Raw genomic sequence first — 57,671 nt, 5'->3', positions numbered from 1 at the left:
CGGTTGAATCAGACCGGTGGCTTCCAATAATCAGTCCGCCGCATACCGAAGGGGCGACGTTGTCGGGGTGCCCTTCACGGATGCTCGCAAACCGTGTTTTTTCCTCGTCGGTAAGCGCCAGGTTTAACAGCTGATCAGCCAGTTCAATACCTGCAACGATGGCGGACGCGCTGCTCCCGAAGCCGCGGGAAAGAGGGATGGTGCTTTCCATTTCGACCCGGGCCCCTTGGGGCAGAGTTTTACCGTATTCACCGGCAATCCACTCGGCAATCGTGTAAATCAAATTTGACTCATCATGCGGGATTCCGGCTAATTCCCCGGACAGCGGCTTAAAATGCCACGTATCGGCAGGTGTAACCGACAGCGTTAAATATCGGTTTACCGCCATGCCGACCGAATCAAACCCCGGTCCAAAATTCGCCGTGCTTCCCGGAACAATGATCGTGAACGGCTGAAAGGCAGTCATGAGCCGACCCGTCCCAACAAATGATCAAAAACCGTTTGTTCATCGTTCGGCAACGCTGTCGGCTGCACGAGCGCGGTATTAATCGCCGTATCCGGATCTTTTAACCCGTTGCCGGTCAGTACGGAAACAACGCGAGAACCGGGATTGATTTCGCCCGAGTTCAGCTGTTTGATCAAACCGGCGATCGACGCGGCGGAAGCCGGTTCAGCAAAGACTCCTTCTTCACGGGCGAGCATTTTATACGCATCGATAATTTCTTCATCGCTCACGTAATCAATTTTGCCGCCGGATTCATCCGCCGCGGCAACCGCATGGTTCCAGCTCGCCGGGTTGCCGATGCGAATCGCTGTTGCGACCGTTTCGGGATCGGCAATTTTTTGATTCATCGCGATCGAAGCAGCCCCTTGTGCTTCAAAGCCGCGCATTTCCGGGAGGCCGGTCGCTTTCGCATCATTGTATTCTTTAAATCCTTTCCAATAGGCGGTGATGTTACCGGCATTTCCGACCGGGATCGTCAACACATCCGGCGCTTTTTCCATTGCATCGACGACTTCAAACGCGGCCGTTTTTTGTCCGTCAATCCGGTGCGGGTTCACGGAGTTGACGAGCGTAATCGGCGCTTCGTGTTCTAAGTTCCGCACCATTTGCAGCGCATGGTCGAAATTGCCTTCGATGCTGACGATTTCTGCGCCATAGACAACTGCTTGAGCCAGCTTGCCCATCGCGATTTTTCCTTCGGGAATAATGACGAAACAGCGCAAACCGGCTTGGGCTGCATAAGCAGCCGCTGCGGCAGATGTGTTTCCCGTCGACGCGCACATGATCGCTTTGCTGCCGGCTTCTTTCGCTTTTGCAACAGCCATGACCATGCCGCGGTCTTTAAACGACCCGGTCGGATTGGCACCGTCGTATTTCACATGCAAATCGACACCGAGTTTCGCCGACAAACGCTTCATCGGCAGAAGAGGCGTGTTGCCTTCCTGTAAAGACAGAAGCGGCGTTTTTTCAGTAATCGGCAAAAAAGCTCCGTATTCTTCTAACAGTCCTCGCCACATTACTTGATTTCTCCTTCCACGCGGTAACTGCTCTTAACTTCAACAATTTCATCCGCTTCATTCAATTTCTCCAGCACGTCATCGTACGTTTTACGCGAAACGCTGTGCGTGACAACGATAATTTCAGCCAATTTCCCTTCGTTTAACGGCACTTGCAAAATCTTTTCGAGGCTGACGCCGTGCTGGCTGAACAGCGCCGTCAAGCTGGCAAATGTTCCCGGCAAGTCTTTGGCATGAATCCGCATTAAATATTTCGTATCAATATTTTCATCGGCTTTGAGCTTTTTGTCAAACTGCGGCAAAACTAAACTGTTCCCGCTCACGCCGAGGCGCTTATTTTTCAGCACATTGACGAGGTCGGAGACAATCGCTGTGGCGGTCGGAAGCTTGCCGGCGCCCGGGCCGTAAAACATCGTTTCGCCGACGGCCTCGCCGTAGACGTAAACGGCGTTAAACTCGTCGTCGACCGAAGCGAGCGGATGATCGCTCGGTACGAGCGCCGGCTCGACGCTCACCTCAACTTCATCGTTATCGCGGCTTGCCAGACCTATCAGTTTCATCGTATAGCCGAGCTGCTTGGCGTATTGGATATCCTCGCTTGTGACATTGCGAATGCCGGTCATTTTTACGTCGGAAAGATCGAGGTTCATCGAAAAGCCGAGCGTACCGAGGATCGAGATCTTCCGGGCAGCATCAAGGCCGTCGACATCGGAAGACGGATCGGCTTCTGCATACCCTAATGCTTGCGCTTCTTTTAATACTTCCTCGTAGAGGCGGCCTTCTTTCGTCATTTTCGTCAAAATGTAGTTAGTCGTGCCGTTGACGATTCCCATCATTTTTGTAATACGGTCTGATGCCAACCCTTCGACCAACGTGCGCAAAATCGGAATGCCGCCGGCAACACTGGCTTCATAATACAAATCGCAGCTGTTCGCATCGGCAACATCGAGAAGTTCAGAGCCGTATTCAGCCATGACATCCTTGTTCGCGGTGACGACGTTTTTCCCGTTCTCAAGCGCCTGGCGAATATAAAGGCGGGCCTCTTCCATCCCGCCCATCACTTCAACGACCGCATCGATTTCCGGATCTTTTAAAATCTCATCAGCATCTGTTGTCAGCTGCTCTTGTGTATACGAGCCGGGACGTTCTTTTTCCAAGTCATTGACGAGAATTTTTTTAACAGTGACTCCACAGCCAATCTGGTGGTAAAGCTTATCTTGATGTTCCTGAATGATTTGCAAAACTCCCGATCCGACTGTCCCGAACCCGAGTAATCCGATGTTCATAGCTTGTTGCATGGTAAACACTCCTGACTGACGTCTTTTTTTCGTGTACGTTTGTGTTTGTCTAAAAGACATTATAGACGCAATGACCGTCAACTTCAACCGATATGGCAAAATAGCCGCGGTTATCACCGTATTGTTGAAATTGAGATCGATTTCAAAGTCTGATAATGTAGCAGTAAGCATAAAGACATATATAAAGGTGACAGCGATGAACGAACATTATAAAACACTCGAGCGGCAAACGAAAGAGATTACAGATCGCTGGCGGAAAAAACAAGCGGTTCTTGAAAGCGAACTGCATCGTTTTTTTTACCGGTTGAAGGGGACTGCGCAAGTGACCGGGTTAACAGATTGGTATGAGTGGGCGAGCGATACATTGGCGCACTTAAATGAGGAAAGTACGCGGATGTGGGAAGAAAGTGAATGGAAACGCCTTTTTACAGCTTATTCCCCGCTGAGTGTCCAAGCGTCCGCAGAAGAAATGAGTGAAAACAAAAAAGCGGCGGCAGGAAATGCATCCCCCCAGTTCGTTCTCGTGATCAGCACCGACATGGATCATATCGTCAGCCGCAGAAACCTTTTAGAAGCGAGCGGTTTTCAAGTGATCGCCGCCTTTGATTTAAAACGCGGACTGAAGCAGCTGTATGACACGCTGCCATCCGTTGTGCTTATCGATGATTCTCTTCTATTCAGCCCGGACGAAGAAATGCGTCAACAGCTGCTCGAAAAAACGGCAACCGATTTTATTCCGGTGATCGTCACCGCAAAAGACCTGAATCCGGCCGACGCGAAAAACGTCTACGCGTCGGGTGTGATGGATTATATTCCCGCTGATAAAAACAGTGAAGAAATCAGCGCGCTGATCTCTAACCGCGCCCGTTTTTGCGACTACGTCAACCGCGCGGTTTTAAAAGACGAACTGACGGGGGCATACAACCGGCGGTTTTTAAACCGGGAACTTTCCTACCGCCTGCAGCGGATACGCGAGAACGAACACGCCGGGTTGGCCGTAGCCTTGATCGATCTCGACCATTTCAAGCAGGTGAATGACCTTCACGGACACGCCAAAGGTGATGAAGTGTTACAGGCGTTTGTTCAAGAGTGCGGAACTGTTGCTGAAAATGAAGATATTCTTTGCCGCTACGGAGGAGAAGAATTTGCCTTTATCTTCAATCGTCCGTCAGTTAAGGAAGCCAAACTGAAACTTTCTGCGCTTCGTGTTCGTCTAAATGAACGATTGATTGATTCTCGTTCAGATCATTCTGTTCCGATTCAATTTTCAGCCGGTATTCGTGTGATCGCTGCTGATGAAGAAACTCGGCACGTCGATGAACTGATCAGTGGAGCCGACGATGCTTTGTACAAAGCGAAAATGTCCGGGCGCAATCAAGACTGTTTGTTCACACATGACATGAATAAATCAGCGGCTCAACCGGCGGTCACGTTTATCGTTGTCGATGACGATCCGATCGTCCGCGAGATGATTCGCCGGCAAGTCCGGCAAGAGCCGCTTATTGGGGGGTGTGAATTTGACTTTAAAACATACAGTGACGGGCGGACATTTTTACACGAAGATTGGTACGATCCAGAGCGCTATTATGTCATCGTATTGGACCGAATTATGCCGCATATGGACGGCTTAGAAGTATTAAAGCATATCCGGGCAGACGCACCGGCCAAACGGATGATTGTTACGATGCTCACGTCCCGTCAAAACGAGAACGAAATCGAAACGGCATTAAAGCTGGGCGCGGACGATTATCTCGCAAAGCCGTTTAATGCAGCCCAGCTCTTTTTGCGGTTAAACCGGTTAGCGGAAAGGATGTTTGTCAGATGACGATTGAATTGGCTGTGTGGACGGTTATGGTATTGCTCGTGATTCAGACAGGTTTGCTCGTGAGCATGACAATCAGTAAATGGCGGTTGATCGGCAAATCACAACGCCTTGCTGAAAACCGCGCAGAACTGCTTCCCGCTTTTATGGATTATATCAGCAATGAGACCACCTATTTACCGAGACTTCCGGCGGATCGGCATGTGAAAAGAGACGTCACAGAATGGATTCTTGAAGAATTATCTGATCGCACCTCGAATGAACAGGAAAGAAACAGAATCAAACAGGCGGCAGAGGAGCTGTTGGCAGCCGACTACGAACAGGTATTAAACCGCGGGGATTGGTCAGCGCGGGTAAATGCGCTGTATTTTATAGAAGATTTTCGGATGAATTCGCTCCGGGACGCGGTTTACGCACGGTATCAAATCGTCTTGAATCATGACGATGAGGAAACGCGCCAATGTTTACGGACGATGGCGGCTTTGCAGGATGATCGCGCGGTGGCGGAAATCTGTGCGCGCACTGACTTGTCCGTTCAGCTCATAAAAGATCTGTTAAATCGTGTTCAAACAGATCAATTGGCCGCTTGTTTAACGGAGGAGCGTTTGGAGCAGCTGCCCGAAAAGACATTAGCAACGGTGCTCGCATATTACGGGGAAACCGGTGCAACAAGATTTTTACCGACCGTTGAAAAATACTTGACGGATGCCCGAAAAGAAGTGCGGCTGAAAGCATTAAAAAGTTTGGTCCACTATCAATATATATCTGATCCGAAAAAGTTGGCGCCTTTTTTTAACTCAGACTATTGGGAAGAGCGGATGTACGCGGCGAAAGTGACTGGCGCAGCCATCATTAATGAGCATGCAGACAAGGTGACTTCGCTGATGGAAGACCCGGTTTGGTGGGTTCGCTACGCAGCGGCGGAAGCGGTAAAATCACTGGATCACGGGCAAGAGACGCTTAACGAAATTGCCGCAGCAAGCACGGATCCGTTTGCGAGAGATATGGCCAACCGTATGCTGACGATGAAAGGGTGAGGCATTAAAATGGAAAACTGGCTGATGTATGCCGCTGAAGCTGCTGTCTGGTTCGTTGTTGCTTATATGATTGCCGTCTCGCTATTGTACGTTGGCTTATTTTTAACGGCCGTGCCAAAGATCCGCCGGGAGAGAAAATTAAACCGCAAGGAACAGATTGAAGAACTGTCGTTTCATAAAGATACGTATCCGCTGTCGATTCTTGTGCCTGCTTATAATGAAGAAGTCGGGATCACGACTTCGATTCGCTCTTTGCTATCGGTTCATTATCCGGAGTACGAAGTGATTGTCATCAATGACGGTTCAAAGGATGCGACGGCTGAAAAAGTTATTCACGAGTTTGCGATGACAAAAGTGACTTACTCAGTACGAAAGCACATGACTACTGAAGCGGTGACCGCTGTTTATCAATCGGAGCTGTTTCCGCAGTTATTTTTGCTCGAAAAAGAGAACGGGGGAAAAGCGGATGCTTTAAACGCCGGAATTAATTTCTCCCGCTATCCGTATTTTGCTGCGATTGATGCGGATTCCGTGTTGGAAGAAGATGCGTTGCTTAAAACGATGAAGCCGATTATCGACTCTAACGGAAAAGTCACCGTCACCGGCGGAACGGTTCGCATCGCGAACGGCTGTGAGATTGACGGCAGCGTGATCAAACGGATTTCGCTGCCGAAAAAACCGCTGGAAATTATGCAGATCATTGAATACTTTCGCGGCTTTTTGATCGGTCGCCTCGGATTCAGCCGGGCGAATATGCTTTTGATTGTGTCGGGCGCTTTCGGCGTCTTCGAAAAAAGCCGCGTCATTCAAGTCGGCGGTTACGATACGGGCACGGTCGGCGAGGATATGGAATTAATCGTCCGTATTCACCGGTCGCTTCGGGATGAACAATCATCTCAGCGAATCGAGTATATCCAAGACCCTGTCTGTTGGACGGAAGCCCCCTCATCGGCTAAAGTGCTGCGCGCACAGCGTGTTCGCTGGCAGCGCGGGTTGGCGGAAACGCTGTTTAAGCACAAAAAAATGATCTTTAACCCGGCTTACGGGCGGCTCGGGATGATCTCGATGCCGTATTATTTGTTTGTCGAACTGTTAAGCGCTGTGTTTGAACTGCTCGGTTATGTGATTATTTTGTTCGGGATTTTTTACTTTGCCGAAACGAATACGGAACTGATTGTGATGATCTTTTTTGCGACAGTATTGTACGGATCGCTTCTCTCCTCATTTGCTGTACTGCTCGAGGAATGGACCTATCATAAATACGAGGATATTAAAAGTTTATATGTTCTTTATCTTTGCGCGTTAACGGAATCATTTTGGTACCGGCCGCTCACGGTTTTTTACCGCATAAACGGGCTAATCGCCTTTTTTAAAAAATCACCTGCCTGGGGAGATATGCAGCGCAGAGGTTTAGCCGGCAAAGAACTGAAAAGGGAAGAGTGACTTGAATAAATCTCCGGGCTCGATAAGCTTTTTTGTTGTTTTCAATCCGTTTGAAATCCGGTATGATGTGAGAAGTGAATAGAACGGAGTGAGCTATATGCAGATAAAGACAGTACGAGTGAAAGAAGACCATGCGAAAGATTTGGCAAACGGGCGGATGCTGCTCTTGCAAGACGAAGTGACGAACCCTGAGGACCTCGGTGAGGAAGGGGATATTTTACGGGTCGTGTCTGAAAGCGGAACGTATGTCGGCAAAGGCTATTACGGCCGGCAAAATAAAGGGATCGGCTGGCTTTTGACCCGTCAGGCAGATACAGACATCAACCAGTCGTTTTTCGATCATCTGATCGGCAAAGCGATCGGCTTGCGCGCGCCGTTTTATCAAGATGAGTCAACCGACGCGTTTCGCCTCTTTAACGGAGAAGGGGACGGGATCGGCGGATTAGTCGTCGATTATTACGCCGGCAATCTTGCGGTCCATTGGTACAGTGAAGGCATCTATCAGTTAAAGCCAATGATTCTCGACAGCTTAATTCGGATGACCGGCGCCGTAAGCATATACGAAAAACGGCGTTTTGCAACGGACGGCCAATATGTTGAAGGCGACGATTATGTATGGGGCGAGCGTCAAGAATTCCCGCTGATCGTCCGCGAAAACGGCGTGAACATTGCCGTTGATTTAAATGACGGGGCGATGACCGGCGTCTTTCTCGATCAGCGTGATGTAAGAAAAGCGGTTATGGACCACTATGCACAAGGACAGACGGTCTTAAATACCTTCAGTTATACGGGGGTATTTTCGGTCTTTGCTTCTCTTGGCGGGGCATCGACGACGACCAGTGTTGATGTCGCAGCGCGGAGCAAAGACAAAACGATCGAACAGTTTGCGATGAACGGAATTGACCCCGACGATCATCATTTGATTGTTCAAGACGTGTTTGATTATATGACGTATGCACGTAAGAAAGGGCTGCGTTACGGAATGGTTATATTAGACCCGCCGAGTTTTGCCCGGGCGAAAAAGCGGACGTTCAGCGCTGCAAAAGACTACGGCAAACTCGTCGGCGAGGCGCTTGAGCTGACCGAAGAAAACGGCATTATCGTTGCATCGACGAATCACGGGAAGATTTCGCCGAAAAAATTCCGCCGGTTTGTCGATGAAGCGTTTCAAGAAGCAGGGATCCGCTATGAGGTGCTTGAGACATTTTCCTTGCCTGACGATTTCCGTTATAATAAACAAGATTTGCAGAGCAATTACTTGAAAGTGTTGATTATCCGCCGGAAAGACTGAACTGATTGCCGGCGGCAGCCGTGTTTACCATTTTTCAATAAAGAAAGGTGAGGCCGATGACTGAACAGGAAAGTTCATCGAATTTTATCAAACATATTGTCAAAGAAGATATGAAAAACGGACGCTACGATGAAGTCGTTACCCGTTTTCCGCCGGAACCGAACGGTTATTTGCATATCGGACACGCGAAATCGATCGTGTTAAACTTTGAGCTGGCGGAGGAATTTGGCGGCAGAACGAACCTTCGTTTTGATGATACGAATCCGCTGAAAGAAGATGAAGAATTTATCGCATCGATCAAAGAGGACATCGAGTGGCTCGGTTACGAGTGGAGTGAACTGCGGTTTGCGTCCGATTATTTTGATGAAATGTACCGCCAGGCGGTGCGTTTAATTGAACAGGGCAAAGCGTACGTTGAAGATCTTTCACAAGAGGAAATCCGCGCTTATCGCGGCACGCTGAAAGAGGCTGGAACAGAAAGCCCATCCCGGAGCCGGACGGTCGAAGAAAATCTCCAGCTGTTTGAAAAAATGAAGCTCGGGGAGTTTGCCACCGGTGAAAAGGTGCTGCGGGCAAAGATTGATATGGCATCGCCGAACATTAATATGCGCGATCCGGTCATATACCGGATCCAGCATGCCACGCATCATAACACGGGTGATACGTGGTGCATTTATCCGATGTACACGTTTGCCCATCCGCTCGAAGATGCGATTGAAGGTGTGACGCATTCGATTTGTACGCTGGAATTTGAAGATCAGCGTCCGTTTTACGAATGGGTGATTGAGCAAACCGATATTGCTGCCGAGCCGAAACAAATTGAATTCGCCCGTTTGAATTTGACAAACACGGTGATGAGCAAGCGCAAGCTCAAACAGCTGATCGATGAAGATTACGCCGACGGCTGGGATGACCCGCGGATGCCGACGATCTCCGGGTTGCGCCGCCGCGGGTATACCCCTGAAGCGATCAAAGCGTTCTGCCGGGAGATCGGGGTCGCGAAATCGGATAATCTCGTCGACGTCCGCATGCTCGAACATTTTGTCCGCGAAGACTTGAAGTTAAAAGCGCCGCGGACGATGGCTGTATTAAAACCGCTGAAAGTCGTGATTACAAACTGGCCGGAAGGTGAGATCGAATGGCTTGATGCGGAAATCAATCCGGAAAACCCGGAAATGGGAACGCGCAAAATTCCGTTTTCGCGGGAGATTTATATTGAGCAGAGCGATTTCATGGAAGATCCGCCGAAGAAGTACTTCCGCCTCTTTCCGGACAATGAAGTCCGCTTAAAGCACGCGTATTTCATTCATTGCCATGACTATGTCAAAGATGAAAACGGCGATGTAACCGAAATTCACTGCACATACGATCCGGAAACGAAGAGCGGCAGCGGCTTTACCGGCCGCAAAGTAAAGGGAACGCTTCATTTTGTCGAAGCATCACAGGCAAAAGCCGCCGAATTCCGTCTGTACAACCGGCTGATTGATGATGAAAAAAGCGGCGACGACTTCCTCGATTTCGTTAATCCCGATTCACTCGAGGTGACCGATGGATTTATCGAACCGAACATGGCGGATGTGAAGCCGCATGACAAGTTTCAGTTTTTCCGCCACGGTTACTTTAACGTCGATCCGTACATTTCCAACAAAGATAAACCGGTTTTTAACCGGATTGTCGAACTGAAAAGCTCATTTAAACTGTAAAAGAGAGCATAACAAAGCCCTTCTCACTTTCCGGTGAGAAGGGTTTTTAAGTGTTGACATAGTCTGACGTCAACTTGTTTAGAGACCGGATGACGACGCATCGTCCGGCTTATATCCTGCGGGCGAGCGCCGCGTCGCCGCTTCCTCCGACGCCTCCGGGAAAGCAAGGAGGCTGCTGAAAAAGTGCTGGATAATCGAAGTCGGTGTTTATTTATAAGCCATATAGAATGCAGAATATTTTGAGCCCTGCACAAACTCGCTTGCCGCGGGCAACGCCTAAGCCTCCTCAGAAGCGAAACCGCTTCTTGCGGGGTCTTCTGCTCCTGCGGTTACTCGTCGCAAATACATTGGCAGTTGCTTTTCCCGCAGGCGTCGAGTTTGCTCCGGTCTCATAACACCTCTCAATCTATAAGAAAGAATAAATATGCAGGCATCCAATTGATCATCAACTTTTTCAGCAGCCTCGAAAGCAAGCGACGAAGATCCGCATTCGGCGGTCTCAGACCGCCGAATGCTAGCTGAGTCCTTGCCCGGGGCAAGCGGAGGTTAGCGGCTTCGCGGCTTACGTCAAAATAACCGTTCGTCTACAGTTTAAAAGCCCTTCTCACCTTAGCGTGAGAAGGGCTTTGCTGCGGTTAGTGTTCTTCGAGTGCTTCGATGACTTTGTCGGCGGTACTTTGACTGGACATCGGATTCTGCCCGGTGACGAGATTGCCGTCGCGGACGGAGAAATCACTCCAGTTGTCGCCGCGGACAAACTCGGCGCCGCGTTCTTTCAACGTCGATTCGAGTAAAAACGGAACGGCATGATCGAGCTGCATTTCCCGCTCTTCGTCGTCAGTAAACGCATTGACTTTTTTCCCTTTAACAAGCGGAGTGCCGTCGTCGAGCGTGACGTTAATTAAGCTCGCCGGCCCGTGACAGACAGAACCGATCACCGCGCCATTGTCCGCCTGCTTGGCGATTAAACGCTGCAAGATCGAATGATCAGGGAAATCAAACACCGTGCCGTGGCCGCCGGGAAGGAATACGGCGTCGTATTCAGCTTCTGCGTGTTCTTCGCCGAGCTTTTCTGTATTGGTTAAAAGTGCTTGCGCTTCTTGCCATTCAGGGTGTTCCTCTTCAGGAAGACTGTTTGAATCAAGCGGAACTTGCCCGCCTTCAATACTGGCGACGGTAACGTTGTACCCTTGTTTAATGAAGCTGGCGTAAGGAGCGGCGTATTCTTCGAGCCATAAACCGGTTGATTTATTTTCCGTTAATGTCATGTGGCTTGTCAGGACCATCAGGATATTTTTACTCATTATCGATCGTGCCTCCTCAATCAATTTTCTTCACAGAACACCGATACCCTTGGATGAAAAAGTGCAAACATCAGTCGCTTAACGCAAAACGCACAGCCTCGCCGGCGTGCATTTTTGTTGTGTCAAACAGCGGAACGGCAAGATCGGACTGCTTTAAAAGCATCGAAAGCTCCGTGCATCCGAGCAAGACGCCTTCTGAGCCGTCATTGACGAGCGAATGAATCACATCGAGCAAATAATCGCGGGAAGCATTTTCGGTAATACCGAGACACAGCTCATCAAATATGATGTTATGAACCCGTTCTCTCGCCATCGTATCAGGGATAACCGTTTCAATCCCGTGTGACGCGAGCCTGTCCCGATAAAAGCGCTGTTCCATTGTAAACGACGTGCCGAGAAGAACGATATTGGTCAACCCGTGCCGGGTAATATGGTTACTAGCGGCATCGGCGATGTGCAAGAGCGGGATCGAGACGGCCTTTTCGACCTGATCGGCGACGACATGCATCGTATTTGTGCATAACATGACAGCCTCAGCTCCGGATTGTTCAAGTTTTTGCGCTTCGGCTGCTAAAAACGCAGCAGCTTTGTCCCAATCTCCGTTATGCTGCATGTCGGCAAGCGGCTGAAAATCAACCGAGGATATCAGACACGGAAGCGAATGCAGTCCCCCAAGCTGTTTTTGAACCATTTCGTTTACCCAGCGATAGTACGCCATCGTCGACTCCCAGCTCATCCCGCCGACCATTCCAATCGTTTTCATAAGGCTCCCTCCTTTCGCTTAAAAGCGTGCGGAAAACTCGCGGTGAATGTTAGCTCGGAGTTCAGGATCGTTCAGGATCTGAGCTCCTGTTAATGCGAGCGCCTTCGCACCGATAATCATTCCTTCAAAACCTTGCTCGCTTAATGCAGCGGTCCGAAATTCAGCAGTGTGCGGCTGAACGGCGTCTTGACTGATTTGAATATACGGATGGATCGCCGGACAGCGCTGACTGACGTTGCCCATATCCAAAGAACCGCCGCCGCTGTCTTGTTCTTGAATGTGTTTTTCAGCAATTCCGAGCGATACGAGTTGTTCAGTAAACAATGCTGATAATCGGCCGTTTGTGATCATGTTGTCGTACGAATATTCATAATAACTCACGTCAAGCCGCGCCCCGGAAGCCAGTGCAGCACCTTCTGCCGCGTTGATTAACTTAGCTGCTGCATCATTGCACGTTTCACGAGCGGCAGCGCGGACGTAAAACTTTGCAGCTGCATAGTCGGGAACGATATTCGGCGCTTGACCGCCTGCAGAAATAATCCCGTGAATTTTAACATCACCACGCAAATGTTCTCTGCGCGCATTAATGGAATTGAATGTTTGCAGTACAGCATCGAGCGCATTGATGCCGTGTTCCGGCGCAGCGGCAGCATGGGCACTCTTGCCGTGAAATGACAGCTGAATCGCATCCATCGCCAAGGAAGAACCGCTCTTCACATACGCGTCCGCCGGGTGTGCCATCAATGCGGCATCGAGCCCGTCAAACATCCCGGCATCAGCCATCGTCACTTTTGCTCCATTTGTTTCTTCCGCCGGTGTGCCGAACGCGTGAATCGTTCCCCCGGCTTGATCAGCGGCCCGTTTAAGCCCGATCGCCGCAGCAACACCCTGCGTGCCAATAAGATTATGGCCGCACGCGTGGCCGAGATCCGGGAGCGCATCATATTCGCACATCAAACCGATATGCCCGCCTTCTTTTCCGCTTTCATAAACGGCGTGAAACGCTGTCGGGATTCCCGCGGCAGCTCTTTCGACGCTAAATCCGTGCGCTTCCAATGTTTCCGTTAGCGTCTTGCTGGCAAAAACCTCGTCGCCGCCAAGCTCCGGGCGGTTGCCAATATCTTGACTGATCGCCTTCCAGGCAGAGCGGTGGGTATCGATCGTTTCAATAATTTGTTCTTTCATCAACAAATCCTCCTGTAATTTTTGCGTTTCGCTTTTGTTTTCAATGTATCGCACCGTTCGTGAAAGGGCAAGGAAGAGATTGTGACTGAATGGGTAATAAGTCCTTTTTGTTTTACACGAGCAGGATATTTCCAAAATAAGAGCAAAGTTTACAAATAGAAGTATGCGTGAACGAAGGAGGGATTCATTTGGATATGAAGGGTTCGGTGTTTATTGTTACCGGCGGTGCTTCGGGACTGGGAGAAGCAACAGTCCGAATGCTCGTGCAATACGGAGCGCTTGTGGTTATTGTTGATCAAAATGAGCTCCGCGGCCGGGCTGTTCAAGAAGATATCGGTGCGCGGACAAGTTTTGAAAAGGCAGATATCACCTCGGAGTATCAAATGCGCAATGCGATCGACCGCGGACTCAACCGGTTCGGTGAAATTCACGGGGTCGTGAACACCGCAGGCATTTGTCATATCGAAAATCTTTGTAAAGAAAAAGGGGTTCATTCGCTCGATATCTTTAATGAAATCATTCAAGTCAACCTTGCCGGTTCGTTTAACGTTGCGAGACTCGTTGCAGAGACAATGCGCAACAATACAGTCAATGACGATGGCGAACGGGGGGTGATCATTCAAACGTCTGCAGCCGCCGCGTATGACGGGATGATCGGCCAAGCAGCTTACAGCGCTGCGATGGGCGGGGTGGCGAGTATGACGCTGCCGCTGGCTCGGGAACTCGGAAGTTACGGGATCAGGGCGATCACGATTGCGCCGGGCGCATTTTATACACCGATGTATGAAAACTTGCCGCAAGCAGTGCAAGAAAAAATCGAAGCGGAAATGATCTTTCCATACCGGATCGGCTCCCCTGATGAATACGCGCTGCTCGTTAAGTCGATCATCTCAAATCCGATGATCAACGGTGAAATCATCCGTTTGGACGGCGGGAAAAAGTAAGAAGCCGCGCAGCTCATTTGCAAAACATTGTGATTCAATCCGCTGAGAACGTGTGGTATAATTTGTGAAGCGCTTTCCTCTGGAAGGGGCTTCTTATTCATGGTATGATTTTTTTAAATACATCAACGCTGATCAGGCAAAATGAGGTGCATAGATATTGATGGAAACGACGGATAACTTGTCACCGTTTATGACGTTCTCCCGGCACGAGTGGTCGTCCTTGCGTCAAACTCATCCGATGGAAGTCACACAAGATGAAATCGACCGTTTGCGCGGAGTGAACGATGTATTGAATATGCAGGAAGTTGCGGAGATTTATTTGCCGTTAACGCGGTTAATACATCTTCATACAAAAGCGGCGCAAGAACTGCACCGAAACCGGTCGTATTTTTTGCAGACGACAGAAAAGAAAGTGCCTTATATTATCGGCATCGCTGGCAGTGTAGCGGTCGGTAAAAGTACAATCGCCCGTGTATTGAAAACGCTCCTGTCCAGGTGGGACGGTCATCCGAATGTCGATCTAGTCACGACCGACGGTTTTCTTCACCCGAATGCGGAGTTGGAGCGCCGCGGGATTATGGATAAAAAGGGGTTTCCGGAAAGTTATAATACCCGAGAACTTTTGACGTTTTTAGAAGATTTAAAAGCGGGAAAAAGACGAGTGGAGGCACCGGTGTATTCGCACTTAACATACGATGTAGTACCGGATGAAAAGCAGATCGTGTATCAGCCGGACATCGTCATCATTGAAGGAATCAATGTTTTGCAGCCGCCGAAAATTGAGCCGGGCGATGACAGCGACCAAGTTTCTGTTTCGGATTACTTTGATTTTTCCATCTATGTAGATGCTGCCGAAGAAAATATTTTTCACTGGTATGTCGAACGCTTTAAAACATTGCGTCAAACCGCATTTCGCAACCCTTCCTCGTATTTTCGCAAGTACGCCGATTTGCCGGATGAAGAGGCTTATGAAACGGCGAAGGGGATTTGGGAACGAATCAACCGCAAAAACCTGCATGAAAATATTTTGCCGACTCGGCATCGTGCGGATTTAATTTTGCAAAAAGGCAATCACCACCTCGTCAATGAAATTCGTATGCGCAAACTTTAACCGAGAAAGGAACGATAAATGATGAGCAATAAAACACCCATTCAAACAAACGATGCACCTGATGCGATCGGGCCTTATTCTCAAGCAGTCATTACCGAAGGCGTTGTTTACACGTCGGGGCAAATCGGGCTCGATCCGGAGACGATGACAATGCAGGACAGCGTGGAAGACCAAGCACATCAAGTGATGCAAAACGTAAAAGCCGTTCTGAAAGAAGCGGGCTGTGACATGAATGACGTGATTAAAGCGATGATATTTCTAAAGGATATGGATGATTTTCATCATGTCAATGACATTTACGCTTCGTACTTTAAAGAGCCGTATCCGGCCCGAAGTGCTGTCGCCGTTGCACAGCTGCCGAAAGATGCCCGCGTGGAAGTCGAGGTCATCGCCAAACAATCGTAATAAAACGCCCGGCTGCTCTATACGAGCGAAGCCGGGCGTTTCAGACTGTAGACAAACTATATTTTTAGGTCAGCCATGAATCCACTACCCTCCGCTTGCCCCGGGCAAGGACTCAGCTAGTATTCGGCGGTCTCAGACCGCCGAATACGGATCTTCGTCTCTTGCTTTCCCGGAGGCGTCGGAGGAGTGGATGCATGGCTTCTTTTTTATGAATACACTCGCTTTAAAAAAAGAGGATGACCCAGCATCCCGGCTTTCTCCTGCGGCGATGTTGCAGTGATACCTTCAGGTGAAAGAAGCCGGGCGTTTTTGTATTCTAATCAGTAGAATTAAAAGATCATATGCGCGATGAGCACGATGATCGGCAGCGTAATGAGCGTTCGTTCAATAAAGATAATAAACAATTCGCCAAGGTTAAGCGGAATTTTTGACCCGAGAATAACGCCGCCGACTTCAGAGAGATAAATCAGCTGCGAGACAGAGACGCAGGCAATGATAAAGCGGGTCATCTCGCTTTCAATGCCGCTGGCAAAGATGGCCGGGAGGAACATGTCGGCAAACCCGACAATGAGCGTTTCTGCCGCCGCTCCTGCTTCGGGCACTTGCATTAATTCAAGCAGCGGGACAAACGGCATGCCGATGTAAGTGAATACGGGGGTATTTTCGGCAATAATCAACGCCGCTGTACCAAAGGCCATAACAACCGGGGCAACGCCGAGCCACATATCAAGGACGTTTTTGCTTCCGGATTTAAAAAATGCCGGAACGCTCGTATTTTCCGCGGCGCGCTTTTTAGCGAGCTGAAGACCGAACTTTGCCGCGCCGAAAGACTGGGAAGCGTATTCTTTTGGCAGCGCTTCGTCGGTGTCGCGTTCTTTACCGTCCGCGTATGCTTGCGGCTTTTTAGACAGCGGCGGAATCCGCGGCATAATCAAAGCAGCGATGACGCCGGCAACGATCACGGTGAAGTAAAACGGCAAAAACATATGCTCAAGGCCGACTTCAGAAATAACGACGAGCGAAAAAGTAATCGAAACAACCGAGAACGTCGTCCCGATAACAGCAGCTTCCCGCTTTGAGTAAAAGCCTTCTTCGTACTGTTTGTTTGTCATGATGACACCGATCGTGCCGTCGCCGAGCCATGAAGCCAAGGAGTCAATCGACGAACGCCCGGGCAGGGTAAACAGCGGACGCATAATCTTCGTCAACAAGCTGCCGAAAAACTCGAGCAAACCGAAATTAAGCAGCAAAGGCAAGAAAAGTCCGGCAAAGAAGAAGATCGAGAACAAGAGCGGCAGCAATCCTTCCAGCAAGAGGCCGCCGGTATCGGGATGATAAATCATCTCCGGACCGATTTGAAATAATGTCAAAACAGCAAAAATCGTTGCAAGCAGCCGAATCGTCAGCCAAAACGGGCCGACATCAAACAAGTTCGATAAAAAAGCGCTTTGATTCATCACATGCGGACGAAAGCCCTTTTGAATGACGGTGCCTAAAAAACTGGCAGCGATCAATCCTGTCATAATTGCGGGCAACCATGGATACAGTGCCCCTTCAAGTGCTTCAGAAAGCAGCGCAATCGGAATCGTGACCCCTGCCTCAGCCGGGATCGGCGTCATAAAAAGAGCGATGCCGATCAGCGAAGGAATGAGAAATTTAAGCAAAGAACCCTGGTTACTTTCCGTCTTCGCCGGTTCGTTTGTCATAACTGGTTCACCTCGTCTAGTAGATTATAATTATTCAGCATGACTTATTTTAATAGACTTTCCAGCTAAGGGCAAGAGAAAAATGAATATTTATTCGATATTATGCGCCTTGTTGTTGTGCGGTAAACGGTTCCGCCAGCTGCGGTAAAAAAAAGCTGAATTCAAAAGAAGCGCTTTTGAATTCAGCTTGGCTGTCTGCTTATTATATAACCCATTCTCCGTTGCGGAAAACCGGTTCAACCGACCCGTCCGGGAGCACACCGTCGATATCCATCTCGGCGGAGCCGATCATGAAATCAACGTGCGTGATGCTTGTATTTAACCCGGCTTCTCCGAGTTGTTCCTTTGACATCTCAGCACCTCCGGCTACACACGTTGCGTAGGCGCTTCCGAGCGCAATATGATTCGAAGCGTTCTCATCGTAAAGCGTGTTGTAAAATAAGATCCCCGACTGTGAAATCGGTGAACTGTGGGGCACGAGTGCAACCTCACCGAGGCGGCTCGCTCCTTCATCCGTCTCAAGCAGGTTTTTCAACGTTTCTTCGCCTTCTTCGGCGGAAAAATCGCTGACTTTCCCGTCTTTAAACGTCAGCGAAAATCCGTCGATTACGTTTCCGCCGTAATTGAGCGGTTTCGTATTTCGGACGGTGCCGTTGACGGCATCCGCTTTCGGGGCGGTGAAAACTTCTTCTGTCGGCATGTTTGCGACGAAATGAACGCCGTCTTTGTTCGGACCGCCGCCGCCGATCCATACGTGGCCGTCAGGAAGGCCGATCGTTAAGTCTGTCCCCGGAGCTTGGTAACGAAGCTCGGTATATTTTTTATCTGTAAGAAAACGGGCTTTTTCCTGCAAGTTTTCGTCGTGTTGCTTCCATTCAGCGACGGGATCCGCTTTATTGATACGCACGGCTTCAAAAATCGCTTCCCAAAGCTGGTTGACAGCTTCGTCGGCGGAAGCTTCAGGGAAAACTTTTTTCGCCCACGCATAAGACGGAGCAGATATGACGAGCCAGCTCACCTTGTCGGATTGAATGTAAGAACGAAACGTATTCATCGCTTCGCCGGACGCTTTATTGGCAGCAGCAATTTTTTCGCCGTCGACCCCCTTCAGTAAATCAGGGTCGGTCGATTTAATCGTCATAAAAGCCGCCCCTTCTTCGGCCATTTCTTCAAAGCCGCGCGCTTTCCAGGCCGGGAAATCATGAAACGATTCAAGCGGAGCCATGTCGTAACGGATCCGTGTTGTTTCATCATCGTTCCATTCAACATGCACATTGCTTGCGCCGTGCTGATACGCTTTTTTCGTGACCGTTCGCACAAAGTCCGCCGAAGTGACCGGCGCATTAATGACGAGCTTTTGTCCTTTTTGAATATTGACCCCGACCCGTACAGCCAGGTCAGCATACTGTTCTTTTTTTTCTGCGATTGAAGCCATCACCATCTCCCTTTCTTTCGAAAATATACCCTCAGTTTATCAGTTTTCCGGCAGAATGAAAAATTAGTTCGACATCCGAAACAAAAGTGTATGCATAAAGAAAAAAGGGTATAGGTAATAATTAAAACTGTTAGACAGTGGACAACACTTGTAAGCACACCGCTATGTTCACTATAATAGGACTATTAAGAAAAGAGTTATTTTGAGTTGTTGTTGAAAGGATTGAGCGAACGATGAAACAGTTTTTACGTCAACATCGTTTAATGGTATTGCTCTTGATGTTGCTGTGGCTGAAAACGTTTCTCGTTTCGATATTAACCTTTGATTTAATGATTAATCAGGCGGTTGAACTTCTGGTGTTTGCTTTTAACCCGCTCGCGTTTTTACTGACGGTGTTTGGTTTAGGCTTACTGCTGAAAGAAAAGTATCAAACGGGATATTTTTTTGCTTTGACAGTGATTTTAACAGTGATCCTGTACGGCAATGCGGTGCACTACCGTGAATTTACCGATATTATCACCTTGCCGATGCTTGTGATGAGCGGCAATGCCGGGGACTTAATGACGAGCGTGGCTGAGCTTATTGCTTGGTATGATATTTTCTTTTTCATTGATCTGCCGATTATTTATTGGCTGATTAAAAAATACCGCACTGTTTTAACGGTTAAACAAGTGCCGATCCGCTACAGCAAAGGGCTTTACACGGCGATTACAGCGGTTGTATTGACGATTGTGTTTGCCGGTCAAGTCGTGCAGTCGGAAGAGCGCGCCCACTCGTTTAACCGGGAGAACGTCATTAAGACGATCGGTATTTTCAATTTTTACGTGTACGATGCTTATGTCCATGTGGCTACCGCTTCGCAGGCAGTGTTCGCTGAAGGCGATGACTGGTCGAATATTGAACGGCATCTCGATGAAACGGCGGCTGAACCGAATGAATCGATGGCCGGAGCGGCAGAAGGAAAAAATGTCGTCATGGTATCGCTTGAATCCGTCGAATCGTTTGTGATCGGCGAAACGCTTCACGGCGAGGAAATCACTCCGTTTTTAAATGAACTGATCGAAGACAGCTTCTACTTTAACAATGTGTATGATCAAGCGGGACAGGGGAAAACATCGGACGCGGAATTTATGATGCATAATTCCCTTTACCCGCTCGGGCGCGGCGCCGTTTTTCACGAGGCGTATGACAATGAATATTTGCCGCTTTTAAAGCAGTTTCAGCAAAGAGGTTATGAAAATGCGGCCTTTCACGCAAACGACGAGTCGTTTTATAACCGCGATGAAATGTACGAAAACTTGGAGTACGACACGTATTATGCTCTTGATGCATTCGATGTCGATGATGACAATTCGGTCGGCTGGGGGTTGAAGGACATTGATTTTATCGAGCAGTCGATGCCGTATATTGAAGACGATATGGAAGAACCTTTTTTTGCCAAGTTCAAAACTTTGACGAATCATTTTCCGTATGAACTGGATGATGAAGATCATTATATCGATCAATTTGACTCAGACAGCAACATTGTCAACCGCTATTTCCCGACGGTGCGTTATACGGATGAAGCGATGAGAATCATGTTTGAAAAATTTCAAGAAAGCGGGCTCTATGAAGATACGATCTTTGTCTTATACGGTGATCATTACGGGATTGCCGAGAGTCATTACGATGACTTAGAAGATTACCTCGGTTACGAGGTGACGCCCGATGAAGCGGTAAAACTCGACCGTGTTCCGGTTATTATTCATATTCCCGGGATGGAAGACGAAGCGGAAACGATTGAAACGGTCAGCGGCCATGTCGACGTGATGCCGACATTAATCAATTTGATGGGAATGGATGAAAAGCGGCACTTAATGTTCGGGCGCGATCTCTTATCCGACGACCGCGATGACTTTGCCGTTCAGCGCGACGGCACCGTGATCACAGACGAGATCATTTACACAAGCGAAGTTTGCTACGATGCCGAAACCGGTGACGAGCTCGGCTTTGAGGCCTGCGCGGAAGCGTTTCAACGCGGAGAGGACGAACTGTACTACTCGGATAAAATTATTTACGGGGATATGCTCCGGTTTTGGGACGAACGGCAAGAACAGTAAATTGAGACGAGGAAGGTGATAGACGATGGTACGACATTCCAATCCATTTGCCGGCAGGTATACCCGTTACATTTTATCGATCTTGATTTTCGGTTTGCTCTTGCCGTTTCTTCTCTGGCAGACGGACCCGCTGTTTAGTTTGCTGTCGATTTTGGCAGCGTTGCTTTTGACTGTCGGCGTGGATTATATTCTCAGTCAAGTTGCCCAGTATAAGGCGGAAGCGATGGTGAGCGAACCGGTCAGGCTTGTTTTTCCTGCGTTCAAACGAACGACAGGTGCGAAAGGATTCTTTGTCATGACAGATCGTTTTACGATGTTCGTTCCTTTATGGCATAAAATCACCTTAGTTCTTGAAAATGAACGGATCATGCGCTACGAAATAGATAACTACGAAGTTGATTTGATCGTTAAGTTTCCAAATAAACACCGTTCATTTTATTTCACCGTTTCCTCGCCTCACCGTGTACAAGAGCGGCTCGAAAGTGTGGTAGGACCGTCGCTGCCGTATAAGTACGACAAGAGTGAGAATGCAACAAAATAGCTGTTAAATAAAAACAGGCGCAGGGCTCCGTTAAAATCGAGCCTTGCGCCTGTTTGTTTTCAGTCATCTTCGTCAACCGGATACGTCCAAAACCGCTCAAAAGTCAGGTGCGATTTTACATCTTCCTCCAGACCTAAGAGCTGATTGCGCATGCTTTCAATCATGCCTGACGTTTGCGACTGATGCGCCTCAATCACTTTCAATTTCTGCTCAGCGAACGGGCGGACATCGCGGACAACATCAGGCTCGCCCAGCACTTCTTCACACCCTTCTTTAAAGGCAAGCGCATAGACGGTCGGTCGTTCGCCTTTTGGCAGCTTTTTAACAGCATTGACGGCAGCGAAGCCGGCTGCATCATGATCGGGGTGAACAGCATACCCGGGATAAAACGTAATAACGAGCGACGGGTTGACATCTTCAATCACATCGAAAATTCGTTCGGCAAGCACATCTTGATCGGTAAATTCGACCATCTTATCGCGAATGCCAAAGCGGCGCAAATCACTGATGCCGAGCTGCCGGCACGCCTCATCGAGTTCTGTTTTGCGGATATCTGACAGCGTCTCGCGGTTGGCAAAAGGAGGCGAACCTAAATTCCGTCCCATATCGCCTAGCGTTAAGCAGACATAGGTGACGGGGATGCCTTCTTGCGTATGAGCTAAAATCGTCCCGGCTACACCGAAAGCTTCATCATCCGGGTGCGGGAATACAACGAGCACTTGTTCATTCATACATGTCACGTCCTTTTTTCAATCAGTACCTTTATTTCGGGAAAGGTTTGCGGCTGAACTCCAGCGCAATCGCTAACTTGCCTTCTTGATCATGTCCTGCCATCAGGAGCCGTTCTTCACTGTCAACGGTCCAGTCTGTCAATCCTTCTGCATAAAGCCAGCCAAGCTCGGTTTCAAAGCCGATACGAAACGGTCCGTCGCCGGTTATTTTGCCGTGCAGAAAAGTCAGCTGCGCATTGCGGAAAAATGTGCCGGCAGAAAAGAAGCTGCTGTCGCGGTGACTGGCATAGGCTCCGTTTGTTGTTTCTAAATGGATATAAAGCGGTTCGCCGGCAAGCATATCGAGTCGGCGCTGAACTTCGATCGGTTCGATCGGCTGCATGATGATTCCTCCTGTCATGTTGTACATACGCATTGTCTGCCTTAATCGTATCAGAAATTGCAGTTTTCAGACAATCTTGTGAAATCGCGGGTCCTTATTGTACATACAGGTGAGAAACCGTATAATTAATTCAGCAAACATCTCAGATGGAGGAGCGATGATTATGTCGAAAGGTATTGTGACACTCGGGGAAGCACTGATTGATTTTATTCCGCTTGATGACAATAATGAAACATTTCAAAAAAGTCCGGGAGGCGCGCCGGCAAACGTCGCGGTCGGACTGTCCCGTCTCGGGGCGAACACATCGTTTGTCGGCAAAGTCGGCGACGATGTGCTCGGACGCTTTTTAAAAGAAACGCTCGAGGGTTACGGTGTCAAAACGGAAAATATGCTGATGACAAAAGATGTCCGCACCGGCGTTGTGTTTGTTACGCTCGGCGACGGAGGAGAACGAAGTTTTGAATTTTACATCGATCCGAGCGCCGATCGCTTTTTGACACCTGAGGAAATCAGTGATGACCTTTTTTCTGCTCATAACCTTCTGCACTTTGGTTCGATCAGTTTAATCAGCGAACCGTCAAAGTCGGCAACCGTTGCAGCGGTGGATAAAGCGCGCGAGAACGGCTTGCTTGTTTCGTACGATCCGAATCTTCGTCTCGGCTTATGGCCGTCGGAAGAGGAAGCGAAAACGACAATTCGCAGCATGCTCGGCGAAGTTGATGTGTTAAAAATATCCGAAGAAGAACTGGCCTTTATAACCGGAGAAGAAGAGATTGAAGCCGGTATCGATGCGCTCAGCAGCTTTGCGATTCCGATGATCATCGTAACGCTCGGAGCAGCCGGGAGCCGTATTTATTTAGAGGGCCGCGCTCCGGTGTATGTTGATGCGATGAAAGTCGATGCGGTAGATACAACAGGCGCGGGAGATGCGTTTGTTTCCGGCATTTTATATCAGCTTCACTTGCTTACGAAACCGATTCGTGAACTGACAAGTGAGGAAGCATGGCAAATGGGGTCATTTGCGGCCGTTTCCGGCGGTCTCGCTGCGTCGACGAAAGGTGCCATGACGGCGCTTCCGACGCTGAATGATATTGAAACGAAACGATCTACCTGACGGTGAAGAGCCTTGAGTAAAGGAGAACAGCAACGATGACAGAAAAAGAATTGGAATTACGCAAACTTGCTCAAATCGAAACAGAGAAAAAACGGCAAATTGTCGAGAGCGACCCGGACCGGCTTGTGTATCATGTCATGCCGCCGGTCGGCCTGCTGAATGATCCGAACGGCTGGATTCACTGGAACGGGGTGTACCATCTGTTTTACCAGTGGAATCCGTTTGCTCCGGATCACAGCACAAAATTTTGGGGGCATGTTACATCTACGGACCTCGTTCATTGGAAAGAGGAGCCGGCCGCGCTTGTCCCGAGTGAATGGTACGAAACACACGGCTGTTATTCCGGCAGTGCGATTGATTACAACGGGAAACTGACGCTGATGTATACCGGCAACGTAAAAGACGAACATAACGAACGCTCCTCTTATCAATGCACAGCAGCATCGGCAGACGGAAAAACGTTCGTCAAACACGGGCCGGTTGTCGATCAGCTCCCGTCCGGATACACGGCGCACTTTCGTGATCCGAAAGTATGGTATGAAGAAGACGAACAAGCATGGTATTTCGTGATCGGCGCGCAAACGGTCGAGGAAGAAGGGCGCGTCTTGCTGTACCGTTCTGACGACTTTGAAGAATGGTCTTGCCTCGGTCCGATTGCCGGGAGCCGCCTTGGCGGGCTCGGGGATTTCGGCTATATGTGGGAGTGTCCCGATTTGTTCAGCCTGGATGGCACCGATATGTTAATCGTGTCGCCGCAAGGCCTTGAAGCTGACGGCATGAAATACAACAATGTGTATCAGGCCGGTTATTTTACCGGCTCACTCGACCGGCGTTTGCCGCAATTTGTGCACGGAGCATTCACCGAACTTGACCGCGGTTTTGAGTTTTACGCTCCGCAAACGACTGAAGATGCGGACGGGCGCAGAATTTTAATCGGCTGGATGGGTGTTCCGGAACAGTTTGAAGCGAATCAGCCGACGGTCAGTTACGGCTGGGTGCATGCGTTGACACTTCCGCGCGTGCTCAATGTTGAAAACGGCGCGCTCAAGCAGCGCCCGGCACAGGAATTGGAAATGCTCCGCGGGGAAGGTGTGCATGAAAGGCTTACAGCCGGCGAAGCACTGTCAACAGCAGAGAAAATTTCCGGCAAGTCGGCTGAGTTGAAGCTGAGTCAGTTCGATTTTCATTCCGGACAGGCGTTTGAAGTCCTTATCCGAAACGAAGCACGGATTAAATACGATTTAAGCAACCGTGTGCTGACATTTGAACGCACCGGAGAAGACGACAAGCGCGAGCAGCGGCAATGCGCGCTGGCTGATTTGCATGAACTGCGAATCTACATTGACACGTCAGCGATCGAACTGTTTGTCAATGACGGCGAAGAAGTCTTTTCATCCCGGTATTTTGCGGATGTTGATGACGACAGCATTCAATTTAAAAGTGACGGACAGGTGACGTGTCACGCAGACTTCTGGCCGCTAACGTAAAAAAAAGCCAAGCATCTTAGTTGAGGATGCTTGGCTTCAATGCTAAAAGGCGGGTTTACCGGCTCAGCGCTTTATCGAGCGCTTCTTTGATCCGGTTTTCATCGAACGGTTTGACGATAAAGTCGGCCGCGCCTTTTTGAATCGCATCAACGACCATATTTTGCTGGCCCATCGCTGAACACATGACAATCTTCGCAGAAGGGTCCGTTTCTTTAATTTTTTCCAACGCTTCGATCCCGTTCATTTCCGGCATCGTAATATCCATGGTCACGAGGTCGGGCTGGTGTTCGTTGTAAAGCTCGATGGCTTGCGCACCGTTTTCAGCTTCGGCAACAACTTCATAACCGGCGGCTGTTACCATGTTTTTTAAAGTCATACGCATAAAAGCAGCATCGTCTGTTATTAGTAGTTTTGTCATAGTTACACTCCTATTATAAGAATAAATAATCATTCGCCTGAAACCATTTTGTAGGCGTTACGTATCAAACTTCTATCTTATTATGCCATGTCCGCTGCCGGAATGGAAGCCGGAAATGATATCATTATACATAAACACCTATGCGCGGCACTCCATCAAGCAAAGAGAGGAGGTTAACTCGTGAATCCGCTCGATAATGATTGGCGTATGCTGTTGAACGAAGAATTTTCAAAAGCGTACTACTTAGAACTGCGCGAGTTTTTAAAAAAAGAGTATTCATCAAACACGGTATATCCGCCGATGAATGACATATTCAATGCGCTTCACCGGACCGCTTATCATGAAACGAAGGCTGTTATTATCGGTCAGGACCCGTATCACGGCGAGGGCCAGGCGCACGGACTGAGCTTTTCGGTCCGGCCGCACGTAAAAGTGCCGCCGTCGTTAAAAAATGTGTTTAAGGAACTTCACAGCGATCTCGGCTGCCCGGTTCCTGAGCACGGATGTTTGCAGTCGTGGGCAGATGAAGGGGTCTTGCTGTTAAACAGTGTCCTCACGGTCCGGCATAAAACGCCGAACGCCCATAAAGGCGCCGGGTGGGAGCGGTTTACAGACGAAGTGATCCGGCAGTTAAACCTCCGCGACAAACCGCTTGTATTTTTGCTTTGGGGAAAATACGCGCAAGAAAAAGGCAAATGGATCGACAGAGACCGTCACCTTGTGATTCATTCTTCTCACCCGAGCCCTTTTTCAGCGCACCGCGGATTTTTTGGCAGCCGTCCGTTTTCAAGGGTGAACGAATTTCTTCAGGCAACGAATCAACAGCCGATTCGCTGGGAAATCCCGCCGGCAAATGAACTAACATGAACAGGAGGTCATAAACATGAGCGAAATGACGATCGGATTTATCGGCACAGGTGTGATGGGTAAGAGCATGGCAAAACACATTATGAATAACGGCTATTCACTCGTCGTCTATAACCGGACGAAAGAAAAGGCTGAAGAGCTGATCGATGCCGGCGCTCATTGGGCATCGACGCCGAAAGAAGCCGCAGAGAAATCTGATATTATCATGACGATTGTCGGTTTTCCTGCTGATGTTGAGGCACTTTACTTCGGGAGCGACGGCATTATTGCCAATGCGAAAAAAGGCAGTATTTTAGTCGATATGACAACCTCGAAACCGGCACTGGCGGAAAAAATTGCGCTGCAAGCGGGTGAAAAAGGCGTGTATGCGCTTGATGCCCCCGTGTCAGGCGGCGATGTCGGCGCCCGGGAAGCGAAGTTGGCGATTATGGCCGGCGGTGAAGCGGCGGCATTTGAAACGGTCTATCCGGTGTTTTCGGCGATCGGTGGGACGATTGAACGTCTCGGACCTGCAGGCGCGGGCCAGCATACCAAAATGGCGAATCAAATTGCCATCGCTTCAACGATGATGGGAACTGCCGAGGCACTCGCTTATACGAAGCGCGCGGGACTGTCGCAAGATGAAGTGCTGTCGGTGATTGAAACGGGAGCAGCGGGAAGTTTTTCACTTTCACAGCTCGGGCGCCGGATGATTAAAGGCGATTATGCGCCCGGCTTTTACATTAAACATTTTATCAAAGATATGGCGATTGCGATTGAATCCGCTGAAGAACTCGGCATGGACACGCCAGGACTTAATCAGGCGAAAAAACTTTACGATCAGCTCGCCGAACGAGGTTTTGAAAACAGCGGAACACAAGCGATTTACACGTATTATACGGACGAAACGTGATCATTACGAAATTTGTCGAATTATCTGTTTCCGAATGGGTTCGAATCGTCTATAATAGAGCATGGAGAAGTGCTTATTAAAACGCTAAGCGATGAAGGAGCGACACCATGTTTCAAACTTTGCGGTCAAAGCTGTTTGTCTTCTTCGTACTTGTTGCCTTTCTGCCGATGATTGTCATCGGCATCATCGGTTATTATTCACAAAAAGAAGAACTGACAGATCAACTCGAAACATCTTTGGCGATTCAAACAGGCAGTCTGCAGACAGAACTGACACATTTTTTAGAAGAGCGTTATCGAGATACAGCTTATTTAGCCGAAAACCCTGTCCTGCGCGACAGCGATGCTGACATGTTAGAAAAAAGAGAAGAAGTGTACACGTTTCTCTCAAGTTATGATATGTATTTTGATGCGCTGCTCCTCACCCCCGACGGCGAGGTCGAGCTGGATACTGATAATGAAATGATCGGCCGGGATCTCAGTGATCGCGAGTGGTTTACTGACACACTGACAGGTAATATCGCCATGTCAGATTTGAATTATTCGAACATTATCGATGAACCGGTGTTTGTCCTTGGAGCGCCGGTCTATAATGACGATGATGAATTAATCCATGTCATTTCCCCGTCATTTGATCTTGAAGAAATGCAAAAACGGCTCAGCGAATACGTTGCCGAGCATGATGAAAGCGATTTGGGCGGCTACGGCTTCATTTTGAATGAAGAGGGACAGGTTATTTCTCACCCGGAAACCGAACGTATTCTCGAGACGAATTACTTTGAAGAAAAAAATACCTCACAAGAAGAAATCGATCGGTATGCCGCCGACAACAATACGGTCAGACCCGTCGGCGACGAAGTTCACGGTTTTGAAAAAATCGACAATGTCGCCGGCTTTGATCATGAATGGTATGTCGGCATTGCGGTCGATGAAGCGGAAATGTTCAGCGCACTCAATGATTTACTCATCCGTTATCTATTGATCTTCGGCGCCGTTTTGCTCGGGTTAACGTTTGCTGTTTACAAGCTGTCGAATTATCTCGTCCGTCCGCTGCAGCAGCTCGTGACGAAATCGCAGCGCTATGCCGAAGGGCACCGTGATGTGTATGAATATGACGAAGCTTACGAAGAAGCCAATCAGCTCAATGCGGCCTTTGATGATATGCTCGTCAAACTGGATCAACGCGAACAAATGGATCGCAAATCCACCCGGGTGTTGGCGTCAACCGATAACGGCGTACTGGCAATCGACCGTAAAACCGGCGGAATCACTCTGTTCAACCGCATGTGCGGCGAACTGTTTGAACTGGAGCACACAGAGGTGATCGGCGAGTATTATGACGACATGGCGAAACTCTCGCCAAACTTGCGGTGCTTTTTCGAGCAGACCGGGATCAGCAGCATGCTTTCTTCTTCAGCCGATCTGCGCGCGCAATTTGAAGTGCACTGCCGATTTGGCAAAGAAGAGCGGGTCTTTTTTATCAGCACCTCCTACTTAGCCAGTCCGGAACATGAGGATGTAAACGACGAAGTGCTGATCGTTTTTAACGATTTGACCGAAAAACGCAAAATGGAGAGCGAACTGATCCGTTCCGAAAAACTGAAAATGATCGGTGAAATGTCGGCCGGATTTGCTCACGAAATCCGCAATCCGCTTACGACTGTTAGAGGAATGCTGCAAATGATGCAGGAAGAAGCAGCCGATCCGCAGCAGCATGTACCGTTAATGCTCGGGGAAATCGATCGGGTACAGACGATTATGAATCAGCTGATGAACATTGCCAATCCGGAACGGTTTGCTGAAGATCAAGACGAACCGGGAGATGTCGAAGCAATTATTGAAGATATGCTCTTGCTTTACGAAACGGGCTTGGAACGAAGGGGCATAACGATTGAGACATTTTTTGACCGTCACTTGCCGCTTCCGGATGTCAGTGCCAATAAACTGAAGCAAGTGTTTATGAATTTGATTCAAAACGCGATTGAAGCAATGCCTGACGGCGGGCGTCTGCACGTGCATACCGGCAGAGAAGAGAGCTCATCCGGGGAGAGCGATTTAGTAACGGTGAAAATAACCGACAACGGTCAAGGCATGACAGAAGAGACGGTTAAGAAAATCGGGACGCCGTTTTTTACGACAAAAGAACAGGGGAACGGACTCGGTTTGGCGACGAGTTATCGGATTGTCGAAGACCTCGGCGGCAAGATCGACGTTCAGTCAGTTCCCGAGCGCGGCACGACCTTTACGATTACAATTCCTGCAGCAAAAACGACCGTGTACTCAGGATAAAGATGACAGCTGGCGAAGCCCGGAAAATCCGGGCTTCGTTTTATTTTTCGGTATTTTCATGATACATTTAATGGATAACACGACTGAAGGAGCTGATGATAAATGAAACGAGCGATCGTAGCCGGTGCCACGGGATTGGTCGGGACGAGACTTGTAAAAGAACTGCTGTCGGCCGGGACGTACGATGAGGTCCACTTGCTGACACGCCGGAGAACGATTTTTCACAAAGAACCGACCGTCGTCGAGCACCTTGTATCATTCGATCATCTTGAAGAGGCGGAATCGGTATTTCAGCCGGGTGATGACGTGTTTGTGACACTTGGTACGACGATGAAGCAAGCCGGTTCGCAAGAAAAATTTATCGATGTCGACTATCACTATCCGCGAAAGATCGCCGAGTTTGCCGCTGCGCATGAGGCGGGGGCATTTTTGATTATTACAGCGATGGGCGCGGACCGCGGATCACGGTTTTTTTATAATATCGTCAAAGGCAGTCTCGAAGATACGCTGATGCAGACCGGTTTGAACTCGCTCCATATTTTCCGTCCTTCTTTACTCGTCGGGGTCAGACACGACACGCGACCCGGCGAAAAAGCAGCTGAATGGATCGGCCGGCCGCTGGCTCCGCTTTTGCGCGGCAAGTGGGAGAAATACAAACCTGTCCACGCGAAAGATGTCGCGCTCGCGATGCAGGCGGCAGCCGGTGTCGAGCGGACGGGCATTCACATTTATGAATCCGATGATATTCAGCGAATCGCGCAGGCAGTCAAGTAACTGACAATACAGGCGTATGCTATTTTTAAGGGGGTAATTGTTTGACGAAGAGATATGCGGAAGTGTGGGATCTTGGATCGATTTTTGCCGGAGGAACGAGCGGTTCGCCGGCGTTTCAGCAGCACTTGCGTGAAACAAAAGAAGCGGTGAGCGGATTGGAACAGGCTGTCGAGGATGTTAAAAAAGCCGGCGATGAACGAAGCGAAACGTGGGCCGGGTTGTTGGTCCGCGCTCAGGAAATCGGCAAGTATGTCCGTGAAGCGAGCGCATTTGTCAGCTGCCTGACAGCTCAGAATGTGAAAGATGAAGAAGCGAAAATTCTTTCCGGCGAAGTTAAAGCGATTTCGGCAGCGTATCAAACGGTAATGACAGCGATTGACGAACAGCTGCTGGCGTTTACTGATGAACAGTGGCAAGCACTGACATCCGAGCCGGCAATGGCGGAGATCAGCTATAATCTCAATGAACGGCGGGAGCGGGCCGAAGAGAAGCTTCCGGCCGATAAAGAGCAATTGATCCAACAGCTCTCGGTTGACGGGTATCAAGCCTGGGGCGATATGTATAATGAGATCGTCGGCCGCATGAGCGTGCCGATTGATGAAGACGGGCAAACAAAGCACTTGTCGGTCGGGCAGGCAGCGAATAAGCTGTCAGATCCCGCGCGCGATACACGTGAGCATGTTTTTCAACGGCTTGAAGAAACATGGGGAAAAGAAACCGATTTGTTCGCGAATACGCTCAATCATTTGGCCGGTTTTCGCTTAACGACGTATGAAGCACGCGGGTGGAGCGACGTGCTCTATGAACCCTTGACTATTAACCGCATGCAGAGCGAAACACTCGATGTCATGTGGGAGACGATTACGGAAAATAAACCGGCGTTTACGGCCTATTTAGAACGAAAGGCGGCGCTTCTCGGTGTCGACCAGCTTGCGATGCACGATATCAGCGCACCGCTTACGGATGCCTCACGGATGATCCCGTTCGATGACGCTGCTGATCTGATCGTGACGCAATTTCGGAAATTCAGTCCGAAAATGGCTGATTTTGCCCAGCATGCATTTGATCATGCCTGGATCGAAGCGGAAGACCGCGACGGCAAACGTCCGGGCGGGTTTTGTACAACCTTTCCGCTGAAAGAAGAATCGCGGATTTTTATGACGTACGACGGTTCGGCTTCCAATGTCGCTACGCTTGCGCATGAGTTAGGACACGCCTACCATCAGATGGTGATGAATGATTTGCCGCAAATGGCGCAAAAGTATGCGATGAATGTGGCCGAAACCGCCTCGACCTTTGCGGAGATGATCGTTGCCGATGCGGCCGTAAAACAAGCAGAAACAGCCGAAGAAAAAATACAGCTGCTCGATAACAAGTTGAATCGCAGCATCGCGTTCTTTATGAATATTCACGCGCGTTTTTTGTTTGAGACACGGTTTTACGAGGAACGCAAACAAGGGATTGTCCGCGAAGAGCGGCTGAACGAACTGATGACAAAAGCACAGAAAGAGGCTTACTGTGAGATGCTCTCGGACTATTCGCCGACATTTTGGGCATCGAAACTTCATTTCCATATTACAGCGGTTCCGTTTTACAATTTTCCGTATACGTTCGGGTATTTATTCAGTATGGGGATTTACCGCAGAGCAGCCGAAGAAGGCGCCGCGTTTGAAAATAGCTACATCGATTTACTGCGGGATACAGGACGGATGCAAGTCGAGGATCTTGCGGCTAAACACCTTGATGCCGATTTGACCGGGAAAGAGTTTTGGCAACAGGCGATCGATTTTGTCAAAGAAGACGTCGATACTTTCATGGCCATGACAGCGGAGAAAGCCGCGCATAACTAAACGGCTTTTGTAAGAAAGGAGCAAAAATGAACGAAATATCTAGCGACCTCGTTTTGCAAAAAATGAGGGAAGCATTAAACCAGCTTGAAAACGCCGTTGAACAAGGCGAAGACACGACGGAATCCGCCCAGGCGTTAAAAACGTACAGTGAACTGATGATCGAGGCAGGCAAAAGCCGGGGAGCGCGTCAGCAGAAAGCCGCACCGCCCGTCCAGCACGCGCAAATTTCCGATCTCGAAAAGAAACCGGCAAGTCCTGAGGGCGGTCATAAACAAACGGTTCAAAAAGAACGTCCGCCGATTTACGATCACGGCGATGAACCAGAAAGCGACAGTTTGCTCGATTTTTAAACGTACAAAACCCGGAGCGCTTGATCAGCTGAACTCCGGGTTTTGCCATTCTACAATGACACCGTAATGGCACGATTCTTCATCATCGAGGTAATCGGCGAGGACGTGTTTGATTTCCAGTCCTTGCAGGAGCATAAAGGTCAGCACTTCATCATTTAATTCGCCGTTTTTCACTTTCTCGACGTACTCCTCAGCGGTAAGTTCATCGGCGTATTTATGGTACCCGGGGATGCGCGATCCGGCAATATAGCGCTTTAACCCGTACGATTTCACCAGCTGTTTCCGTGCTTCGTAAAGAGCTTTCGCGACACCGGTTCCGCGAAATTTCGGGCGGACGCAGAGATCAATGCCGTAAAGCGTGTCTCCCCCGGGTTTATGTGATCCGCGGATATAGCCTTCGTCGGCGACATCGTCCCATGTATGTTTTTTCCCGTTATAGCGGATAATCAACGACGTGGCCGAGCCGGCTGCTTCGCCGTCGACCTCAGCGATCATCGCTCCGGCAGGGAAAGCTTCGGTATGAGCCGCGATTTGCGCCCGGTTCCACAAGAGATCTTCGGGAAACGGCGGCGGGAAAGCTTCTTTCTGGATTTCGAGCAGTTCATCAAAGTCTTCGATTTTATACGGACGGACAGTGATATCGGTCATAGAGTCACCTGCTTTCAGCGGATGTATAGTGCTTTGATTATATGAGAATACCCCGCTGAAATGCAAAGATTATTTGCTGGTTATTCCGGAAAATACGTTATTGTGCAGTTTTGACAAAAATCAATCGGCTGCGGAAACAAAGAAGCAAACGAATTTGGTCAGATGCCTCTGATAACTTTAGTATGGTACGCTGAAACGGAGAAAACAATGAAGATCAACGAAGGAGGAGAACGATGAAACTGTTTTTAATCATCGCCAGTGTTTTTGGGTTTTTATTTGTTGCGATCGGCGCGTTTGGCGCGCATGCCCTCAGCGAGCGGCTTGCTGAAACCGGGCGCACGGAGACATTCGAAACAGGCGTGCTCTATCACATGATACATACGGTCGCGATTTTAGCCGTCGCGATTTTGACGCGCTACTTATCGGCGACCGGCCTTCTTTACGGCGCGGGCTGGGCCTTTACGGCCGGGATTATTATTTTTTCCGGCAGTCTGTATGCGCTCAGTTTGACAGGTATTCGCGTATTCGGCGCGATTACGCCGATCGGCGGCGCCGCCTTTCTCGCCGGCTGGGTGCTGATTTTTATCGCCGCGGTAAACGAATAAAAAAACAGTTCGGCATTGGCCGGACTGTTTCAGATTGTAGACAAATTATTATTTTGACGTAAGCCACGCAGCCGCTAACCTCCGCTTGCCCCGGGCAAGGACTCAGCTAGTATTCGGCGGTATGAGACCGCCGAATCCGGATCTTCGTCTCTTGCTTTCCCGGAGGCGTCGGAGGAGTGGATGCGTGGCTTTCTTTATTATGAATACCTCGATTTAAAGAAAGAGGATGACCCAGCATCCCGGCTTTTTCCTGCGGGATAGCGAGACAGACGAGACCCTGCAGGGCAAGCCCGAAGCGGCTCGGCGCTCGCCCGCGGAAAGAAGCCGGACGATGCGTAGTCATCCGTTCCTTTTAATAGGACATCTATCGATGTCATGACTTTGTCAACACTCTAAAACGGTCCGGCATTTGCCGGACCGTTTCAAAGCAAGTTAGACGTGAAAGAAAGACGGAATGGTTTCTTTTTCCATGCGGATGCCGACATAGAAGGAACCGAAGTCGCCGTAACGCGCGCTGACCTCGTCAAAACGCATTTCATACACGAGTTTTTTAAACTGCAGCACGTCGTGGGCAAACAAAGTGACGCCCCATTCCCAATCATCGAAACCGACAGAACCGCTGATAATTTGCTTCACTTTCCCCGCATAGCTGCGGCCGATCATCCCGTGACTGCGCATCATTTCCTGGCGGTCTTCCATGTTCAGCATGTACCAGTTGTCCTCGCCGTCGCGGCGTTTATCCATCGGATAGAAGCAAACGTACTGCCATTTCGGCAGGATCGGTTTTAAACGGGCCTGAATTTCCGGGTCTTCGTTCGGATCTTTGTCGGAAGGCAGGTAATTGCTCAATTCGACGACAGACACATACGAATAAACCGGGATCGTAAATTCAGCCAGGCGCGATTTATTGAAAATGTTTTCGATTTCGTGCAACTCATCCATCGTCGGACGCAAAAGCATCATCATGAAATCGGCTTTTTGTCCGACGATCGAAAACAAGCCGTGGCTGCCCTCGAGGTTCCCTTCTGTTTCTTCCAAAGAAGAGATCATATTCGAAAATTCACTGATGATTGATTCGCGTTCGTGCGGGCTGAGCTGTTTCCAAGCCGCCCAGTCCATCTTACGAAAGTCGTGCATTACATACCAACCGTCTAACGTTTTTGCCGGTTCTGCCATTATTATCACTCCGTTTCAGTCTATGTGATGTGGTAATGTTATATTTTAACCATGTTCCATTGTACTAAAATCAGCATAAAAACAAAAACCGGGCGTCTTATCGGCGTTCGGTAAGGTTGTAGACAAACGATTATTTTGACGTAAGCCACGCAGCCACTACCCTCCGCTTGCCCCGGGCAAGGACTCAGCTAGGATTCGGCGGTATCAGACCGCCGAATCCGGATCTTCGTCTCTTGCTTTCCCGGAGGCGTCGGAGGAGTGGATGCTTGGCTTTCTTTATTATGAATACCTCGATTCAAAGAAGGAGGATGACCCAGCATCCCGGCTTTTTCCTGCGGGATAGCGAGACAGACGAGACCCTGCAGGGCAAGCCCGAAGCGGCTCGGCGCTCGCCCGCGGAAAGAAGCCGGACGATGCGTAGTCATCCGTTCCTTTTAATAAGACATCGATCGATGTCATGACTTTGTCAATACTCTAAAGCCAGTATCGCTAGATACTGGCTTTTTTCAAGGAGTCGAACAAAAAAATTTTTACCATTGCGCCATAAATGATGACATGTCTGTGCTTTCCGGACACAAACACAATGTAATTATACCTCGAATTTTACAGAAAAAGTATGTCGGTTTTGTGAATATATTCCCGGGTCATTGATCACTTTTTCAAAAACGTACTGACGGCCTCTATATGCTGCTCCGATTTCCCTGCCACGCGCTGGCCGGACGTTTCCGCTTCGAGCACGTCTTGTAATGATCCGCTCATGCCGAATTTCATGTTTTGTTTCATCAGCCCGTAAGCCGGTACCGGCATCAGTTTTAATTGTTCAATCAGTTCAGACGGTTCGCCGATGCCGTTGACAAGCCCGAGATGATAGGCTTCCTCGCCGCTGAAATGTTTGCCTGTGCCAAGTTCCAGCGCTTTGGCGAGGCCGACGATCCGCGGGAGAAAATACGAAGCGCCGGCATCGGGTGTTAAGCCGATTTGCATAAACGACAAAGCGAGCTTTGCGTCGTAGACGGCGTAGCGAAAGTCGCAGGCAAGCGCAAGGCTGAGCCCGGCGCCGACGGCCGTTCCGTTAATAAAAGCGACTGTCGGTTTCGTGATTTCCTCCATTAACAACAGCAGCCGGTTGTACGTGCGCTCCAGATAATCGCCGTGATCAAAAGTTTCCATATCTTCGACGGGAATGCTTTTGAGATCAGCTCCGCTCGAAAACGATCCGGCGGTGCCGGTTAGCATAATCACCGACACCTCATCATCAATCGATGCTTTGCGAAACGCTTCGTACAATTCTTTGTGCATCGTCTCGTTGATCGCATTTTTCACATCCGTTCGCATCATCTGAATTTTTGCGACGCGGTCTTCCACTTGATAATGAATGGTTTCCATCAGCGGTTGCCTCCTTTTTCGGTTATAACGCTCGGGCCAGTACGGTCCCGTCATAGATTGCTTTTTTTGCATCAAGGCCGAGCGCGTCTTTCGCTCCCCCGATTACGTGAACAATTTTTCCTTTTTGTTCCAAAACCTCGGCAAGCGACCGATTCACGAGCTGGCCGGCAGCGAGAATAATTTGCTCTGCTTCCAGTGTCGCTGTTTCCCCTTTGCGCGTAAATGTAACCGACGAATCGTCCATCGATTGATAGGACTCGATCTCCCCGATCATATTTACGCCGATTTGTTTCAGTTCCATGATCGTTGCCCAGCGCGTTGTCTTGCCGATCCCGCGGGCAAAGGAACGGTTTCGCTGCAGCATGCTGATCGACTTTGTGCCGCGTTCATGCATAAATAACGATAGATCGCAGGCAATCCCGCCGCCGCCGATGATAATCGCGCTTTTCGCCGGTGTGACAACACCGTCGAAAATACCGCGATAAGAATGAACGTGCGGATGATCTGAACCGGGGATATCCGGAACGCGCGGAACAATGCCTGTCGCGATCACAATTTCATCGGCTTCGTCGACGAGCGGATCGTTTGGCGTTAAGGATTGACCGAGCTGTACGTCGACGCCGTGCTTTTCCAGCTGCACGCGGAAATAACGAATCGTCTCGTAAAATTCTTCTTTGCCGGGAATTCGCTTTGAATAATTCAGCTGCCCGCCCAGTTCATCACGCTCGTCAATCAGGGTGACTTTATGCCCCCGTTCGGCTGCGACCCGGGCCGTTTCAAGTCCGGCGGGACCGGCGCCGACAACGACAATATGCTTTTTCTCTGCATTGGACACTGCCGGCATCGTAAAGTCAATCTCTCTGCCGGCTTCCGGATTGACGAGGCATGATGCCGGCTTCAGCTCAAATACATGGTCGAGACACGCCTGGTTGCAAGCGATGCATGTGTTAATGTCCTCGAACCTTCCGTCGCGTCCTTTTGTGACAATATCCGGGTCGGCGAGAAACGGGCGCGCCATCGACACGAGCGAACAGCGGCCGTTTTTTAAAATGTCCTCTGCATCGCGCGGATCGTTAATCCGGTTGGAAGCGACGACTGGGACATCGACGGTGCCGGCGATCGTTTCGGCAACAGGAACGAAATGTTTGCGCGGGACTTTCATCGAAATCGTCGGGGTTTTCGACTCGTGCCAGCCGATACCGACGTTTAAAATGTCTGCGCCGGCGTTTACGAGCTCTTGCGCCCAAATCAGCGTCTCCTCTTCGGTCGTGCTGCCGTCGATTAAATCGGTGCCTGACATGCGAAACAGCACAGGGAAATCCTCACCGACAGCTTCTCGGACCGCCCGGGTAATATCGAGCGAGAAGCGCATGCGATTTTCCAAAGTTCCGCCCCAGCGATCGGTGCGGTGATTGGTCACCGGAGACATGAACTGATTGATTAAATAGCCTTCCGATCCCATAATTTCAACAGCGTCGAACCCGGCGTCTTTCGCGCGTTTCGCTCCGCCGGCAAAATCACGGATCGTTCGTTCGACTTGGTCATCTGTCAGTTCCGCGGGAATATCCGGGTTAATCGGCGACTGCAGCGGGGACGGCGCAACCGGATCGATTCCGGTTAAATCTTTGTACGCATAGCGGCCGGCGTGGAACAGCTGCAGGGCAATCGCTCCGCCCGCTTCGTGCACACCGTCTGTCAGCGGGCGCCAACGGTTGATGTCTTCCTCTTCGTAAATCGTCATAAAATCAACTCCGCCGCTTCCTTCCGGATTGACAGCAGCGCCGCCGGTGACGATCAGACCGACGTCTTGGGAAGCGCGGCGTTTATAAAATTCCGTCAAGCGTTCAATCCCGCGCTCCATTCCTTCAAGACCGACGTGCATCGAGCCCATAATCACCCGGGTTTTAAAGGTGAAATTGCGGACGTTCAGCGGTTCATACAGTGCATCGCATGGCATAGTTTTTCCCCCTTCATCACTTTTACAATCGCGCGGCCAAAAATGAGTGATTATTCATTCATTCATTATACGGGAAGGGTGTCAAATTATTCAAGCATAGATATTGACTGTTCTGAAAATTAAAACTTCGTTCGTTCTTAAGCGAAACAATTTATTTTTGCTTGTAAAAACGGTATGGTAGCAATAGTGAGCAAAAAAAGGAGGATGTCCTGTGAGCGATATGTTCGTATCTATAGCAAAAAAAGTAAAAGAGAGCAAACCGGCGATAGTATTCCCGGAAGGAATGGATGAACGCATCCTTGAAGCCGCCGGCCGCTTAAAAAATGAACAGGTGATTGAACCGGTCATTGTCGGCCGGGAAGAGGAAATAAAGAAAAAAGCAAAAGATTTTGATCTCGATGTCTCAGAGTTGACTGTTTACGACCCGGAGACGTACGACCGTTTCGATGAACTTGTCGACGCGTTTGTTGAACGCCGCAAAGGGAAGAATACGAAAGAAGAAGCGGCGGAGATTTTAAAAACGCCGAATTATTTCGGCACGATGCTCGTATACAGCGGAATCGCATCCGGACTCGTCAGCGGTGCAGCTCATGCAACCGGCGACACCGTCCGGCCTGCGCTGCAGATTATTAAAACGAAAGAGGGCGTGCAAAAAACGTCCGGCGCTTTTGTGATGGTCAAAGAGGACGAGCGTTTCATTATGGGGGACTGCGCGATCAATATTAACCCGGATGAAAACGACATGGCTGAAACGGCTGTCGAAGCAGCGAAAACAGCGCGCGTGTTCGACATCGATCCAAAAGTCGCGATGCTGAGCTTTTCCACGAAAGGATCAGCGAAAAGTCCGGAAACAGAAAAGGTCGTCGAAGCAACCAAGATTGCGCAAGAAAAAGCGCCGGAAGTTCCGATCGACGGGGAATTTCAATTTGACGCTGCCTTTGTTCCGGACGTGGCGATGAAAAAAGCACCGGATTCGCCGCTCAAAGGCGAAGCGAATACGTTTATTTTCCCGAGCCTTGAAGCAGGCAATATCGGTTATAAAATCGCCCAGCGCCTCGGCGGTTATGAAGCGATCGGCCCGATTTTGCAAGGGCTGAATAAGCCGGTGAATGATTTGTCGCGCGGCTGTAATGTAGAAGATGTGTATAAGCTTTCTCTCATAACAGCAATGCAAAGCTTGACGGACTGAGTTTACTGCGATTTCGTAATCATCACCGCAGTTCGCGATTTCCTGCGTCACCAAAACTAAGGAGTTATTTTTAATGCCGAATGAATTAATCTGGCTCATTTTCGCCGTCTTCAATTTCTCGATGCTGCTCGTGTTTTACCGGCTGTTTGGGAAAACCGGGCTGTTCGTCTGGATCGGTTTTGCGACGGTCCTTGCGAACATGCAGGTACTGAAGACGGTCGAGCTGTTTACGTTAACCGCAACGCTTGGAAATATAATGTACGGAACAGTCTTTTTGGCGACGGATATATTGAATGAAAAACACGGCAAACAGCAAGCGCGCAAAGCCGTGTTTTTCGGCTTTGCCTCGCTTTTGACTGCGACGATCATCATGCAAGGCGTTCTTTGGTTTGAACCGCATGCTGAAGACCTCGCGCATCCGCATTTAGCGGAAATTTTTGCAATGATGCCGCAAGTGGTCATCGGCAGTTTGCTGGCGTTTTTAATCGGTCAGTTATGCGACGTGCAAATATACGCCTTTTTTAAAAAAATCTGGAGCAAGCCGTCGCAGCTGTGGATGCGCAACACGTTCAGCACAGCAATCAGTCAATTCATCGACACGGTGATCTTTTGTTCGATCGCGTTTTACGGCTGGTATCCGCTGGACGTTTGGCTGGAGATTTTACTGACGACGTACGTGATTAAATTTATCGTTTCTGTGATCGATACACCGTTTATTTACATCGCCCGCTGGCTCAATCCGCGGGATTGAGCTGGCAAAAGGAGAAGCGCTATGCCCCGCAAATGGAAGTTCACGCTGTTGATCGCCGGATTGTTTATGATGAATTTTATGGTCATTACGATTTATCAAACTGCTGATTCAAGTTCGGCAGATGCGGAAGAACCGATTCACGAATACAAACAAGAAGAGCTCGAGGGAGAATTTCGGCAAAATGATCTGCTCGATGCCCGTCAATACGACAATTACTACCTCGCTTTGTTCGATCACGGCGAAGAGGTGACGATCGCCGGGTTTCAAAACGGCATCTTCGGCTGGATACATGATACGGAGAAAGTTGTCGATCGAGACGGCCCGGAATTTATTCATCATGAACGCGCGAGTTTGTATTACGGAGTGATCCCGGAAAATGACAGCGGCACCCCTGAATTGGCCGGAAACGAAACGGATGTTGTCGACCTTTCCGATGAGAGCGCCGTCTGGATTTATTACGATGAGGATCCGGGCGAATCCGCTTATACGCCGGAAGATATAATATGGAACTAAAAAACACACCGCAGCGAAGTACTCTTCCTGCGGTGTGTTTTTATTCCGGCTGACTGGACATATACTGCTGATAAAAATGCTTTGAAGCAGATTGTTTCCGTTCGCCTTTCATATTGTACTGGTTTTGATCCGCTGAATGCAGCAATTCTGCTACATTTTCTGCGGATGCAATCGTTGAAAAACCGAAGCTGATCCCAAGATCTTTTTCATGAGCAAAAGCATTTTTCTCGTAGGCGGTGCGGACATTTTCAAGCCGGCGCAGAAGTTCATCTAGTTCACCGCAAAATACAATCGCAAACTCATCTCCGCCCCAGCGGCTCAGCATATGTTCAGCTTCGGGAAATTGCTGCTGCAATATATCCGCGAACGATTTCAACACCCGGTCGCCGGCAGCATGACCGTAACAATCATTAATCAGTTTAAAATCGTCGAGGTCGATTAAGACGAGGTAACCGTCGCGGCCCGGTGATTGGATAATATCATCGATGTATTGATTGAAAAGACGACGGTTGAAAAGCCCGGTTAAGTCATCGCGGTGCGCATAATAGGCGAGTTTTGATGTTGCCTGTTCATAATCTTTCGCAAAGCGCCAAATAATCGCTGCCGACACGAGTAAAATCAGCGGCACTTGAATGATCCGGTCGATAAATTGCGTGTCAGCCGGGTAGACGGAGAAAAGCTCCGGTGCCGTGTATTCGAGCGTGTGGAGGCCTAAAAAAACTGCTATTAACAGCAAAACAAAAAACCAGCGCTTCCAGCTGCGGAATAAATACGTGATGCATATGAGCGTCAAATAGACATAACCGAGGCCGTTGTTCGCCGCTCCGCCCGATTCGAGATAAGCATAGGGGAAAAACGCGATGATCAAAAAAAGAAAAAAGGCAAACATCACTCGTTCAGTATAGCGCTTCTTTGCTGCGAAGAAAGCGATCGAGCTGATCAAGATAAGCAAAAGCCATTTAACGTTGACTGCCGCCGGAAAGGTACCGGCTATATTGCCGGCGATGTTGATCGAGGATAAAACGATAATCATCGCGAGAATCGAGTAAAATAACCGCAACTGTAAAGAGTCAACCATAATACTCATCCCTTCCCCATACTCACGTATGTCTTTTACTCTATTTTACAGTGGATCGGGAAGAAAAGATAGTTCTAAAGACCGTATGACCGAGATAAGTTTTCGGACTCACTTAAATTCCATTTAATTGAACTTGTCAATTTGTCAAAGTGCCGCGCAATTAAGCGAGCGACAGTTTTTCGTTGCGCTCAATGATCCGCTGCAGCTGCGCATCGTAAATCGGTTCGTGCACAGCATTTAATTTGTAGGCCGAAAGGTTTCCGCTGAATTGATGAATTCGGTTTAAGATCCGTTCACTGATGCCGGCGTTCGTCAGCGGTTGCCCGGTAATCTCCTCTAATGAAGCCATGCGCTCAGGCTGAATGTGCGGATAGGAAAAATTCGCTTGTTTGTCGGCGACTGCCTTGCTGTAAAAGCTGCGGATCAATTCCGCCCGTTCGGCGCCGCTGCCGTTTACGGCAAGGTATATTTGCACAGCAATGCCGCCGCGGACGCGCCGCTGGGAAATGCCGGCGAACTTCTGTCCGTGAACGCTTAAATCATAACGCCCCGGGCAATACGATTCTTTGATTTCCCCGTCCGCAATTTTGCCCTCAAGCTCAGGAAAAACAGCACGGATTAATTCGACTTGCAGCTCATAGCCGCGCTCAATCGTTAACAGCCGGTTCTCCGGGAAAATCAGCGACAAGTTGTAAATCCCGGGGTCGAGCACGACAGCGAGTCCGCCGGAATTGCGGACAATCACGTCATACCCGGCTTCTTGTAAAAAACCGATGCCGTCGTAAATGTGCGGCAGGCGGCTGTCCTGGATCCCGAGCACAACCGTGTTGTCGTGCACCCAAGCACGGGCAAAGCCGGTGCTTTCGTATGTGCCGGCAAGGCGGCAAAGCGTATCATCCATCGCGAATGAATGCAGGGCGCGGAGATGTTTGCCGCTTTCGGTCTCATCGAGCCAATACCATTGGTTTTGATATAATTCAGCTGTGTTCATCGTTATTTAACCTCGCGATCGTCATCATAATGCAGACAGATTATAGCACAACGCCGGCGGACTTGCAGGAATGATGAACAAATTGATTGCAATAAAGGGGCAATTCATTATAGAATACGTTGGAACGAAACTGATAAAGGATGTGGTGAACCATGGCAAATAAATTTGCGATTTGTGACGATTGCCAGGCCACTAAAATAAAATCGCTTCTGCCGAGGCTGAAAAAAATCGATCCGGACGCGGAGATTGATATCGGCTGTCAATCTTACTGCGGACCCGGCCGGAAAAAATCATTTGCTTTTGTGAATGACCGGGCGATTTCTGCTTTAGACGAGGATGAACTCGTTAAAAAAGTTGAGAAAAAAGTGAACAAAACACCTGCCGGCAACTCCCGCTGACGATCGCGAGCAAACACCTCTAAGCGCTGCTGAAACAACACATTTGTTTCGGCAGCGTTTTTGCTTGTTTTTGCTGAACAATCGCCGCTGTTTTTCAGCACGGGTGTTTAGTATAATGGGGAGCAGATTGCGGAGCGGAAAAGAGGAGGATGCAGCGATGCCACGGCCTGACGGGAAACTGAATGAAGAGAAAGTGTTCAAAGATCCGGTGCACCGTTATATTCATGTGCGGGATGAATTGATCTGGGATTTGATCGGGACGCGGGAATTTCAGCGTCTCAGAAGGATCCGTCAGCTCGGGACAACGTTTATGACGTTTCACGGAGCAGAACATACGCGGTTTAATCATTCGCTCGGCGTATACGAAATTATGCGGCGGATGATCGTCAATTTGGAAGAAGAAGATACGTGGGACCCGGATGAACGGCTTGTTTGTTTGGCGGCGGCGCTTTTGCATGACGTCGGCCACGGACCGTTTTCCCACTCGTTTGAAAAAGTCTTTCATATGGACCATGAAAAATGGACGCGGGAAATCATTACCGGTGATACCGAAGTCAACGCCGTATTACAGCGGATGGGAGCAGATTTCCCGGAAAAAGTCGCCGATGTGATTGCGAAAACGTATGACAATAAACTGATTGTCAGTTTAATTTCGAGTCAAATCGACGCGGATCGGATGGATTATTTGCTCCGCGACGCTTTTTACACCGGTGTCAGCTACGGGCAGTTTGATATGGAGCGGATTCTTCGCGTCATGCGTGCAAATGAAGATCAAGCTGTTTTTAAGCACAGCGGTATGCACGCCGTTGAAGATTACATTATGAGCCGTTATCAAATGTATTGGCAAGTGTATTTTCACCCCGTCACGCGAAGCGCCGAAGTGATTCTCAGTAAAATTTTGCATCGCGCGCGGGAACTGATGGCTGAAGGTTATACGTTTAAAACCGAACCTGATCGGCTGTTAAGCATTTTCAGTGAAAGCCCGGCCCTGCATGATTATTTAAAGCTCGATGAGTCGGTTGTGATGTTTTATTTTCAAGAATGGGAAGAAGAAGAAGACCCGATTTTAAGCGATTTGTGCCGCCGGTTTATGCACCGGCGCCTGTTTAAGTACGTCGAATGCGATCCGAGCGAGCAGATGCTGATTTGGCCTGAGCTCCAGCAGCTGTTTCGTACGATCGGCGTTGACCCGGATTATTACCTTGTGATCGACTCGTCTTCTGATTTACCGTATGACTTTTACCGGCCGGGAGAAAAAGATGAACGGCTGCCGATTCATTTGCTGATGCCGGACGGGGAATTGCGCGAGCTTTCGCGCGAATCGGATGTTGTCGAGGCGATTTCCGGAAAAAAACGGACCGATCACAAGCTTTATTTTCCGAAAGATATTTTGCTCGATGAGTCTTCGTTTCCAGAAGAAAAACAGCGTATCCGCGCATTGCTGATGAAACAGGAGGGGGAATACTATGCTACGTGAACATGCAAAACTCCTGCGGTTGATGCAACAAACCGGCGAAATTGTCGGACGCAAAAAACTGCAAAAAATGGTCTATATCGCACAGCAGCTCGAGCTTCCGTTTACGGAAAAGTTTCAATATCACGTGTACGGGCCGTATTCAGAAGAACTGACGCTTCGTGTTGAAGAAGTGTGCGCACTGAACTTTGTCGAGGAGATTAAAGAAGAGAAGGCGAGTTATACGCAGTACCGCTATCAGCTGGATGGCCGCGGGGAAGAATTTTTGGCGCAGGCAGACCCGGAAGCGGCGGATGCCGAGACATTCGCCCGGTTCGCGGCGGATTTAAATCAGCAGACAGCGAGGTTTCTTGAACTCGTTTCAACGATTTTTTATTTTTCCGAGATGGAAAAACCGGATGTGGCGCTAAAAATCCGCAAATTGAAGGCGAAGCAAAATTACAGCGACGAAGAAATCGACAGCGCCTACGAGTACATCGCGCATTTACAGCACGTGCTCGGTTCATAGTTGATAACCTGACGTGATCACTGCGGAAGCAGAGGTTGGCGGCTGCAACGCACCAAGCAAAAATAATCGTTTGTCTGCAAAGACAAACGATTATTTTAATGTCAGCCATGAATCCACTGCCCTCCGCTTGCCCCGGGCAAGGACTCAGCTAGTATTCGGCGGCCTCGGACCGCCGAATCCGGATCTTCGTCTCTTGCTTTCCCGGAGGCGTCGGAGGAGTGGATGCATGGCTTCCTTTATTATGAAGACACTCGCTTTAAAAAAGAGGATGACCCAGCATCCCGGCTTTCTCCCGCGGAAAGAAGCCGGGATGCTGGGTCATCCGTTCCTGTAAACATGACGTCAATGGATGTCACCATTTTGCTTTTTATGTTTTGTCGCTCATTCGTTCGCCGGCAATGCCAAAGTGAGCCGGTTCCATTTCATCAATCACAACAGACACCCGTTCAGCCGGTGCGCCTGTGGATTCAGTCACGGCATCGGTCACTTTTTTCACCAGGTCGCGTTTTTGCTCGTCAGTCCGCCCTTCAAGCATTTTTACGTTTACAATCGGCATGATGATCTCTCCTTTTTGAATTAGTTGCAGCTCAAGGTACAGTTTCCACACCGGTTCACTGAATTCCTGCAAAAATGTGATCTCAGCATCACATTATGCAAGAAATCCGCACAGTATGATAAACTGACAGAAAGAATCGATCACAGAAAGGCAGGGTCCGATCATGAATGAAGAAGAGCAAAAGAAAAATGATAAAATAAAGTCAATGATGGGCGGCGGCAAAAAAGGCCAGGGTTTCAATATATTATCGAGCGACTCAACGGACGGTCACGGCGGTTACGGAGCGGGAACAATCACGTTAAACAATATGTCTCCGGTATTTATCGACGTTGACGAAGGCGATGCATTCGTTGACATGGGCGCGCTTCATGCCCGCAGTGCTGTTGAGAAAGGAATTAAATTTAAACCGACGAAAGAAGAAGCGCCTGACGGCCGGCCTTTTTGGCTTGTCTGGGTCAATACCGATCACGTTGAAGGGGGTCCCGCTTATGCCGGCGTCGCGGCTTGTGAAATGACGGTAAACCGGGAAACGCGCCGCGGTTATAAGAGCTTGCCGGAGCATGTAAACAATATGGATAAAGCGCTGAAAGGCAAAGTCATCGTCGAGCATATGGACGACCGGTCAAAAGATATCCTGCGCGACTATTTGGCAAATTTCGACCCGGAAATGTGGGAACGGGCCAGCGACGAATTAAAATCCGGCTTGGCGACGTCATAACACTGTTGCACCGGATGAAAGATTTTTGTAAACTGAACAGAGATGAATGAAATGGCAGACACAAGAAAAACGAAGGGCCCGTTCGGGCGACCTTCGTTTCTTTTGTGAATAACGGGTTTGAGGTGATCGATTTGGGTATTTGGTTTACGGAAAAACAAACCGCGCATTTCGGCATTACAGCTGAAATTTTGCAAACGTATGTCAGTGAACAGACGGCCTATCAAAAACTGGATATGGTCGAGACCGCGGAATTCGGCAATATGCTTTTGTTAGATGATATGGTGATGACGACCGAGCGCGATGAATTTGTTTACCACGAAATGGTGACACACGTGCCTTTAAACAGCCATCCGAACCCCGAGCACGTGCTCGTAGTGGGCGGCGGCGACGGCGGAGCGATTCGCGAAATTTTAAAACATCCGGAAGTGATGAGTGCGACGCTTGTTGAAATCGACGGCCAAGTCGTCGAATACTCGAAGCAGTATTTGCCGACGATTGCCGGTGCGCTGGACGACCCGCGGGTGACAGTGGAAATTGCCGACGGCTTTATGCATATCGCCGAAAGCGAAAATCGATACGACGTTATTATGGTCGATTCTACCGAGCCGGTCGGACCGGCTGTGAACTTGTTTACGAAAGGATTTTACGAAGGAATTAAAAACGCCTTGAAAGAAGACGGTCTGTTCGTGGCGCAGACGGATAACCCGTGGTTTCAGCCGGAGCTGATTCATCAGGCTCACCGCGATATTTCGGCAACCTTTCCGATCACAAAAGTATATACGTGCAACATTCCGACGTATCCGAGCGGACTTTGGACCTTTACGCTCGGTTCGAAGCGTTATGATCCGCTTCAAGTTGACGAAAGCCGGATGAAGCGGGCGATCGATACAAAGTATTATACAGCCGATCTTCACCGCGCGTGCTTTGCGCTTCCGAAATTTGTTGATGATTTAACGCAAACAACACAGGAGGAAAACTGATGGCTTTTTTTGATGAAGGGTATTCCGGGCGGAAATTTATTATGGCAGATAAATCTTATGACGACGCAGCCGTTGTGCTTTTCGGCATGCCGATGGACTGGACGGCGAGTTTTCGTCCCGGTTCCCGTTTCGGCCCGAACCGGATCCGCGAAGCGTCGATCGGGTTGGAGGAGTACAGCCTTGATTTGGACCGTCATCTTGAGGACGTGCCTGTTCATGACAGAGGCGATATGCTGTTGCCTTTCGGCAATGCCGCGCGGAGCATCGAGATGATCGGAGCCTGGGCAGATCAGTTATTTGCTGACGGGAAATGGCCGATCGGTCTCGGCGGTGAACACCTTGTCAGCTGGCCGCTGATTCGCTCCGCAGCTGCACACTTTAACGATTTAGCGGTGATTCATATCGACGCGCACGCAGATTTGCGCGAAGAGTACGAAGGCGAGGTGCTCTCGCATTCAACCCCGATCCGAAAAACGTGTGAACGGATCGGCCCGGAAAATGTCTATTCGTTCGGGATCCGCTCGGGAATGCAAGAAGAGTTTGCGTATGCGAAAAGATCCGGTATGACGATGCATGTGCATGACGTTCTCGAGCCGCTTCAATCCGTCCTGCCCGAACTCGCCGGTCGGCCGGTGTATGTAACGATTGACATCGATGTGCTTGATCCGGCCTTTGCGCCCGGTACCGGAACGCCTGAGGCGGGCGGGATTTCCTCCCGCGAATTGCTCGCATCGATTCGCGAAATTGCCCGTTCCAAGGTAAATGTCATCGGCTGCGATCTTGTTGAGACGCTCCCTGCTTATGATCAAGCTGAAATAACCGCCGTGTCAGCGAGCAAATGTGTGCGCGAGATGCTTCTCGGGTTTCGTCCCTGATGACCGCACGCTTTGCTTGCTTTTTCTACGCGCGCGTAAGTTTTCCGGCGGAAAGCTTGAACGAAAAGGGGCGAATCCGTTATAATAACAGGGTTATGATTTGAACGGCAATGAAGGAGGCGGACTGATGGCACCTGCAGGGAATTCGGTCGCGATCGAAATGAATACAACGATTACCGACGGGGAACGCCGCGAAACGCATGAGATGAATGCAGAGGGCATGCTGTACCGCAGGGGAGGCATGACGGTGATTCGTTTTGAAGAGCCGAAAGATGACCCGGCGGATGACATCACGCTGCAGACAGTCAAACTCTCCGGAGCAGAATTGAGCGTGAACCGTAAAGGTCACATAGCGATGAAACAGCGATTTGTCGAAGGATTGGAAACAGAAGGATCTTATCACAGCCCTTACGGCAAAATAGCGATGCAGACAGAAACCCATGAAGTCAATTATGCATGGGATGAAATGCGGCGTCACGGTTATTTTGAATTGCGTTATACCTTGTCTGTTCAAGGGGATACCGTCGGGGAATACCATCTATATGCATCCTTAAAGGAGGTTTAAGCGGTGAACCAGGTAGAACAATTAAAAGAAACGTTAAAAACGGAACTGATCCAAGCGGTCGTCAGAGCGGAGCTTGCTGACGAAGCAGCGGTGCCTGATGTTGTGATTGAGACACCGAAAGAAAAGGCGCACGGCGATTTTGCGACAAATTTGGCGATGCAGCTGGCCAGTGTGGCGAAAAAAGCGCCGAAAATGATTGCGGAGGATATTGTCGCCCATTTGGATTACAGTGCAGCCGGAGTCGATAAAATCGACGTAGCCGGGCCCGGATTCATTAATTTTTTCATGAAGAAAGCGTATTTAACAGATATTGTAATGACCGTGCTTGATTTACAGGAACGCTTCGGTGAAACGACTGCCGGCGAGGGGAAAAAAGTTCAAGTAGAGTTTGTTTCAGCGAATCCGACCGGAACGCTGCACCTCGGGCATGCCCGCGGCGCAGCTGTCGGCGATTCCTTATGTAACGTGCTGGCAAAAGCCGGCTACGATGTCTCGCGCGAGTATTATATTAACGACGGAGGCAACCAGATTGATAATTTAACCTACTCGCTGGAAGCACGCTACTTGCAGGAGCTGGGCCTTGACTGGCCGATGCCGGAAGACGGTTACCAAGGCGAAGACATTAAGGTGATCGCTGAAGAGCTGACAGCCGCTTACGGCGACCGCTTTAAAGACGTTGACAATGAAGCGCGACGAGCGTTTTTGCGCGAGTTTGGTTTGAAGCGGATGATCGATAAATTGAAAGCCGACCTCGCGGATTTCCGCGTTCATTTTGACAGCTGGTTCTCGGAATCATCGTTATATGAAAACGGGAAAATAGAGGATGTCCTCAAGCAGCTTGATGAGAATGATAAAACGTATGATGCGGACGGGGCAACGTGGTTTAAGTCTTCTGAGTACGGCGATGATAAAGACCGTGTACTTGTGAAAAACGACGGAACGTACACGTATTTAACGCCGGATATCGCTTATCACCGTGACAAATTCAGCCGCGGTTTTGATGAACTGATTAATATTTGGGGCGCGGATCATCACGGATATATTCCGCGCATGAAAGCGGCGGTTCAAGCTCTCGGCTATCAAGAAGATCAGTTGAAAGTAGAAATTATTCAAATGGTGAATCTGTTTGAAAACGGCGAGAAAGTGAAGATGAGCAAACGAACCGGAAATGCGGTGACGATGCGCGATCTGATGGAAGAGGTCGGGATCGATGCGACGCGCTATTTCTTTGCGATGCGCGCGCCGGATACGCATTTAGATTTTGACCTCGGGTTGGCGAAATCCGAGTCAAACGAGAATCCGGTTTATTATGTGCAGTACGCGCATGCCCGCCTATGCACGATGCTCCGGCAAGGAAAGGCGAAAGGAGTCGAGCCGGATCAGGCAGCAAACCTGGAATTGCTGATTTCGGAAAAAGAGCAGGACTTGATGAAAAAAGTCGGCGAATTTCCGGAAGTCGTCACAGACAGCGCGAATAAACGCGCGCCGCACCGGATAACAAACTACGTCTACGAGTTGGCTCAAGCGCTGCACAGTTTTTACAACGCGCACAAAGTGCTGACCGACGACGAAGAATTGTCACGCGCGCGCATCACGCTGGTCGAAGCTGTGCGGATCACGTTGAAAAATGCGCTCGACCTCGTCGGGGTTGATGCACCGGAAAAAATGTAAACTAACAAACGGCCTTCGCTGAACGATCCGGCGGAGGCTTTTTCATCGCTCTGATCCTGGCCGTTTCGTCCTTGTCAAAAAATTTGCCAAACCCTCTAGATGTACGTACCTCTTTCTGGTAGGATATAGGGTGTAGAGGTTAGACATCTTGCCAATGTAAAGGGTTACGAATATATTGATTATAAAGAAGGTGAAAGCATGCAAGAGGTATTATTAGCACTGTTAGCCGGTGCGATTGTCGGCTTTTTATTTGGTATTATTAAGCTTCCGATCCCGGCTCCGCCGGCGCTCGCAGGTGTGATGGGGATTTTCGGCGTATACTTGGGTTACCAGCTCTTTCATTACGTCTCGACGAACTTTTTCAGTTAAAAAAACCACCGTCCGCGCTATTACAGGCGGACGGTGGTTTTTTTACGTTCAGCCGCGCAAAAGGCGGAGCCCGTTTAAAATCACGAGAATCGTGCTTCCTTCATGGCCGATGACGCCGAGCGGAAGCGAGAGATCGCCGGCGAAGTTGTACGTAATTAAGAGAGCAATGACGCTGATAGAAAAAATCAGGTTTTGCATGACGATCCGGTTAAGCCGCCGAGATAACAGGAACGTATGGGTGATCCGGGCAAGATCGTTTTTCATCAGCACGATATCCGCGGTTTCGATCGCTACATCCGTTCCGGATCCCATTGCGATGCCGACATCCGACAGGGCGATCGCAGGAGCATCGTTGACACCGTCGCCGACCATAACGACATTGCCGTATTTTTGTTGCAGCGCTTTGACTTCTTCGACTTTTTCTTCCGGAAGACAATTGGAAATCCAGCTGTCCAGTCCGCACTCTTTTGCGATCGCTGAAGCTGTCGCCTCGTGATCGCCGGTGATCATGATCGTTTTCACGCCTTGATCATTCAGTTTCGCAATTAATTTTTTAGCTTCCGGGCGTATTTCGTCTTTTAAAGCGAGCGCTCCGACAACGGAACGTTCTTCAGCGATGTAAATGACGGTTTTTCCTTCGCTTTGCCATTGTTTGCGGCGGCTGTCGATACTGTCGGGCAGGTCGGGGGCGTTTGTGTTTTTGCCGTTTAAAACGTTCGCCATCATCTGCAGGTTGCCGATGCGGTAAACGCGCCCGCGGTACGTTGCCTTCACGCCGTGGCCGGTAATGTCTTCCGTTTCATCGACGCCGTTATGTTTTTCGATTCCGCGGCTTTCCCCGAAATTGACGATTGCGCGGGCAAGCGGATGATTCGACTGCGCTTCGATCGCAACGACGGCTTCAAGCAGGGCGCTGCCGTTGCCGTCAGCCGTACAATCGGCAAAATCGGTCACGGCCGGTGTTCCTTGAGTGATCGTCCCGGTTTTATCGAAGGCAGCAGCCGAAGCTTTGCCGAGCTGTTCCAAAAAGGTTCCGCCTTTTACGAGCACTCCCCGGCGGGCGCCGTTTGAAATTGCTGAAAGGAGCGCCGGCATGACCGAAGCGACAACAGCACATGGCGAGGCGACGACAAGCAGCACCATCGCTTGATAAAACGTTTCTTCAAAAGGAGAAGCAAACACAACCGGAGGTACAGTCAGCATTAAGACGACGGCGATCAGCACAGTCATCACGTAAGGGCCTTCGATTTTTTCGATCAGCTGCTGCGAAGGCGGACGGTTTTGTTTTGCTTCGTTTACGAGCGCGATCATTTTTTGAAAAAGCGAATCTTTGTTTTCTTTATCAACGCGTACGACAATGGCTCCGTTGCCGTTCATCGTTCCGTTGTAAACAGGGGCATTCGCAGTTTTCGCTGCCGGGACAGATTCACCGGTGATCGCCGATTCATCGATCACGGTCGTTCCGGAAATAATCGTACCGTCGGCGGGAACCCGTTCTGCGTTTTTGATCAAAATGAAGTCGCCCGCTTTCAGTTCATCAACACCAACGGTTTCGAGCTCATTGGAGCTGCCGATATAGCGGTTTGCTTCAAGCGGAGCAAGTTCGATCAGTTTCGAGAGATCGCGTTCACTTTTATTAAGTGTGTAGGTTTCCAGCGCACCGCTCATCGCAAAAATAAAGATAAGAATCGCGCCCTCGTTCCAAAAACCGATCGAAGCGGCGCCGATAGCAGCGAGAATCATCAATATTTCGACACTGAGTTTCTTGTTATAGCGAATATCGATATAGCCTTCTTTTGCTTTATAAAACCCGCCGATCAGATACGATAAAATATAAAAGATCAGCGCGGCCTCAGGCAAAGTTTCTGCAAAGAAAGTTTCGGCTGTATAACCGGCAGCGAGAAATACGCCGCCGCTTATCGCGAATACGAGTTCGCGGTTTTTGATCAGTTTTTCCAACAAGATAATCCTCTCCTTTAGACGAAAGATCGATGGTGACAGGGTTTGATCTCTGCTTGTTAATACGGACAGTGAGAACGACTTTCAGCCTCATTTCCCCCTGAAATGCACAAATGCTGCTACCGGTAACCGGGAGCAGCAAAATACACTTGGAACGGGATATGTGTTTCTTTTATTATACTATAAATGTTTACAGAATAATATACATTAAAACAGGTTTGGAATCAAGATTCCAAACCTGTCAGACTGTAGATATACGATTATTTTGACGCAAGCCGCGCAGCCGCTAACCTCCGCTTGCCCCGGGCAAGGACTCAGCTATTATTCGGCGGCATCGGACCGCCGAATAAGGATCTTCGTCTCTTGCTTTCCCGGAGGCGTCGGAGGAGGATCTGCGCGGCTTTCTTACTTTGCAGGACAATATGGAAACCGCGCGGTTTGAAACGAAGAGGATGACCCAGCATCTCGGCGCTCGCCCGCAGGACATAAGCCGGAAGATGCCTCGTCATCCGGTCTTTAAACAAGTTGACATCTGACGTTATCATAACTTTGTCAAAAATCTAACAGGATTGGAATAAATATTCCAATCCTGTTTCTCTTGAGGGGGGTAAGTTATCATGGGAATATTTCTTAGGAATGTTTCAGCATTTTGCGTCCGCCGTCAGTCAGTGTATATGCTTCGTTGTCTTCTGATGTGACAAATCCCATCGAATTCGCGTCGCGTAACGAACTGCGAATTTGGAAGACAGGCATATCGACTTCTGCGGCTAACTGCTTTGCGCTTTTACTTTCACCGTCAAGTGCTTCGAGCAGGTCTTTTGCTGATTGGGTTAATTTCCCGTCGCCGTTGACACAAGCCATAATGATCGGCCTCCTAAATAAACAAATTGATTGAGCGGTTCAAATTTCACAAGCTAAGCGGAATTCCTCATGTTATACATGCTTTTTGCAGAAATACCAGTCGATGCACTCGTATTCGTCATTGTTGACGCGCTCGTCAGCTTCTTCTTGCGTTTTTGGCGGCGGAACGATCGCTTTGTCGCCCGGGTTCCAGTTAGCCGGAGTTGCAACGCCTTTTTCATCTGTTGTCTGCAACCCTTTGACGAGGCGGAGGATCTCAGCCATGTTGCGTCCGGTTGACAGCGGGTAATAAATGACGGCTCGAACGGTTTGTTTGTCGTCAATGACGAACACTGCGCGAGACGTTTCCGTCGTGGATTCGCCCGGCATAATCATCCCGTATTTTTTCGCGACATCTTTATTGAGGTCGGCAATAATCGGAAACTTAAGTTCGACGCCCATTTTTTCTTTGACATTTCGTACCCAGGCAATATGAGAGTGTACGCTGTCGACACTGAGGCCAAGCAATTCAGTGTTCAACTCGCGCAGATCATCTTGAATTTCTTGAAAAGCGATGAATTCCGTCGTACATACCGGCGTGAAATCAGCAGGGTGCGAGAACAGAACGACCCATGATCCGTCAAAATCTTCTAGTTGAAGTGTTCCATGTGTTGTTTCCGCTTCAAAAGACGGAGCTTTGTCTCCGATACGCGGCAAAGATACGACTTGCTGTTCGTTTTGTTCATTTGAATAATTGTCCATGTTTAAAAACCCCTTTTCTTAATAATTATTATTATCTAATCACACTTATTACTATAATGCATGAGGGGGTATAATGCAATGGTTTTTGGCCTATATGCTTGTGAAATAAATGTGAAATCAATGTTTATCGGGTTTTTAGCCAGCGTGACTATCGCGGAAAACCCGTTGGGATCGGAATTTACGATTGATAATAATTAAATACAATTGAGAATTAAATGTATATATATAGGGTAAAGCTGGCAAAAAAAGGCGAATAAAAAACATGAATGAGTATTCATTCATAGAAAAGTTGTGCTATAATAAGAGAAAATTCAAAAAATGTTCATGATATTTTGAAAGGAGTGAGGGCATGGATCCGATTTTCATTAACTGGTTAATGTTCATTCTTGTAACCGCTTACGCCGTTTATTTGTTCGCGGCGCTTGTGAAAACGCGGGTGGAATACATCAAGCTTGGACATAAACCGGAATTTATTTTGACAAGCAAGGAGCGACGCGATGCCGTAATCGAGAAGGTGTTCGGCCAGTCGAAACTGTTGAAAGACAAGAAAAGCGGAATTATTCACGTGATGCTGTTTTACGGATTTATCCTTGTACAGTTCAGCGCGATCGATGTCATTTGGAAAGGATTGAGCCCGGGCGGACATTTGCCGCTCGGCCCGGTTTATCCGTTCTTTACGTTTTTCCAGGAAATTGTCGTCGTAATGATTTTGGTGGCAGTATTGTGGGCTTTTCACCGCCGTTACGTGGAGAAGCTCGTGCGCTTAAAACGAAACTTTAAAGCGGGGCTTGTCTTGATTTTTATCGGCGGTCTGATGGTGTCGAAATTGTTTGCAAAAGGGTTTGAAATGGTCTGGCTCGGCAAGGAAATGACGGTTGCCGAACCGATTGCATCCGGCATTGCTGCAGCGAGCCAAGCGATGGGACCGACGGCGGCCTCAGCGGGATTTTTCATCATGTGGTGGGCGCATTTGCTCTTTTTGCTCGTCTTCCTCGTGTACATTCCGCAATCGAAGCATGCGCACTTAATCGCCGGACCGGCGAACGTATACCTCGGTCCGACGCATAAGCGCGGCCAGCTCGAATCGATTAATTTTGAAAACGAAGATGCCGAAAAATTCGGCAAAAATGAAATCGAAGACTTTGATCAAAAACAGCTGCTCGATTTATATGCCTGTGTGGAATGCGGGCGCTGCACCAATATGTGCCCAGCTTCGGTAACCGGGAAAATGCTTTCGCCGCAGGATTTGATCATCAAAATGCGCGACCATTTGACCGAAAAAGGCGCGGCAATCACGTCGCGGTCGTCATGGATGCCGGCGTATGCGTTCAGCGGGACACGCGGCAATCAAATCGCGGCGACAGAAGGAGATGTCGACAAGTTAAATGAGCTTGGGATGAATCCTTATGATGTCAACTTGATCGGCGATGTCATTACCGAAGAAGAGATTTGGGCCTGCACGACGTGCCGCAACTGTGAAGATCAATGTCCGGTCATGAACGAGCACGTCGATAAGATTCTCGATCTGCGCCGTTATCTCGTGTTAACGGAAGGCAAAATGGAGCCCGATGCGCAAAGAACGATGCAAAATATTGAAAAACAAGGCAACCCGTGGGGGATCAACAGAAAAGAGCGGGAAAACTGGCGTGACGGCCGCGAAGATATCGACGCTCCGACAGTTAAAGAGCTGCAAAAACGCGGCGAAGAATTTGAATACCTCTTTTTTGTCGGCTCGATGGGCTCATACGATAACCGGAGCATTAAAGTCGCCCAATCGTTTGCCAAGCTGCTGAACGAAGCCGGCGTGAAATTTGCGATTCTCGGCAATAAAGAGAAAAATTCCGGCGATACGCCGCGGCGAATCGGCAATGAATTTCTCTTTCAAGAGCTTGCGGCGGAAAACATTGCCGAGTTTGCGAAAAACGGTGTCGACAAGATCGTCACAATTGATCCGCACACGTACAATACGTTTAAAAATGAGTATCCGGAATTCGGCCTTGAAGCAGAAGTGTATCACCATACGGAACTGCTGTATGATCTGTTGAAAGAAGGGCGGCTCACGCCGACAAAAGAAGTGAACGAAACGATTACCTATCACGATTCCTGCTATCTCGGACGCTATAACGACAATTATGACCCGCCGAGAGAGATTCTTAAAGCGATCCCGGGTGTGAATTTGATCGAAATGGAACGCAACCGTGAAAACGGCATGTGCTGCGGCGCCGGCGGCGGCATGATGTGGATGGAAGAAGATACCGGCCAGCGTGTGAACGTCGCCCGCACCGAACAAGCGCTTGAAACGGAATCATCAATGATCGGCAGCGCTTGTCCGTATTGCCTGACGATGATGAGTGATGGAACGAAAGCGAAAGAAGTCGATGAAGACGTATCGACGATGGATGTGGCAGAAATTCTCGAACGTTCAATCGAACCGGCGAAAACACTGGAACCCGTTCATTGATAGGAAGCAAGCGGCGGAATTTCCGCCGCTTCGGGCTGACGCCCTGCAGGGTCTCGCCTGTCTCGCTATCCCGCGGGAAAAAGCCGGGATGCTGGGTCCTCCTCCTTCTTTGAATCGAGTGTATTCATAATAAAGGAAGCCGCGCATCCACTCCTCCGACGCCTCCGGGAAAGCAAGAGACGAAGATCCGGATTCGGCGGTCTCATACCGCCGAATACTAGCTGAGTCCTTGCCCGGGGCAAGCGGAGGGTAGTGGCTGCGTGGCTTACGTCAAAATAATAATTTGTCTACAGGCTGAAGCGGCGGAATTTCCGCCGCTTGTTTGACTTAAAAGAAGCAGATTTCACCGCTTTGCTCTGTAAAATTGACGACAAGAAGGGAAATCTGTTTTACAATGGTGACAACTGGAAATGAAAGCGCTTTATATCCGGGCGGTGGTGTCTGTATAAGGTGAATTTACTGACAGCCGTCAGCAAATCG

At 49.3% G+C, this 57,671-nt stretch carries 55 protein-coding genes (1 of these 55 cut by a window edge); 32 read left to right on the top strand and 23 right to left on the bottom strand.

Translation table 11 applies throughout. The annotated features are described in order from the left end of the window. The 3 genes in view from thrB to EDD67_RS02565 are tightly spaced (each overlapping or abutting the next) and all read right to left on the bottom strand, a layout consistent with a single transcriptional unit that may run on beyond the window. Positions 1-466, bottom strand: the 5' portion of a protein-coding gene (gene thrB / locus EDD67_RS02575) for a homoserine kinase (protein WP_121440446.1). It extends 455 nt beyond the left edge of the window; only the first 466 of its 921 coding nucleotides appear in the window; the start codon lies at positions 464-466; its stop codon lies off the left edge, out of view. After that, positions 463-1,521, bottom strand: a complete 1,059-nt coding sequence (gene thrC, locus EDD67_RS02570; RefSeq protein ID WP_121440445.1) for a threonine synthase — start codon at positions 1,519-1,521, stop codon at positions 463-465. The genes thrB and thrC overlap by 4 nt, the downstream gene beginning before the upstream one ends. Further along, entirely contained in the window at positions 1,521-2,819 is a 1,299-nt protein-coding gene (locus EDD67_RS02565; RefSeq protein ID WP_093074475.1) for a homoserine dehydrogenase, read from the bottom strand. Before EDD67_RS02565 ends, thrC begins: the two co-directional genes overlap by 1 nt. 196 nt (positions 2,820-3,015) lie before the next feature. Here EDD67_RS02565 and EDD67_RS02560 point away from each other — a divergent pair, with 196 nt between their 5' ends. The 5 genes from EDD67_RS02560 to EDD67_RS02540 all read left to right on the top strand — a co-directional run bounded on the left by EDD67_RS02560 (position 3,016) and on the right by EDD67_RS02540 (position 10,115). Continuing rightward, a complete protein-coding gene (locus tag EDD67_RS02560; RefSeq protein WP_158638255.1) occupies positions 3,016-4,644 on the top strand; it encodes a diguanylate cyclase domain-containing protein in 1,629 nt (542 codons plus the stop codon). Further along, positions 4,641-5,678 (top strand): HEAT repeat domain-containing protein, encoded by a 1,038-nt coding sequence (locus EDD67_RS02555; protein ID WP_121440443.1) that lies wholly within the window; start codon positions 4,641-4,643, stop codon positions 5,676-5,678. The genes EDD67_RS02560 and EDD67_RS02555 overlap by 4 nt, the downstream gene beginning before the upstream one ends. A gap of 9 nt (positions 5,679-5,687) precedes the next feature. Further along, complete coding sequence (locus EDD67_RS02550) at positions 5,688-7,121, top strand: glycosyltransferase family 2 protein (RefSeq protein ID WP_093074481.1); 1,434 nt, start codon at positions 5,688-5,690, stop codon at positions 7,119-7,121. A gap of 97 nt (positions 7,122-7,218) precedes the next feature. Further along, positions 7,219-8,412 carry a class I SAM-dependent rRNA methyltransferase gene (locus EDD67_RS02545; RefSeq protein WP_121440442.1) on the top strand — a complete coding sequence of 398 codons (1,194 nt, stop codon included), beginning with the start codon at positions 7,219-7,221 and terminating at the stop codon, positions 8,410-8,412. A 56-nt stretch (positions 8,413-8,468) separates the two neighbouring features. Next, positions 8,469-10,115, top strand: a complete 1,647-nt coding sequence (locus tag EDD67_RS02540; RefSeq protein WP_121440441.1) for a glutamine--tRNA ligase/YqeY domain fusion protein — start codon at positions 8,469-8,471, stop codon at positions 10,113-10,115. Between the two features lie 635 nt (positions 10,116-10,750). On the opposite strand, the gene EDD67_RS02535 is transcribed toward EDD67_RS02540, so the two are convergent. The 3 genes from EDD67_RS02535 to EDD67_RS02525 form a co-directional block, all read right to left on the bottom strand. Next, positions 10,751-11,419 carry a type 1 glutamine amidotransferase domain-containing protein gene (locus tag EDD67_RS02535; protein WP_121440440.1) on the bottom strand — a complete coding sequence of 223 codons (669 nt, stop codon included), beginning with the start codon at positions 11,417-11,419 and terminating at the stop codon, positions 10,751-10,753. A gap of 70 nt (positions 11,420-11,489) precedes the next feature. Then, entirely contained in the window at positions 11,490-12,182 is a 693-nt protein-coding gene (locus EDD67_RS02530; protein WP_121440439.1) for an aspartate/glutamate racemase family protein, read from the bottom strand. Positions 12,183-12,200: 18 nt separating this feature from the next. Continuing rightward, the gene (locus tag EDD67_RS02525) at positions 12,201-13,367 is read right to left on the bottom strand and encodes a M20 family metallopeptidase (RefSeq protein ID WP_186806002.1); all 1,167 of its coding nucleotides are present in this window, start codon (positions 13,365-13,367) and stop codon (positions 12,201-12,203) included. A gap of 194 nt (positions 13,368-13,561) precedes the next feature. Here EDD67_RS02525 and EDD67_RS02520 point away from each other — a divergent pair, with 194 nt between their 5' ends. The 3 genes from EDD67_RS02520 (at position 13,562) to EDD67_RS02510 (ending at position 15,827) form a co-directional block, all read left to right on the top strand. Beyond that, entirely contained in the window at positions 13,562-14,311 is a 750-nt protein-coding gene (locus EDD67_RS02520; protein ID WP_162843778.1) for an SDR family NAD(P)-dependent oxidoreductase, read from the top strand. 160 nt (positions 14,312-14,471) lie between these two features. Then, the gene (gene coaA, locus EDD67_RS02515; protein WP_121440436.1) at positions 14,472-15,422 is read left to right on the top strand and encodes a type I pantothenate kinase; all 951 of its coding nucleotides are present in this window, start codon (positions 14,472-14,474) and stop codon (positions 15,420-15,422) included. A 21-nt stretch (positions 15,423-15,443) separates the two neighbouring features. Next, a complete protein-coding gene (locus tag EDD67_RS02510) occupies positions 15,444-15,827 on the top strand; it encodes a RidA family protein (RefSeq protein ID WP_121440435.1) in 384 nt (127 codons plus the stop codon). 329 nt (positions 15,828-16,156) lie between these two features. Here EDD67_RS02510 and EDD67_RS02505 read toward each other — a convergent pair whose 3' ends face one another. Both EDD67_RS02505 and EDD67_RS02500 read right to left on the bottom strand, forming a co-directional pair. Further along, a complete protein-coding gene (locus EDD67_RS02505) occupies positions 16,157-17,533 on the bottom strand; it encodes a YjiH family protein (protein WP_121440434.1) in 1,377 nt (458 codons plus the stop codon). Positions 17,534-17,735: 202 nt separating this feature from the next. Next, a complete protein-coding gene (locus EDD67_RS02500; protein ID WP_121440433.1) occupies positions 17,736-18,968 on the bottom strand; it encodes an aminopeptidase in 1,233 nt (410 codons plus the stop codon). 233 nt (positions 18,969-19,201) lie between these two features. Here EDD67_RS02500 and EDD67_RS02495 point away from each other — a divergent pair, with 233 nt between their 5' ends. After that, the gene (locus EDD67_RS02495) at positions 19,202-21,067 is read left to right on the top strand and encodes an LTA synthase family protein (RefSeq protein ID WP_121440432.1); all 1,866 of its coding nucleotides are present in this window, start codon (positions 19,202-19,204) and stop codon (positions 21,065-21,067) included. Positions 21,068-21,092: 25 nt separating this feature from the next. Further along, positions 21,093-21,608 (top strand): hypothetical protein, encoded by a 516-nt coding sequence (locus tag EDD67_RS02490; RefSeq protein WP_121440431.1) that lies wholly within the window; start codon positions 21,093-21,095, stop codon positions 21,606-21,608. Between the two features lie 59 nt (positions 21,609-21,667). Here the strand turns inward: EDD67_RS02490 and bshB2 are convergent, their stop codons facing one another. Both bshB2 and EDD67_RS02480 read right to left on the bottom strand, forming a co-directional pair. Continuing rightward, positions 21,668-22,339 (bottom strand): bacillithiol biosynthesis deacetylase BshB2, encoded by a 672-nt coding sequence (gene bshB2, locus EDD67_RS02485; protein WP_121440430.1) that lies wholly within the window; start codon positions 22,337-22,339, stop codon positions 21,668-21,670. Between the two features lie 31 nt (positions 22,340-22,370). Continuing rightward, positions 22,371-22,721 carry a YojF family protein gene (locus EDD67_RS02480; protein WP_093075116.1) on the bottom strand — a complete coding sequence of 117 codons (351 nt, stop codon included), beginning with the start codon at positions 22,719-22,721 and terminating at the stop codon, positions 22,371-22,373. Between the two features lie 163 nt (positions 22,722-22,884). Between EDD67_RS02480 and EDD67_RS02475 the strand changes: the two genes are divergently transcribed. Together EDD67_RS02475 and EDD67_RS02470 are read left to right on the top strand one after the other, a co-directional pair. Then, a complete protein-coding gene (locus EDD67_RS02475; RefSeq protein WP_186805983.1) occupies positions 22,885-23,835 on the top strand; it encodes an aminoimidazole riboside kinase in 951 nt (316 codons plus the stop codon). A gap of 35 nt (positions 23,836-23,870) precedes the next feature. Continuing rightward, positions 23,871-25,322, top strand: a complete 1,452-nt coding sequence (locus EDD67_RS02470; protein ID WP_121440428.1) for a glycoside hydrolase family 32 protein — start codon at positions 23,871-23,873, stop codon at positions 25,320-25,322. Positions 25,323-25,377: 55 nt separating this feature from the next. Here the strand turns inward: EDD67_RS02470 and EDD67_RS02465 are convergent, their stop codons facing one another. Continuing rightward, the gene (locus EDD67_RS02465; protein WP_093075124.1) at positions 25,378-25,740 is read right to left on the bottom strand and encodes a response regulator; all 363 of its coding nucleotides are present in this window, start codon (positions 25,738-25,740) and stop codon (positions 25,378-25,380) included. A gap of 180 nt (positions 25,741-25,920) precedes the next feature. Here EDD67_RS02465 and EDD67_RS02460 point away from each other — a divergent pair, with 180 nt between their 5' ends. From EDD67_RS02460 to EDD67_RS02435, 6 genes are all read left to right on the top strand, one after another. Then, positions 25,921-26,607, top strand: a complete 687-nt coding sequence (locus EDD67_RS02460; RefSeq protein WP_162843775.1) for a uracil-DNA glycosylase — start codon at positions 25,921-25,923, stop codon at positions 26,605-26,607. 16 nt (positions 26,608-26,623) lie between these two features. Then, positions 26,624-27,499, top strand: coding sequence for an NAD(P)-dependent oxidoreductase (locus tag EDD67_RS02455; RefSeq protein WP_121440427.1), 876 nt, complete (start codon positions 26,624-26,626; stop codon positions 27,497-27,499). Positions 27,500-27,606: 107 nt separating this feature from the next. Further along, on the top strand, positions 27,607-29,787 hold the full coding sequence (locus EDD67_RS02450) for a sensor histidine kinase (RefSeq protein WP_121440426.1): 2,181 nt from the start codon (positions 27,607-27,609) through the stop codon (positions 29,785-29,787). 102 nt (positions 29,788-29,889) lie between these two features. Next, positions 29,890-30,561, top strand: a complete 672-nt coding sequence (locus EDD67_RS02445; protein ID WP_121440425.1) for an NAD-dependent epimerase/dehydratase family protein — start codon at positions 29,890-29,892, stop codon at positions 30,559-30,561. A gap of 41 nt (positions 30,562-30,602) precedes the next feature. Beyond that, positions 30,603-32,411: a M3 family oligoendopeptidase gene (locus EDD67_RS02440; RefSeq protein ID WP_121440424.1), complete on the top strand. Its 1,809-nt coding sequence runs from the start codon at positions 30,603-30,605 to the stop codon at positions 32,409-32,411. 26 nt (positions 32,412-32,437) lie between these two features. Next, positions 32,438-32,761: a DUF5327 family protein gene (locus EDD67_RS02435; protein WP_121440423.1), complete on the top strand. Its 324-nt coding sequence runs from the start codon at positions 32,438-32,440 to the stop codon at positions 32,759-32,761. Between the two features lie 24 nt (positions 32,762-32,785). On the opposite strand, the gene EDD67_RS02430 is transcribed toward EDD67_RS02435, so the two are convergent. Continuing rightward, positions 32,786-33,409: a GNAT family N-acetyltransferase gene (locus EDD67_RS02430; protein ID WP_121440422.1), complete on the bottom strand. Its 624-nt coding sequence runs from the start codon at positions 33,407-33,409 to the stop codon at positions 32,786-32,788. Positions 33,410-33,642: 233 nt separating this feature from the next. Here EDD67_RS02430 and EDD67_RS02425 point away from each other — a divergent pair, with 233 nt between their 5' ends. Next, positions 33,643-34,014, top strand: coding sequence for a DUF423 domain-containing protein (locus EDD67_RS02425; protein ID WP_121440421.1), 372 nt, complete (start codon positions 33,643-33,645; stop codon positions 34,012-34,014). A gap of 106 nt (positions 34,015-34,120) precedes the next feature. On the opposite strand, the gene EDD67_RS02420 is transcribed toward EDD67_RS02425, so the two are convergent. The 5 genes from EDD67_RS02420 to EDD67_RS02400 all read right to left on the bottom strand — a co-directional run bounded on the left by EDD67_RS02420 (position 34,121) and on the right by EDD67_RS02400 (position 38,533). Next, positions 34,121-34,357, bottom strand: a complete 237-nt coding sequence (locus tag EDD67_RS02420) for a hypothetical protein (RefSeq protein ID WP_123875795.1) — start codon at positions 34,355-34,357, stop codon at positions 34,121-34,123. An 89-nt stretch (positions 34,358-34,446) separates the two neighbouring features. Then, a complete protein-coding gene (gene hemQ, locus EDD67_RS02415; RefSeq protein WP_121440420.1) occupies positions 34,447-35,190 on the bottom strand; it encodes a hydrogen peroxide-dependent heme synthase in 744 nt (247 codons plus the stop codon). A gap of 188 nt (positions 35,191-35,378) precedes the next feature. Further along, positions 35,379-35,615 (bottom strand): hypothetical protein, encoded by a 237-nt coding sequence (locus tag EDD67_RS02410; protein ID WP_123875794.1) that lies wholly within the window; start codon positions 35,613-35,615, stop codon positions 35,379-35,381. Positions 35,616-35,841: 226 nt separating this feature from the next. Beyond that, positions 35,842-36,576 (bottom strand): enoyl-CoA hydratase/isomerase family protein, encoded by a 735-nt coding sequence (locus EDD67_RS02405; RefSeq protein WP_121440419.1) that lies wholly within the window; start codon positions 36,574-36,576, stop codon positions 35,842-35,844. 22 nt (positions 36,577-36,598) lie between these two features. Continuing rightward, complete coding sequence (locus tag EDD67_RS02400) at positions 36,599-38,533, bottom strand: FAD-dependent oxidoreductase (RefSeq protein WP_121440418.1); 1,935 nt, start codon at positions 38,531-38,533, stop codon at positions 36,599-36,601. A 211-nt stretch (positions 38,534-38,744) separates the two neighbouring features. On the opposite strand from EDD67_RS02400, the gene pta reads away from it, so the two are divergent. The 3 genes from pta (at position 38,745) to EDD67_RS02385 (ending at position 40,986) form a co-directional block, all read left to right on the top strand. Further along, positions 38,745-39,722, top strand: coding sequence for a phosphate acetyltransferase (gene pta / locus EDD67_RS02395; RefSeq protein WP_121440417.1), 978 nt, complete (start codon positions 38,745-38,747; stop codon positions 39,720-39,722). 73 nt (positions 39,723-39,795) lie between these two features. Further along, the gene (locus tag EDD67_RS02390; protein WP_121440416.1) at positions 39,796-40,473 is read left to right on the top strand and encodes a queuosine precursor transporter; all 678 of its coding nucleotides are present in this window, start codon (positions 39,796-39,798) and stop codon (positions 40,471-40,473) included. Between the two features lie 21 nt (positions 40,474-40,494). Then, positions 40,495-40,986 carry a hypothetical protein gene (locus tag EDD67_RS02385; protein ID WP_121440415.1) on the top strand — a complete coding sequence of 164 codons (492 nt, stop codon included), beginning with the start codon at positions 40,495-40,497 and terminating at the stop codon, positions 40,984-40,986. Between the two features lie 40 nt (positions 40,987-41,026). On the opposite strand, the gene EDD67_RS02380 is transcribed toward EDD67_RS02385, so the two are convergent. After that, positions 41,027-42,064: a GGDEF domain-containing protein gene (locus tag EDD67_RS02380; protein ID WP_158638253.1), complete on the bottom strand. Its 1,038-nt coding sequence runs from the start codon at positions 42,062-42,064 to the stop codon at positions 41,027-41,029. Between the two features lie 160 nt (positions 42,065-42,224). Beyond that, positions 42,225-43,055, bottom strand: coding sequence for a lipoate--protein ligase family protein (locus tag EDD67_RS02375; protein WP_121440413.1), 831 nt, complete (start codon positions 43,053-43,055; stop codon positions 42,225-42,227). 152 nt (positions 43,056-43,207) lie between these two features. Here EDD67_RS02375 and EDD67_RS02370 point away from each other — a divergent pair, with 152 nt between their 5' ends. The 3 genes from EDD67_RS02370 (at position 43,208) to EDD67_RS02360 (ending at position 45,435) form a co-directional block, all read left to right on the top strand. Next, positions 43,208-43,453, top strand: coding sequence for a YuzB family protein (locus EDD67_RS02370; RefSeq protein ID WP_093072015.1), 246 nt, complete (start codon positions 43,208-43,210; stop codon positions 43,451-43,453). 157 nt (positions 43,454-43,610) lie between these two features. Then, positions 43,611-44,930 (top strand): HD domain-containing protein, encoded by a 1,320-nt coding sequence (locus EDD67_RS02365; RefSeq protein WP_121440412.1) that lies wholly within the window; start codon positions 43,611-43,613, stop codon positions 44,928-44,930. Beyond that, positions 44,920-45,435 carry a YwgA family protein gene (locus EDD67_RS02360; RefSeq protein ID WP_121440411.1) on the top strand — a complete coding sequence of 172 codons (516 nt, stop codon included), beginning with the start codon at positions 44,920-44,922 and terminating at the stop codon, positions 45,433-45,435. Before EDD67_RS02365 ends, EDD67_RS02360 begins: the two co-directional genes overlap by 11 nt. A gap of 367 nt (positions 45,436-45,802) precedes the next feature. On the opposite strand, the gene EDD67_RS02355 is transcribed toward EDD67_RS02360, so the two are convergent. Next, positions 45,803-45,991, bottom strand: coding sequence for a 2-hydroxymuconate tautomerase (locus EDD67_RS02355; RefSeq protein ID WP_093072012.1), 189 nt, complete (start codon positions 45,989-45,991; stop codon positions 45,803-45,805). Between the two features lie 163 nt (positions 45,992-46,154). Between EDD67_RS02355 and EDD67_RS02350 the strand changes: the two genes are divergently transcribed. The 6 genes from EDD67_RS02350 to EDD67_RS02325 all read left to right on the top strand — a co-directional run bounded on the left by EDD67_RS02350 (position 46,155) and on the right by EDD67_RS02325 (position 51,169). Further along, the gene (locus EDD67_RS02350) at positions 46,155-46,709 is read left to right on the top strand and encodes a YwhD family protein (protein ID WP_177169616.1); all 555 of its coding nucleotides are present in this window, start codon (positions 46,155-46,157) and stop codon (positions 46,707-46,709) included. Positions 46,710-46,840: 131 nt separating this feature from the next. Beyond that, positions 46,841-47,689 carry a polyamine aminopropyltransferase gene (gene speE / locus EDD67_RS02345; RefSeq protein ID WP_121440410.1) on the top strand — a complete coding sequence of 283 codons (849 nt, stop codon included), beginning with the start codon at positions 46,841-46,843 and terminating at the stop codon, positions 47,687-47,689. After that, on the top strand, positions 47,689-48,564 hold the full coding sequence (speB, locus tag EDD67_RS02340; RefSeq protein ID WP_121440409.1) for an agmatinase: 876 nt from the start codon (positions 47,689-47,691) through the stop codon (positions 48,562-48,564). Before speE ends, speB begins: the two co-directional genes overlap by 1 nt. 127 nt (positions 48,565-48,691) lie before the next feature. Continuing rightward, a complete protein-coding gene (locus tag EDD67_RS02335) occupies positions 48,692-49,129 on the top strand; it encodes a YwiB family protein (RefSeq protein ID WP_121440408.1) in 438 nt (145 codons plus the stop codon). A 3-nt stretch (positions 49,130-49,132) separates the two neighbouring features. Continuing rightward, positions 49,133-50,800: an arginine--tRNA ligase gene (gene argS, locus EDD67_RS02330; protein ID WP_121440407.1), complete on the top strand. Its 1,668-nt coding sequence runs from the start codon at positions 49,133-49,135 to the stop codon at positions 50,798-50,800. 198 nt (positions 50,801-50,998) lie between these two features. Beyond that, positions 50,999-51,169 (top strand): XapX domain-containing protein, encoded by a 171-nt coding sequence (locus EDD67_RS02325; RefSeq protein WP_093072007.1) that lies wholly within the window; start codon positions 50,999-51,001, stop codon positions 51,167-51,169. A gap of 48 nt (positions 51,170-51,217) precedes the next feature. Here EDD67_RS02325 and EDD67_RS02320 read toward each other — a convergent pair whose 3' ends face one another. The 3 genes from EDD67_RS02320 to EDD67_RS02310 form a co-directional block, all read right to left on the bottom strand. Next, positions 51,218-53,131: a heavy metal translocating P-type ATPase gene (locus tag EDD67_RS02320; protein ID WP_242006049.1), complete on the bottom strand. Its 1,914-nt coding sequence runs from the start codon at positions 53,129-53,131 to the stop codon at positions 51,218-51,220. 627 nt (positions 53,132-53,758) lie between these two features. After that, entirely contained in the window at positions 53,759-53,989 is a 231-nt protein-coding gene (locus tag EDD67_RS02315; RefSeq protein WP_093072004.1) for a hypothetical protein, read from the bottom strand. Positions 53,990-54,061: 72 nt separating this feature from the next. Further along, positions 54,062-54,730 (bottom strand): peroxiredoxin, encoded by a 669-nt coding sequence (locus EDD67_RS02310; protein WP_093072003.1) that lies wholly within the window; start codon positions 54,728-54,730, stop codon positions 54,062-54,064. Positions 54,731-55,079: 349 nt separating this feature from the next. Here EDD67_RS02310 and EDD67_RS02305 point away from each other — a divergent pair, with 349 nt between their 5' ends. Then, positions 55,080-57,191, top strand: a complete 2,112-nt coding sequence (locus EDD67_RS02305; RefSeq protein ID WP_093072002.1) for a (Fe-S)-binding protein — start codon at positions 55,080-55,082, stop codon at positions 57,189-57,191. The last annotated feature ends 480 nt before the right edge of the window (positions 57,192-57,671 follow it).

Origin of the sequence: Salisediminibacterium halotolerans (assembly GCF_003814815.1) — a bacterium.
Lineage (GTDB): Bacteria > Bacillota > Bacilli > Bacillales > Salisediminibacteriaceae > Salisediminibacterium > Salisediminibacterium halotolerans.
The sequence above is the reverse complement of the archived record's forward strand: the minus strand, read 5'-3'. Positions and strand labels throughout refer to the sequence as shown.

Excerpts from the sequence above, each read along its gene's own strand:
- EDD67_RS02555 (WP_121440443.1), top strand. The coding sequence starts at position 4,641 with ATGACGATTGAATTGGCTGTGTGGACGGTTATGGTATTGCTCGTGATT.
- EDD67_RS02335 (WP_121440408.1), top strand. The coding sequence starts at position 48,692 with ATGGCACCTGCAGGGAATTCGGTCGCGATCGAAATGAATACAACGATT.
- EDD67_RS02505 (WP_121440434.1), bottom strand. The coding sequence starts at position 17,533 with ATGACAAACGAACCGGCGAAGACGGAAAGTAACCAGGGTTCTTTGCTT.
- EDD67_RS02425 (WP_121440421.1), top strand. The coding sequence starts at position 33,643 with ATGAAACTGTTTTTAATCATCGCCAGTGTTTTTGGGTTTTTATTTGTT.
- EDD67_RS02465 (WP_093075124.1), bottom strand. The coding sequence starts at position 25,740 with ATGACAAAACTACTAATAACAGACGATGCTGCTTTTATGCGTATGACT.
- speB (WP_121440409.1), top strand. The coding sequence starts at position 47,689 with ATGGCTTTTTTTGATGAAGGGTATTCCGGGCGGAAATTTATTATGGCA.
- thrC (WP_121440445.1), bottom strand. The coding sequence starts at position 1,521 with ATGTGGCGAGGACTGTTAGAAGAATACGGAGCTTTTTTGCCGATTACT.
- EDD67_RS02310 (WP_093072003.1), bottom strand. The coding sequence starts at position 54,730 with ATGGACAATTATTCAAATGAACAAAACGAACAGCAAGTCGTATCTTTG.
- EDD67_RS02430 (WP_121440422.1), bottom strand. The coding sequence starts at position 33,409 with ATGACCGATATCACTGTCCGTCCGTATAAAATCGAAGACTTTGATGAA.
- EDD67_RS02380 (WP_158638253.1), bottom strand. The coding sequence starts at position 42,064 with ATGGTTGACTCTTTACAGTTGCGGTTATTTTACTCGATTCTCGCGATG.
- EDD67_RS02420 (WP_123875795.1), bottom strand. The coding sequence starts at position 34,357 with ATGACTACGCATCGTCCGGCTTCTTTCCGCGGGCGAGCGCCGAGCCGC.
- EDD67_RS02305 (WP_093072002.1), top strand. The coding sequence starts at position 55,080 with ATGGATCCGATTTTCATTAACTGGTTAATGTTCATTCTTGTAACCGCT.
- EDD67_RS02560 (WP_158638255.1), top strand. The coding sequence starts at position 3,016 with ATGAACGAACATTATAAAACACTCGAGCGGCAAACGAAAGAGATTACA.
- EDD67_RS02405 (WP_121440419.1), bottom strand. The coding sequence starts at position 36,576 with ATGGAAACCATTCATTATCAAGTGGAAGACCGCGTCGCAAAAATTCAG.
- EDD67_RS02355 (WP_093072012.1), bottom strand. The coding sequence starts at position 45,991 with ATGCCGATTGTAAACGTAAAAATGCTTGAAGGGCGGACTGACGAGCAA.
- EDD67_RS02410 (WP_123875794.1), bottom strand. The coding sequence starts at position 35,615 with ATGACTACGCATCGTCCGGCTTCTTTCCGCGGGCGAGCGCCGAGCCGC.
- EDD67_RS02520 (WP_162843778.1), top strand. The coding sequence starts at position 13,562 with ATGAAGGGTTCGGTGTTTATTGTTACCGGCGGTGCTTCGGGACTGGGA.
- EDD67_RS02510 (WP_121440435.1), top strand. The coding sequence starts at position 15,444 with ATGAGCAATAAAACACCCATTCAAACAAACGATGCACCTGATGCGATC.
- EDD67_RS02390 (WP_121440416.1), top strand. The coding sequence starts at position 39,796 with ATGCCGAATGAATTAATCTGGCTCATTTTCGCCGTCTTCAATTTCTCG.
- bshB2 (WP_121440430.1), bottom strand. The coding sequence starts at position 22,339 with ATGAATGAACAAGTGCTCGTTGTATTCCCGCACCCGGATGATGAAGCT.
- EDD67_RS02445 (WP_121440425.1), top strand. The coding sequence starts at position 29,890 with ATGAAACGAGCGATCGTAGCCGGTGCCACGGGATTGGTCGGGACGAGA.
- EDD67_RS02480 (WP_093075116.1), bottom strand. The coding sequence starts at position 22,721 with ATGCAGCCGATCGAACCGATCGAAGTTCAGCGCCGACTCGATATGCTT.
- EDD67_RS02495 (WP_121440432.1), top strand. The coding sequence starts at position 19,202 with ATGAAACAGTTTTTACGTCAACATCGTTTAATGGTATTGCTCTTGATG.
- EDD67_RS02490 (WP_121440431.1), top strand. The coding sequence starts at position 21,093 with ATGGTACGACATTCCAATCCATTTGCCGGCAGGTATACCCGTTACATT.
- EDD67_RS02350 (WP_177169616.1), top strand. The coding sequence starts at position 46,155 with ATGAATGAAGAAGAGCAAAAGAAAAATGATAAAATAAAGTCAATGATG.
- EDD67_RS02365 (WP_121440412.1), top strand. The coding sequence starts at position 43,611 with ATGCCACGGCCTGACGGGAAACTGAATGAAGAGAAAGTGTTCAAAGAT.
- hemQ (WP_121440420.1), bottom strand. The coding sequence starts at position 35,190 with ATGGCAGAACCGGCAAAAACGTTAGACGGTTGGTATGTAATGCACGAC.
- EDD67_RS02550 (WP_093074481.1), top strand. The coding sequence starts at position 5,688 with ATGGAAAACTGGCTGATGTATGCCGCTGAAGCTGCTGTCTGGTTCGTT.
- EDD67_RS02470 (WP_121440428.1), top strand. The coding sequence starts at position 23,871 with ATGACAGAAAAAGAATTGGAATTACGCAAACTTGCTCAAATCGAAACA.
- EDD67_RS02450 (WP_121440426.1), top strand. The coding sequence starts at position 27,607 with ATGTTTCAAACTTTGCGGTCAAAGCTGTTTGTCTTCTTCGTACTTGTT.
- EDD67_RS02435 (WP_121440423.1), top strand. The coding sequence starts at position 32,438 with ATGAACGAAATATCTAGCGACCTCGTTTTGCAAAAAATGAGGGAAGCA.
- EDD67_RS02385 (WP_121440415.1), top strand. The coding sequence starts at position 40,495 with ATGCCCCGCAAATGGAAGTTCACGCTGTTGATCGCCGGATTGTTTATG.
- EDD67_RS02565 (WP_093074475.1), bottom strand. The coding sequence starts at position 2,819 with ATGCAACAAGCTATGAACATCGGATTACTCGGGTTCGGGACAGTCGGA.
- EDD67_RS02500 (WP_121440433.1), bottom strand. The coding sequence starts at position 18,968 with ATGGCTTCAATCGCAGAAAAAAAAGAACAGTATGCTGACCTGGCTGTA.
- EDD67_RS02360 (WP_121440411.1), top strand. The coding sequence starts at position 44,920 with ATGCTACGTGAACATGCAAAACTCCTGCGGTTGATGCAACAAACCGGC.
- EDD67_RS02545 (WP_121440442.1), top strand. The coding sequence starts at position 7,219 with ATGCAGATAAAGACAGTACGAGTGAAAGAAGACCATGCGAAAGATTTG.
- EDD67_RS02530 (WP_121440439.1), bottom strand. The coding sequence starts at position 12,182 with ATGAAAACGATTGGAATGGTCGGCGGGATGAGCTGGGAGTCGACGATG.
- EDD67_RS02540 (WP_121440441.1), top strand. The coding sequence starts at position 8,469 with ATGACTGAACAGGAAAGTTCATCGAATTTTATCAAACATATTGTCAAA.
- EDD67_RS02400 (WP_121440418.1), bottom strand. The coding sequence starts at position 38,533 with ATGCCATGCGATGCACTGTATGAACCGCTGAACGTCCGCAATTTCACC.
- EDD67_RS02325 (WP_093072007.1), top strand. The coding sequence starts at position 50,999 with ATGCAAGAGGTATTATTAGCACTGTTAGCCGGTGCGATTGTCGGCTTT.
- coaA (WP_121440436.1), top strand. The coding sequence starts at position 14,472 with ATGGAAACGACGGATAACTTGTCACCGTTTATGACGTTCTCCCGGCAC.
- EDD67_RS02375 (WP_121440413.1), bottom strand. The coding sequence starts at position 43,055 with ATGAACACAGCTGAATTATATCAAAACCAATGGTATTGGCTCGATGAG.
- EDD67_RS02535 (WP_121440440.1), bottom strand. The coding sequence starts at position 11,419 with ATGAGTAAAAATATCCTGATGGTCCTGACAAGCCACATGACATTAACG.
- EDD67_RS02525 (WP_186806002.1), bottom strand. The coding sequence starts at position 13,367 with ATGAAAGAACAAATTATTGAAACGATCGATACCCACCGCTCTGCCTGG.
- EDD67_RS02370 (WP_093072015.1), top strand. The coding sequence starts at position 43,208 with ATGGCAAATAAATTTGCGATTTGTGACGATTGCCAGGCCACTAAAATA.
- EDD67_RS02475 (WP_186805983.1), top strand. The coding sequence starts at position 22,885 with ATGTCGAAAGGTATTGTGACACTCGGGGAAGCACTGATTGATTTTATT.
- EDD67_RS02315 (WP_093072004.1), bottom strand. The coding sequence starts at position 53,989 with ATGGCTTGTGTCAACGGCGACGGGAAATTAACCCAATCAGCAAAAGAC.
- EDD67_RS02455 (WP_121440427.1), top strand. The coding sequence starts at position 26,624 with ATGAGCGAAATGACGATCGGATTTATCGGCACAGGTGTGATGGGTAAG.